Here is a 50,422-nt window from a genome sequence, read left to right on the forward strand (position 1 = left end):
CGCAGATAGGCGGGGGAGTGGAACCGCATCCCGCCCGCCCCCTGGACCACCGGCTCCACGATCACCGCGGCCAGCTCGTCGGCGTGCCGCGCGATCAGCTCCCGCAGCTGGTCCGCGTACGCCTCCTCGTACCCGGCGGGCGGCGCGTCCGCGAACACCTGTCGGGGCAGCACACCGGTCCACAACTGGTGCATCCCGCCCTCGGGATCGCACACGGACATCGGGTTCCAGGTGTCGCCGTGGTAGCCGCCGCGCCAGGTCAGGAGCCGCTGCTTGCCCGGACGGCCGAGCGAGCGCCAGTACTGGAGGCACATCTTCACCGCGACCTCGACCGACACCGACCCCGAGTCGGCCAGGAAGACGTGCTCCAGACCGTCAGGCGACATGTCGACAAGGAGCTTCGCGAGCCGGACGGCGGGCTCGTGCGTGAGCCCGCCGAACATGACATGGCTCATCCGCCCGAGCTGCTCGCGCACGGCCTCGTCGAGGACCGGGTGGCGGTAGCCGTGGATGGCCGACCACCACGACGACATGCCGTCGACCAGTTCGCCGGCCCCGTCCGCCAGCCGCAGCCGGACCCCGCTCGCCGTCTCCACGACGAGCGGTTCCGCGCGCCCGGGCATCGGGCCGTACGGATGCCACACATGCCGCCGGTCCAGTTCCAGCAGCTGCGGCACGCCGAGCTCAGGCATTGGGCGCGAGGTCCGTCCCGGCGCCCCGGCGGCGGACCGCGACCAGGTCGGTCCGCGGCTCGCCCGCCACCGCCGGCGCCGACCCGCAGACACCGCCGCCCTCGTGGCAGCCCCCGGTGTCCCCGCAGCCCCCGGCCTCCGACCGGTGCTCCGGCAGCGTCACCTGGTCGGTGCCCTCCACCTCGAACCCGGCGTCCGCGATCATCTCCAGGTCGGCCTTGCCGGCCTGGCCCTCGCTGGTCAGGTAGTCGCCGAGGAAGATGGAGTTGGCCAGGTGCAGCGCCAGCGGCTGCATCGTGCGCAGATGGACCTCACGGCCGCCCGCGATCCGGACCTCCACGTCCGGGCAGACGAACCGGACCATCGCGAGGATCCGCAGGCAGCGCTGCGGGGTGAGGTTCCACTCCTTGGCCAGCGGGGTGCCCTCGAACGGGATCAGGAAGTTCACCGGGACCGAGTCCGGGTCCAGCTCACGCAGCGAGAACACCACGTCGACCAGGTCCTCGTCGCTCTCGCCCATGCCCGCGATCAGGCCCGAGCAGGGGGACAGACCGGCCGCGTGCGCCTTCTGCACCGTGTCCACCCGATCGGCGTACGTGTGGGTGGTGGTGATGTCCCCGTACGTGGACTCCGAGGTGTTGAGGTTGTGGTTGTACGCGTCCGCGCCGGCCTCGCGCAGGCGTTCGGCCTGGCCGTCGGAGAGCATGCCGAGGCAGGCGCACACCTCGACGCCCTCGTTCTGCTCCTTGATGGCCTTGATGGTCTCCGAGACCCGGTCCACGTCCCGGTCCGTCGGGCCGCGCCCGCTGGCCACCAGGCAGACCCGCTTGGCGCCGCCCGCGAGGCCCGCCGCGGCGGCCTGCGAGGCCTCGTCCGGCTTGAGCCAGGTGTACTTCAGGATGTCGGCCTTGGAACCGAGCCGCTGGGAGCAGTACGAGCAGTCCTCCGGGCACAGGCCCGACTTGAGGTTCACCAGATAGTTGAGTTTCACCCGGCGCCCGAACCACTGCCGGCGCACCTTGCCGGCCGCGGCCACCACGTCGAGCAGGTCGTCATCGGAGGTGCCCAGCACGGCGAGCGCTTCCTCACGGGTCGGCAGCTCGCGCCGAAGCCCCTTGTCCACCAGCGTGTTCAGCAGGTCCATGGGGCCTGATCCTGTCCTACGGGACCGCCCCGGGCCAAGGAGACTTCACACAACGGAGCAGGTTCACCGTGTGGGTATTGCCACACCCTGGGCGGCTGGTCGTACCGCTAGGGTCTGTCCGCTACCTACAAAAGCACCGGAGGACCCATGGCGTTCGGCTGGATCGACGAACAGGCCGGGGCGCGCCGCCGCGCCGGACTCGTCCGCACCCTGCGTCCCCGTCCCGCCGACACGCCGCTGCTGGATCTGGCGAGCAACGACTACCTGGGTCTGACCCGCCATCCGGAGGTCGTCGAGGGAGCGGCCGAGGCCGCCCGGACCTGGGGCGGCGGCTCCACCGGCTCCCGGCTGGTCACCGGCACCACCGTCCTGCACACCGAACTGGAGCGGGCGCTGGCCGCGTTCTGCGGGTTCGAGGCGGCCCTGGTGTTCTCCTCCGGGTACGCCGCCAACCTCGCCGCGGTCACCGCGCTCGGCCCGCACGGCTCGCTGATCGTGTCCGACGCGGGCAACCACGCCTCCCTCATCGACGGCTGCCGGCTCGCCCGGGGCGGGACACAGGTCGTCGGGCACGCCGATCCGGAGGCCGTGCGCAAGGCCCTGGCCGCGCACGCGGGAGCCGCGATCGCCGTCTCCGACACGGTGTTCTCCGTCGACGGGGACCGGGCACCGCTGACCGCGCTGGCCGAGGCGTGCCGGGAGCACGGCGCGGGACTGGTCGTGGACGACGCGCACGGGCTCGGGGTGCTGGGCGACGGCGGCCGGGGCGCGCCGTACGCGGCCGGGCTCGCGGGCGCCGAGGACGTGGTCGTCACGGCCACCCTGTCCAAGTCGCTGGGCAGCCAGGGCGGGGTGGTGCTCGGCCCGGCCCGGGTGATCGACCACCTGGTCAACGCGGCCCGGACGTTCATCTTCGACACCGGCCTGGCGCCGGCGGCGGCCGGTGCCGCGCTGGCCGCGCTGCGGCTGCTGGAGCGTGAACCCGAACGGGCGGCACGGGCCCGTGAGGTGGCCGCGGAACTGTACGCACGGCTGACCGCCGCGGGTCTGGAAGCGGTGCGTCCGGACGCCGCGGTGGTCTCCGTGCGGGCTCCGTCCCCGGAGCGGGCGGTGCGCTGGGCGGCCGACTGCCGTACGGCAGGCCTGGCCGTGGGCTGTTTCCGTCCTCCCTCCGTGCCCGACGGCATCTCACGGCTGAGGCTGACCGCCCGGGCGGACCTCTCCGGGGCGGAGATCGAACGCGCTGTACGAGTCATCGGCGAAACGCGACCATGAGTCGGCGTACACGGCCGTGTGTCGCACGAGGGTGATGAACGGGTGAGGGGGTCTGGTCAGGGGAAGGCGACCTCTGATCAGAGTGTGGTGACGAACTCCGCCCAGCTGCCGGCGGAGAAGAGCAGCGCGGGTCCGGCGGGGTTCTTCGAGTCGCGCACGGCGAGCAGTCCGGCCGCGGGGCCGGAGCGCGGCCGGGCCGTCTCCACGCAGTTGTTCGCGCCCGTGCTGTAGCTGCTGCGCAGCCAGCGCACGGCGTGCAGGTCGGTACTGGCAGGGACGTTCCGAGGCAGAGCTGACATGGTGCCTCCTTACGCGCCGTCACCTATCCCGGCGATGTAGTCCAACGATTCCTCGGGGGAAAGGGCGTGGAACTGAAGGGTGTTGAAGGCCTCGGAGTAGGCCATGAGGTCTTCTTTCCGCTCCAGATAGAGGCTACTCGTCAACTGGTCGAGAACAACCACGTCCAGATCAGAAGTGCTCGGAAAGGAGAAGATAACGAAAGGCCCGGTGAGTCCGACATGCGCCCCCGCCGCGAACGGCAGCACCTGGAGCCGTACCTGGGGCAGCCGGGCCGCCTCCATCAGCCGTTCGAGTTGCCGGGCCATCACCTCCGGACCGCCGACCTCCCGGCGCAGCACCGCCTCGTCCAGTACGGCGCTCAGCACCAGCGGCGGATCGGAACGCAGCACGTCCTGCCGCGCCAGACGCACCTCCACCAGGGTGTCCAGGCGGTCCTCGTCCAGGTCCTTCACGGCGGCCCGGGTCACCGCGCGGGCGTACTCCGGTGTCTGGAGCAGCCCCGGCACCACGGTCGTCTCCAGGGTGCGCATCGCGCTCGCCTGCGACTCCAGACTGATGAAGTCGCGGTAGGTGGGCGGCAGCACCCCGCGGTAGGCGTGCCACCAGCCGTGCCGGCCGCCCGTGTCCTCCGACCCCGCCAGCATCAGCAGCAACTCGCGCAGATGCGCGTCCCGCACCTGATAGGCGTCGAGCAGTAACCGCAGGTCGGCCGGTTTCACACCGCTGGCGCCGGTCTCGATGCGGCTCACCTTCGACTGGTGCCAGCCGACCAGCCGGGCGGCCTCACCGCTCGTGAGCTCCGCACCGGTACGCAGCATGCGCAGTTCGGCGCCCAGTTTGCGGCGGCGCACTGCCGGACCGTTCTGCATGGGCTCCTCCTTACTCCTTCCGGGCCGCCCATATGCGGTTTCGCGTCGCAGAGTTCACCGCTTCGAGCGACAGATATATGCATATCCCGGTGGATCGCTCCCCGTGACCGCCCGTTGGTGGCAGTCTGGCGAACAAGCACCAGTCCGGGACCGTACTCGAACCCTCCGCCACATGTCGGACCACGGCCCCGTGGGAAAGGGACGACGTCGCCATGGCAGACCACCTGGAAGCATCCGTCACTCTGCCGAGCGATCCGGCCTCGGTCTCGGCCGCCCGCTCCTACGTCGTGGGCACCCTGGCGGAGTGGGGCCTGCCGTCCGACACCGACGTCGCCGACACCGTGCGGCTCATCGTCTCCGAACTCGCCACGAACGCCGTACAGCACACCTTCGGCCAGTCACCCACCTTCACGGTCGACATCGCGCTGCACCATGACGAACACCTGCGCATCGGCGTCACGGACAGCCATCCCCGCTTCCCGAAGAGACTGCCCGCCGCCGTCCAGCAGGACAACGGCCGCGGCATGGTCATCATCCGCTGGCTCGCCGCCGAGTGCGGCGGCAGACTCCGCATCCGCCCCACGCGAGAGGGCGGCAAGACGGTCTCCATCGAACTCCCCTGGACGCTCCCGACGGCCCCGGTACCGGCGGGCCAGCAGGAGCCGTAGCCCCCGGGCAGGGCGGAGGCGTTGTCAGACGGGCTCGGAAGGGGGCGCCCCACGACCGGCGTGGCCGGCCGCGGTCGGCGCCATCATGTCCGGTACGACGGTCACCCTGGCCCGGCACCGGCCGACGCGCACCCCGCGGTTCACCCGGGCGCCGGCGGCCGTCGCCGTGCGCGCCGAGCGGTGCACGCGGCGCGCTACGGTGGCTGGGCGTGGGGCAGCCGGCGGACACCGCCGGCACCAGCGGCGCCGGTGTGGCCCCCGCCTCGGCGAGCGGGGCCCCGATCTCCCGCCGGGGCGGAGGGTACGGCGCCACGCTGATCAGCGGCTGTCCGGAGAGCTCCGCCAGGCGGAAGCCGGGACGAGGTGTCGGCGAACGCGTGCCCCGGGGCGGTCACCAGACCGGTTCCTCCGCCTGGGCCGGTCCCGGCCCGGCCGCCACCGCGGTGCCCCGGGCCGGCCGGTCGTAGTCCACGGCCGAGACGCGTACGCCGGGATGCGCCCGGCGGACCGCGCTCAGCGCGGGCAGCAGCTGCCGACGGCGGCCGGGAAGGTGCCGAGCCGTCACGCCCGGGTGAGCCCGGTCAGCCACGCCAGTTGGTGCCGGGGCCCGCTCCAACTCGGGCTTCGCGTCCTGAGGACGCTTCGAGGGCACACTCGGACGCTGGAGGGAGGCGCGGTCGGGACCGCCCGTCCGTGTCGGCCCCGGGCCGCCCGCGAAGGGTCGCGTGCGGGCGCCGGAGCGGCGCTGGGAGCGGCCCTGCTGCTGGAGCCGCTCCTGGCCCGGAGGCGGGTCAGCTGACCCGGCCGTACCAGACGCTCCTCGTCCAGATCTTCTCCAGCTTCACCACGTCGCCGGTCTTCGGGGCGTGCCAGATCTTGCCGTGACCGGCGTAGATGCCGACGTGGTAGACGTACGAACCCGAGTGGAAGAAGACCAGGTCGCCCGCCTTGCGGCTCCTGGAGGAGATGTGGTGCGTCTTGTTGTACTGCTGGGCGGCGGTGCGCGGCAGCTTCTTGCCGACCTTCTTGTAGGAGTAGAGCGTCAGCCCCGAGCAGTCGAACCGGCGCGGTCCGGTGGCTCCCCAGGCGTAGGGGGCGCCCTTCTTCGAGGCCGCGACCTTGAGCGCTTTCGTCGCCATGGTCGCGGCGGAGGCGTTGGTGGCGAGGCCGGGCACCGCGATCGAGCCGCCCACGGCGGCGAGGGTCAGAGCCGAGGCCGTGCCGGCCCGGGCCATCAGCGACGGGACACGATTGAGCGCAGTCATGCGCAACCCTTCGTCAGCCGCCTGTGAAGGATGACCTGTCGGATTCGGGCTGGCGAAGTTGCCCGGCCGCGTTGCCACGGCTTCACCCCAAGGGTTGCCCGGAGCCGACGACCGTCCGTGTCGTACGGACGAACATCTGTTCCGGCGACCCGTCTTGCTTGGGTCCTCCACTCCTGCCGATCCACTCCGTCGACCGGTCATCCGGGCGGCGGCAGGACTCGGCGTCCGCCCGGATCGCCCCGCCGCGGTGGCGGGGGCTTGTCGTCAGACACGGATCTTGGCTCACAACTGTCGGAAAATCCCAACGGAATCGGGGATTTGTGGCGTTACTCACCACTCACCCGTTCGGATGGACACTGCTCTGTTCGAGCGTCCGTCAGATCCCGGACGTAGCCCCCGACCTGGGGCGAAGCGCCTCCCGGCGGCTCGTGCCGTGGCGCTTGGCGCAACTCGGGAGGCCCGGAAAGCGATCTGGATGTACACCGGTCGGCGGTACGTCGTTCGGGCCGTTTCAAGTCCCGTCCGAACGACGCGTGTCGACGCGCGGGCCCGCCGAGCCGGCGGAGCGTCCGCGTCAGCCGACGCCGTTCGGCGGGAGCGCGACGCGAGCGGCCCGGCGCTCACCGTCCAGCACCCGCAACGCCCGTGCCAGCGTGTCCCCGTGCAGCTCCGTCTCGCCCCGCTGGTGCATCAGCGCGAGCGCGTCCCGCAGCTCTGCCGCCTTGCGCACCAGGGCCTGGGCCGCGCGCAGCCCGCGGTAGGTGTCCCCGGGCCGGGCAGGGTTGATGCGGCCCAGCAGGTCGACGGCCTCCAGGTAACGGTCGATCAACTCACCCTCGGCGCGGGTCAGCGCGGGCAGTGGTGGGAGGTCCGGCAGCACGGGCGGCTCACCTCGCGTCCGGTGCGCCGGGCGTGTCCCGGCGGCTCGGCACGATGCCGTCCACCAGACCGTAGGCGACCGCCCCGGCGGCGTCCAGGATCAGGTCACGCTCCAGGTCCTCGTGGACCTGCCCGGCCGTGCGCCCCGTGTGCCGCGCGAGCATCTCCGCGAGCGTCGCGCGGATCCGGGTCAACTCCTCCGCCTGGATGAGCAGGTCGCTGGGCTGTCCGCGCACCGGCTCGGGCAGCGCGGGCTGCTCGATCACCATGCGGGCGCCGGGCAGGGTGAACCTCTTGCCCGGGGTGCCGGCCGCGAGCAGCACCGCGGCCGAGGCGGAGGCCTGGCCCAGGCAGTAGGTCGCCACGTCGCAGCCGACGTACTGCATCACGTCGTAGATCGCAGCCATGGCGTCGAACGAGCCGCCCGGCGAGTTGACGTACAGCGTGATGTCCCGGTCCGGCGCCGCGTGCTCCAGGTACATCAGCTGGGCCGTCACGTCGTTCGCCGCCGCGGTGTCGACCGGCGTGCCGAGGAAGACGATCCGGTCCTCGAAGAGCTTCGCGTACGGATCGAGGGTGCGTACGGCGCTCCCGGTGCGCTCGGTGAACTCGGGCAGGACATGACGGGCGGACGGTCGGGACATGGACGTACCCCTCCTCATGACGAGACCCCGATGGGCTCGGCTTCTGTAAAAAATGTACAGGATGTACGTGACGTTATGATGGGGGTATGGCCTACGAGATTCCGGTGACGCAAGCCAGGGCTGAACTCGCCGACCTGATCAACCGCGTGGTGTACGGCGGTGAGCGCGTCGTCGTCACCCGGCACGGCAAGCCGCTGGTGGCGCTGGTCTCGGCCGCCGATCTGGAACGGCTCGACGCCCTGGACGAGCCGGCCGAGGAGCAGATCATCAGCTCGGTCTCCGGGGTCCATGAGGCCGGTTCCGCGTCCCGCGAACAGCGGCGCTTCGGGATCGCGGCGGAGCACCGGAGGCCGGGCGCCTCCTGATCACCTCGTCTCCACGGGAGCCCATCGGCCGGTCATGGATCGGCCAAGGTCTGGTTAACGTCGTTGAAACTCCGGCGTTCTAGCCTGCCGATCCATGCCACCAGGGGTTTTTCTGCCCGGGATTGACGAAACTCCGGGGATTTGTCTGTGTGTTACATCTGTCCCCGTCGTGGTGGCCGCGGCAACCGGACCCCGCACGGTCCGGAGCGAGGACTGTGAGGTGGGACGTGCAACTGACCCCGCATGAGCAAGAGAGGCTGCTGATCCATGTGGCGGCCGACGTGGCCGAGAAGCGCAGGGCTCGTGGTCTCCAGCTCAACCACCCGGAAGCGGTCGCCCTCATCACGTCGCACATCCTGGAGGGCGCGCGGGACGGCCGCACCGTCGCCGAACTGATGTCCTCCGGCCGCAAGATCCTGACCAGGGACGATGTGATGGACGGGGTCGCCGAGATGATCCATGACGTCCAGGTCGAGGCCACCTTCCCGGACGGCACCAAGCTCGTCACCGTCCACGAGCCGATCGTCTGAGGGGCCGCGATGATTCCCGGAGAGATCCTGTTCGCGGACGACCCCGTCGTCTGCAACGCGGGCCGCGAGGTCACCCGGCTGACCGTCCTCAACGCCGCCGACCGGCCGGTCCAGGTCGGCTCCCACTACCACTTCGCCGAGGCCAACCCCGGTCTGGAGTTCGACCGCGCCGCCGCCCGCGGCAAGCGGCTGAACGTCGCCGCGGGCACCGCCGTCCGCTTCGAGCCCGGCATCCCCGTGGCGGTCGAACTCGTGCCCCTGACCGGCTCCCGGATCGTGCCGGGGCTGCGCGGGGAGACCGGAGGTGCCCTCGATGCCTGACATCTCCCGCGCCGCCTACGCCGACCTGTTCGGCCCCACCACCGGCGACCGGATCCGGCTCGCCGACACCGACCTGCTCATCGAGATCGAGGAGGACCGCTCCGGCGGCCCCGGAAGCTCCGGGGACGAGGCGGTCTTCGGCGGCGGCAAGGTCATCCGCGAGTCCATGGGCCAGTCCCGCGCCACCCGCGCCGAGGGCACCCCCGACACCGTGATCACCGGCGCCGTCGTCGTCGACCACTGGGGCGTCGTCAAGGCCGACGTCGGCATCCGCGACGGACGGATCACCGCCCTCGGCAAGGCCGGCAACCCGGACACCATGGACGGCGTCCACCCGGGCCTGGTCATCGGTCCCGAGACCGAGATCATCGCCGGCAACGGGCGCATCCTGACCGCCGGCGCCATCGACGCGCACGTCCACTTCATCTGCCCGCAGGTGGCCGACGAGGCGCTGGCCTCCGGCGTCACCACCCTGGTCGGCGGCGGCACCGGACCCGCCGAGGGCTCCAAGGCCACCACGGTCACCCCCGGACCCTGGCACCTGGCCCGGATGCTGGAGGCGATGGAGGCATACCCCGTCAACGTGGGCTTCCTCGGCAAGGGCAACACCGTCAGCCACGAGGCGATGCTCTCCCAGATCCGCGGCGGCGCCGTCGGTCTCAAGCTGCACGAGGACTGGGGCTCCACGCCCGCCGTCATCGACGCGGCGCTCACGGTCGCCGACCGTACCGGCATCCAGGTCGCCATCCACACCGACACCCTGAACGAGGCCGGGTTCGTCGGCGACACCCTCGCCGCCATCGCGGGCCGGGGCATCCACTCGTACCACACCGAGGGCGCCGGCGGCGGCCACGCCCCGGACATCATGACGGTCGTCTCGCAGCCGAACGTCCTGCCCAGCTCCACCAACCCGACCCGGCCCTTCACCGTCAACACGACCGAGGAACACCTCGACATGCTGATGGTGTGCCACCACCTCAACCCGGCCGTCCCCGAGGACCTGGCGTTCGCCGAGTCCCGGATCCGCCCCTCCACCATCGGGGCGGAGGACATCCTCCACGACCTCGGCGCGATCTCGATCATCTCCTCCGACTCACAGGCGATGGGGCGGGTGGGCGAGGTGATCCTGCGCACCTGGCAGACGGCCCACGTCATGAAGCGCCGGCGCGGTGCCCTGCCGGGTGACGGCCGCGCCGACAACCACCGGGTCCGGCGCTATGTCGCCAAGTACACGATCAACCCCGCGCTCGCCCAGGGCCTCGCCGCCGAGATCGGCTCCGTCGAGACCGGCAAGCTCGCCGACCTGGTGCTCTGGGAACCCGCGTTCTTCGGGGTCAAGCCGCTCCTCGTCATCAAGGGCGGGCAGATCGCGTACGCGCAGATGGGCGACGCCAACGCCTCCATCCCCACCCCGCAGCCGATCCTTCCCCGGCCGATGTACGGCGCCATCGGCCGGGCCCCCGCCGCCAACTCCGTCAACTTCGTCGCGGACCTGGCGATCGAGGACGGGCTGCCGGAACGGCTGGGACTCGGCAAGCGGTTCGCGGCGATCGAGTCGACGCGCGCGGTCACCAAGGCCGACATGCGCGAGAACGACGCCCGGCCGGACGTCCGGATCGACCCCGACAGCTTCGCCGTGCACATCGACGGCGAACTCGTCGAGGCCGCCCCGGCCGCCGAACTGCCCATGGCCCAGCGTTACTTCCTCTTCTAGTGTCCAGGGCAGCACTGCTCGTCCTGGCCGACGGCCGGTTCCCCGCCGGAGGGCACGCGCACTCCGGCGGGGCGGAGGCCGCCGTCAAGGCGGGCCGCATCACCGACGCGCCGGGCCTGGAGGAGTTCTGCCGGGGCCGGCTGCACACCTCCGGGCTGGTCGGGGCGGCACTGGCGGCGGCGGCCGTCCTCGGTGCCGACCCGGGTGAGCTGGACGCGGCGGCCGACGCGCGTACGCCGTCCCCGGCCCTGCGGGCCGCCGCGCGACGCCTCGGCCGGCAGTTGCTGCGAGCCGCGCGGGTGACCTGGCCGTCCGCCGAACTGGACGCCGTGGCACGCCGGTTCCCCAAGGGCGCGCATCAGCCCGTCGTGCTCGGTCTCGCCGCCCGGGCGGCCGGGCTCGCACCCGAGGACGCGGCCCACTGCGCGGTGTACGAGAGCGTGAGCGGGCCGGCGACGGCCACCGTGCGGTTGCTGAGCCTCGACCCGTTCGACGCGACCGGGGTCCTCGCCCGGCTGGCCCCCGAACTGGACCGCGTGGCGGACCGTGCCGTGGAGGCGGCGCGGCGGGTGGCCGACGAGGGGGTCGACGCGCTGCCCGCGGCGTCCGCGCCCCTGCTGGAGGTGGGTGCACAGTGGCACGCGGACTGGCCCGTGCGGCTGTTCGCGTCATGAGTCCGCCCACCCGCACACCCGACGCGCTCGGCTGAGAACCGACCGATCACAGGAGCCGTACATGCACCTCGACCACACCCACCCCGCCCCCGCCGCCCTCAGCGCGGACGCGCGCCGCCCCGACGGGACCCGCCGGGCCCTGCGGATCGGGCTCGGCGGCCCGGTCGGGTCGGGCAAGACCGCCACCGTCGCCGCCCTCTGCCGGATGCTGCGCGAGGAGTTGTCCCTCGCCGTCGTCACCAACGACATCTACACCCGCGAGGACGCCGAGTTCCTGCTCCGGGAGGCCGTGCTGCCGCCCGAGCGGATCACCGCCGTCGAGACGGGCGCCTGCCCGCACACCGCGATCCGCGACGACATCTCCGCCAACCTCGAAGCCGTCGAGGACCTGGAGGACGCGGTCGGCCCCCTGGACCTGATCCTCGTCGAGTCCGGCGGCGACAACCTCACCGCCACCTTCTCCAAGGGGCTCGTGGACGCCCAGATCTTCGTGATCGACGTGGCCGGCGGCGACGACATCCCGCGCAAGGGCGGGCCCGGCGTCACCACCGCCGACCTCCTCGTCGTCAACAAGACCGACCTCGCCCCGCACGTCGGCTCCGACCTCGCCCGGATGGCCGCCGACGCCAAGGCACAGCGGGCGGAACTCCCCGTCGTCTTCCAGTCGTTGCGCGGCCAGACCGGTGTCGCCGACGTGGCCGCCTGGGTCCGGGAGCGGCTCGCCGCATGGACGGCGTGACCGTCACCGGGGTCCGGGGGAGCGCCCGGATCGTCGCCCGCGCCGACGGCCGCGGCGGTACGGCCCTGCCCGTCCTGGACGGCGAGGGCCCACTGGCGCCGCGCCGCACCCGGTCGGCCGGAGCCGAGGCGAGGGTCATGGTCGTCGGCGCCATGAGCGGGCCGCTCGGCGGTGACCGCTTCACGCTGGCCGCACGGGTGGAGGAGGGCGCCCGGCTGCACGTGGGGTCGGCCGCCGCCACCCTCGCCCTGCCGGGCCAGGCCAAGGGCGAGGCCCGGTACGACGTCCGGCTCGACGTGGCCGCCGGTGCCGAACTGCACTGGCTCCCTGAGCAGTTGATCTCCGCGGGCGGCAGCGACCTGCGCGTCACCACCCGGGCCGACCTCGCCGCCGGCGCCCGGTTCGTGCTGCGCGAGGAGCAGGTGCTGGGGCGGGCCGGGGAACCGCCCGGACGCCTCACCAGCCGGCTCACCGTGCGGGTCGCGGGCCGGACCGTGCTGGACCAGGAGCTGGCCTGCGGTCCCGGCGCGCCGGGCGGCTGGGACGGGCCGGCCGTGCTGTCGGGGCTTCGCGCGGTGGGGCAACTCGTCGTCGTACGACCGGAATTCGCCGAGGCTCCGGTGGCCGCGCGGATGCTGGGGGAGTGTGCCTCGCTGGTGCCCCTGGCGGGCCCCGCCGCCCTCGTCACCGCCGTCGCGCCGGACGCCCTGCTCCTGCGCGGACTCCTGGACGAGGCACTGGCCGGGCTCGGCTGAAGCATCCGGGCCGTCCGGGGAACCGAACATGATCATCCGGTTATCGGATTGGTAAAGATAGGCGGCGCCCCCTGTTCCCAGCCTCCTCACAGCCGAGAGGATCCCCGCCTGACAACCCACAGCGAGGTACGGGGAGGGGCCCACTTGAGGGAGAACAGACCGAAGAGCCGCCTGATGGCACTCGGTTCCGCTGGAGCACTCGTCACCGCCACCCTGATCGCCGGCGCGGTCTCGGCTCCCGCGGCCGGTGCCGCCGGCCGGCCCGCGCAGGACCGGGAGGCCAAGGGCGTCGAGATCGCCGCCGCCCGAGCCGCCAAGGCGGGCGTCAACTGGCAGGACTGTCCGACCGACTGGGGGCTGGAGAAGCCCATCCAGTGCGGCTGGGTCAGCGTGCCGCTCGACTACGCCCACCCCTACGGCAAGCAGATCAAGCTCGCCGTGGACCGCATCGGCAACACCGGCACCAAGAAGGAGCGCCAGGGCGCGCTGGTCTACAACCCGGGCGGCCCCGGCGGCTCCGGTCTGCGCTTCCCGCGCCGGGTCACCACGAAGGCCCCGGTCTGGGCGAACGTGGCCAAGGCCTACGACTTCGTCGGCTTCGACCCGCGCGGCGTCGGCCACTCGGCGCCCATCTCCTGCATCGACCCGCAGGAGTTCGTCAAGGCACCCAAGATGGACCCGGTGCCCGACAGCGAGGCCGACAAGACCGCTCAGCGCAAGCTGGCCCGTGAGTACGCGGAGGGCTGCGCCGAACACAGCGGCGCGATGCTGCCGCACATGACCACGCCGAACACCGCCCGCGACCTCGACGTCATCCGCGCCGCGCTGGGCGAGAAGAAGCTCAACTACCTCGGCGTCTCCTACGGCACCTACCTCGGCGCCGTCTACGGCACGCTCTTCCCGGGCCACGTCCGCCGCATGATCGTGGACAGCGTGGTCAACCCCTCCCGCGAGAAGATCTGGTACGAGGCCAACCTCGACCAGGACGTCGCCTTCGAGGGCCGCTGGAAGGACTGGCAGGACTGGGTCGCCGCCAACGACGCCGCCTTCCACCTCGGCACCACCCGCGCCGCCGTCCAGGACAAGTGGCTCCAGCTGCGCGCCACCGCCAAGAAGAACCCGATCGGCGGGGTCGTCGGTCCGGCCGAGCTGATCTCCTTCTTCCAGGGCGCGCCGTACTACGACTCCTCGTGGGTGCCGGTCGCCACCGTGTTCAGCAAGTACTTCGCCGGTGACACCCAGGCGCTGGTCAACGCCGCCGCCCCCGACCTGTCGGACACGGCCGGCAACATCAGTGCGGAGAACGGCAACGCCGTCTACACGGCCGTCGAGTGCGCCGACGCCAAGTGGCCCACCAGCTGGCAGAAGTGGAACCGGGACAACACCCGGCTCAACAGGGACTATCCGTTTTTGACCTGGGCCAATGCCTGGATGAACCTGCCCTGTGCCACATGGCCGGGCAAGCAGCACACCCCGGTCGAGGTCACGACGCACCTGGGGCTGCCGAAGGTGCTGATCGTGCAGTCCACGCGTGACGCCGCCACTCCGTACGCGGGCGCCGTCGAACTGCACAAGCGCTTCAAGGGCTCCCGCCTGATCACCGAGAAGAACGCGGGCTCCCACGGCGTGACCGGCCTGGTCAACCCCTGCGTCAACCAGCGCGTCGACGCCTACCTGCTCGACGGCACGCTGGACGGCAAGGACGTGACCTGCGCGCCGCACGCCACGCCCAAGCCGTGACCGTACCGGCACGGTGACGAGGGGCGGCCGGACATCCCGGCCGCCCCTCGCCCATGCGGCCCCCCGGCCGCCCCTTTCCCGTACGGCCGCTAAGCCGTGCACCAGGCGTCCTCCGCCGCGTAGTCGAACAGGTCCGGGTAGGCCTGGGCGAGCAGCGGAAACGCCTCGCGCCAGTCCCGGCCGTGCAGCGCCCGGGTCAGCCACTCCACCGTCTCCGGCAGGCTCTCGGCGTACGACACCACCGGCCGGTAGCCCAGCTCCCGCTCGGCGGCCGACATGTCGCACACCACGGGCCGCGGCACCGACCACGGCGTCTGACCCACCGAACCGGCCGGCGGCCCGTCGAGGTGCGCGGTCCGGGTCTCCACCCCCATCACGGCGTCGATCGCGGCACCGATCCCGGCGACCGTCGGTGCCTGACCGTCACAGGCGTTGAGCACCCGGGAGCCCGGCCGGGCCGCCGCCAGCCGCACCAGTTCGGCGATGTTCCGGGCACTCGCCGGATGGAACCGGCTCTCGCCCCGGTACGCCAGCACCCGGTCGCGCCGCCCGTCCAGGTTCCGCCGCACGAAGTACAGCTCGCGCGGCAGCGGACTGTACGGTCCGTGCACCGCGCCCGCCCGCAGTACGGTGACCGGCACCCCGGCGCCGCGAGCGAGGAGTTCCCGCTCCAGTGCGGCCTTGCGGGTGCTGTAGGTGGCCTCGCCCGGAGCGACCGTCGGCTGGGTCTCGGGGACCGGTACCGGGTAGTCGGGGAAGCCGTCCGGCTCGCCCATCGTGTCGAAGCCCCGCCCCGCGCCGTCCTCGTACACGGACACACTGGAGATCACCACCGCCGAGCCGATCCGCCCCGCGAGCCCCGTCACCTGCCGGGCGTGCCCGGCGTCGTAGGCGACCACGTCGACCAGCAGGTCGCAGCCGTCGCCCACCACCGCGGCCAGGCCCGTGTCGTCGGCGCGGTCCAGCCGTACCGTCCGCACCCCCTCGTCCCATGCCGCGTCCCGGGCGCCGCCGCGCGAGGCGGCCGTCACCGCCCATCCGTCCCGCGCCAGCGCCTCCACCACCGGACGCCCGATCTGCCCGCCCGCCCCGATCACCACAGCTGTCTTCATACGGCGAGCCTAGGCATCCGGCCCCGGCCCGCTGCCCTCCTTCTGCCGACGGCAGAGGTCAACTGAGCGGCGCGCGCGGGAACCTGCGCTTCGCGTTCTGCTCCGCCGCCTGCCGTTCCTTGACGACGGCCGCGTACTCGTCGACGTACTCCTGCCCGGACAGCGCCAGGATGGAGTAGACGATCTCGTCGGTGACCGCCCGCAGCACGGCCTTCTCGTGCTCCATGCCGGCATAGCGCGAGAAGTCCAGGGGCTCGCCGAAGCGGATGGTCACCGGGTGGATCCTGGGGACGACCTTCCCGGGCGGCTGTGCCTCGAACGTGCCGATCATCGCGCACGGCACCACCGGGACGCCTGCCGTGAGGGCCATCACGGCCACCCCGACCTTGCCCTTGTAGAGCCTGCCGTCATGCGAACGGGTGCCCTCCGGGTAGATGCCGAGCAGTTCCCCCCTGCGCAGCACGCCGAGCCCTTCACGGATCGCGGCCTGCCCCGCCTCCTTGCCCGAGCGGTCCACCGGGATCTGCCCCGCGCTGCGGAAGAAGAACGCGGTGAGCCGGCCCTTCACCCCGGGGCCGGTGAAGTACTCCGCCTTGGCGAGGAAGGTGATGCGGCGCTTCAGTATCGCCGGCATCAGGAAGTGGTCGGAGAACGACAGGTGGTTCCCGGCGATGATCGCCGGCCCCGACGCGGGCACGTGCTCCAGGCCTTCGATCCGGGGCCGGAAGACCACTCTGAGCAGCGGGCCCAGGACCACGTACTTGAGCAGGTAGTAGAACACGGCTCGCTCCTCACTCGTCAGCCCGGGGGCACGGCCATGGGCTGATGTGCACCTGCCGTCATCTGTAGCCATGTTCGGAAGGTCTTATGCTGACCCTTTGCCGAGTTAGCTGATGGTCAGTCAGGGAGCGGGCGTGCGCGGGGCCGCTGCCCGTGCTGTCGCGCGGTTGCTTCTCGAACCGACGGTGGGCATGGGATCGCCGAGAGTTCCCGCTTCCGTTTTCACGATTGTCAGCTCGTGTTTGTTGTCTGGGTGGCGCGGTTGGCGTGCGTATGCACCGCTTCCTGCTCACATTCCGCTTCTGGTTCCGCGCTGACCGTCGTGGTCATGGCGGTGGCGGTCATCTGGCCCGGGGCTCTGCCGCCGGACGTGCAGATGATGACGACGGTGTCAGCGCTGTCGGATCGCAGTGCGTCGCCCTTCGTGAAAGTCCGCTTCGCCGGCTGACGTACCGGCCAAGCCGTTCAACTCGTGCCCTGACCACAGCAGGCCGTAGACGGGCCGGGCCAGCGCTGAGAAGGAGTCGCGGACACCCCGGGACATCTGCGTCGCACGACCGACCGGGGCCGGGACGGCCGGACGGGGGAGTACGTCGTGTTCGACGGACCCATCGTCTCGTGAAAGCCGTGACATGTGGCTGCGAATATTGCTCCGAGCCACCCACCTCGTGCAACGTTCTCCCTGTGGGCGCCATCGGCTGACCAGCGTGGAGCCGGCCCAGCGGGTCGGGCTGACCACCGGGCCGTGATCGCCCCCGCTGTCGTGGGCCGGTCCGTCGAGGTGCTGATCGACCTCAGTCCGGAAGTGGAGGACGCGGAGACCGTCGAGCGGTTCGAGGAAACCCCGGCGCGGGCCGAGGAGGTACGGGAGCTGCCTACCGCAGACGAGAAACAGCGGCAAGGAGCGCTCAGTCGTCCCGGCTCTTTGTAGGCAACAGCCGGGACAGTTCGGGGCGGATCCGCTTGGCGAGGTATGCGTGGCCGGCGTTCGTGGGGTGGACACCATCGCTTCCGATGAACCGGTGAGCGGATCCGGTGAACCACCCGCGGCGCACTGCGGACAGGTAGGGCAGGCTGAGCTTCTCCGCCGCGGCCGATACCGCCTCGTCGATCGGATGTGAGCCGATCGGTCGCCGGAACGAGTAGATCGGCCCGGATACGCGCGTGGGGCAGCCCTGCACGCAGACGGCGCAGGGTGTCCACGGCGGCGGCCCGGGTTTTCGCCGGGCTGGTGTCGTTGCGGGAGCCCTCGACCACGACCACGTCCGGCTTCGTGGCAATGGCCTGCTTCACCCGCTGTGCGTACGGCCGTCCGCCTTCTTGTCAGCCACCGGTGGTGTAGCCGGTGCCACCCTTGCCGTCGAGAACCAGTGTCAGTCCCAGCTGTTCAGCGACCAGCGAGGGCCAGCCGTACGGTCCTTTACCGCCCTGGTCGCTGCCGCCGGCGATGCTGTCGCCAAGGACGTACAACCTCAATCGTGGGGTGGCGGCTTCGGCTTGAATATTGGCGCCCGCGGCCAGGAGGGCGCACAGCAAGCTGACTAGCACCATCGCGCGGCCTGTTCGCCGGACTGCACACATGCCCATGCCTCAGAAGCTAATGGAGCTGACGGAGATGTCACCAATGGACTGGTCCGAACAGAACATCGTGGGAGTGGTCACCGCCGGCACCGATCGGATGCCGGACCTGGCGCGGGCCGGCAGCCGAATGGAGCCCCACGCCACTCTCCCGCGGGCTCGGCTGATCCAGCTGGCTGCCGATGTCCCCCGCTTGGCCACCGCAAGAGGCTCACCCCGCCCTGCTCGGCCCGTGATTCCCCGTCCCGGCGGGAGCCCGCGCCCCGCCGGGACGGCAGCTGGGTCCCGAGGCTCAGCCCGGTCCCTGGCTTGGACCGCCCGAGCAGTCCGGTGAGCAGGTCGGGCTTGGCCAGCCACCATCCAGCCAGCACGTCACCGCGTGGGAGAACACCGAGGCGGCCTTTGCCGCCTTGTGCGGAGTCAGTCCCGTCGACCACTCCTCGGGCCGTCGGAGCTCGCCTCGGCTGAACCATGGCGACGACCGGCAGGCGAAGGCTCGGCCTCGCCGTCGCCATACGCCCCGAGCACGGCTCCTCCGTCTGAAGGGGCGGCTGCGCCGCGACCGGCGTGCCCCCGCACGCCGGCCGTACCCGGCCCTCGTACGATGTTCCCGATGACCGGCACCCGAGCACGCGCCCCGCGACCGCCGCAGCGGCGGCACCGCGGGCTGCTCGTGCTCGCCCTGCTGGCCGGACTGCTCGGGATGCACGCGCTGGCGCCCGGCGGGGGCATGGCTCACGCCGGACACTCCGGGCCCGTCCGGGCCGCGCACGGCGCGGTCGCCGTCAGCGCGCCGGACGACTGCCCGGACGCCGCCGGTGACTGCGGCGGCCACCGGCTGCACCACGCCGACCCGAGCTGTGCCTCGGGCGCGCTGGACGGCGGCCCCCAGCTGCCCGTGCCGGCCCCCGGCCCGGCGGCCGTCGTCGCACCGGCCGCCTGCCCGCGCCCCGGTCCGGCCACCGCGCCGGACGGTGCCCGTGCCCCGCCCGATCTGGCGGAACTCCAACTCCTGCGGATCTAGAGCCGCCCCCGGCCGCCGCCCTGCCACGGCGCAGGTGCCGCGGTCGTGTGCACGCGTGCCCGTAATCCCTCCAGACAGCAGGAGTTCCCCGCATGACCATCCGTACCCTGACGCGCCGTGCCGCCCTCGCCGCGGTCGCCGTGACCGGAGCCCTCGTCCTGGCCGCCTGCGGCGGCGACAACGACAGCGCCGGCGGCGGCCACACCGGACACGGCTCCTCCGCCACCGCGAGCGCGCCGGCCACTCCGAGCGCGCCGGCCACCGCGCACAACGCCCAGGACGTCTCCTTCGCGCAGGGCATGATCCCGCACCACCAGCAGGCCCTGGAGATGGCGAAGCTCGCCGACGGCCGGGCCTCCTCCGCGCGGGTGAAGGACCTCGCCTCGCGCATCGAGAAGGCACAGGACCCGGAGATCCGCACCATGACCGGCTGGCTGACGTCCTGGGGCGAGCAGGTCCCCATGGCCGGCATGGACCACTCCGCCCACTCCGGGATGTCCGGGATGTCCGGGATGATGAGTGAGGCCGACATGACGGCCCTGGAGAAGGCCACCGGCAAGGACTTCGACACCAAGTTCCTGTCGATGATGGTCGGCCACCACGAGGGCGCCGTCGAGATGGCCACCACCGAGAAGGAGAAGGGCCAGTACGGCCCCGCCAAGACCATGGCGGACGCCATCGTCACCGCGCAGAACGCCGAGATCAAGGAGATGAAGCGGCTCCTCGGCACGGACTGACGGCGCGGCGGGCGGGGACCGGTGCCGTCACCGGCCCCCGCCCGTCCCTCAGGCCAGCACCTTCTCCAGGGCCCCCAGCGCCGACCGCAGCTCCTCCGCCGTGATCGTCAGCGGCGGCGCGAGCCGGATCGTGGACCCGTGGGTGTCCTTGACCAGGATCCCCTCGCGCATCAGGCGCTCGCTGATCTCGCGGCCGGTGCCGAGGGCGGGGTCGACGTCCACGCCGGCCCACAGCCCACGCGCCCGGAAACCGGTCACGCCCTTGCCGGTCAGCTCGGTCAGTCCGTCCCGCAGCACCACGCCCAGCTCGGCCGCCCGGCGCTGGAACTCGCCGGTCTCCAGCAGCTCGACCACGGCCGTGCCGACCGCCGCGGCGAGCGGATTGCCGCCGAACGTCGAACCGTGCTCACCGGGGTGCAGCACCCCCAGCACCTCGCGCCGGCCCACCACCGCCGACACCGGCACGATGCCGCCGCCGAGCGCCTTGCCGAGCAGCAGAACGTCCGGGACGACGTCCTCGTGCTCGACGGCGAGGGTACGGCCCGTCCGGCCGAGGCCCGACTGGATCTCGTCCGCGATGAACAGGCAGCCCGTGCGGCGGGTCAGCTCCCGCACCCCGGTGAGGTAGCCGTCGTCCGGGATGATCACCCCGGCCTCGCCCTGGATCGGCTCGATCAGCACCGCCGCCGTGGTGTCGTCGACCGCCGCCTCCAGCGCGGCCAGGTCGTTGTACGGCACGATCCGGAAACCGGGCGTGAACGGGCCGAAGCCGGACCGGGCCGTCTCGTCCGTGGAGAAGCTGACGATGGTCGTCGTACGGCCGTGGAAGTTCTCCGCCGCGACCACGATCGTCGCCTGTCCGGCCGGGACGCCCTTCACGTCGTACGCCCACTTGCGGGCCACCTTGATGCCGCTCTCCACCGCCTCCGCGCCGGTGTTCATCGGCAGCACCATGTCCAGGCCGGTCAGCTCCGCGAGCCGCTCGGCGAAGGAGGCCAGCCGGTCGTTGTGGAACGCGCGGGAGGTGAGGGTGAGCCGGTCGAGCTGGCGGTGTGCGGCCTCGACGAGCGCCGGGTGCCGGTGGCCGAAGTTGAGGGCCGAGTAGCCGGCCAGCATGTCGAGGTAGCGGTTGCCCTCGACGTCCTCCACCCAGGTGCCCTCGGCGCGGGCCACCACCACGGGCAGCGGGTGGTAGTTGTGCGCGAGAACCGGCTCCTCCGCGCGGATCAGGTCGTCGGACGTGCGGGTGCGCGCGGGTGCGGTCATCAGCGGATCTCCTGGGTGCAGCACTTGATGCCGCCGCCGGCCTTGTGGAACTCGGAGAGGTCGACGGGGACGGGGACATAGCCGTGGCCGGTCAGGCGTTCGGCGAGCGCTTCCGCCTGGGGCGCGATGAAGACGTTCCGGCCGTCGGAGACGGAGTTCAGGCCGAACGCCATCGCGTCCTCGCGGGTGGCGAGCACCGCGTTCGGGTACAGGCGTTTGAGGACCTCCCGGCTGCCCGCCGAGAAGGCCTCCGGGTAGTAGCAGATGTTGTCGTCGTCGAGGACGAACAGCGCCGTGTCCAGGTGGTAGAAGTACGGGTCGACCAGGGTCAGGCCGATCACCGGGTGGCCGAGGAACTCCTGCGCCTCCCGGTGCGCCTCACGCGTCGTGCGGAACCCGGTGCCGGCGAGCACGTACCGGCCCGTCCACACCAGGTCGCCCTCGCCCTCGGTCACCGACTCGGGCCGGTGGACGTCGTAGCCGGCGGCCTTGAACCAGGTGTCGTAGTGCACCGACTCGGGGCGCCGCTCCGGGGCGTGGAACAGGGAGCCGAAGACCCGGCCGCCGACGACGAACGCCGCGTTGGCGGCGAACACCATGTCCGGCAGGCCGGGGACCGGCTCGACGGAGTCCACGGCGTGGCCGTGGGTCCGGTAGGCGCGGATCAGCTGCTGCCACTGCTCCTGGGCCAGGTCCACGTCGACGGGCTTGTCGGGATGCATCCAGGGATTGATCGCGTACTGGACGGCGAAGTGTCTGGGTTCACAGACCAGAAACCGCCGGGAACGCGGCACACGACTGTCGGTCACAGAGGGTTCCCTCCGCTTTCCTGTGTGTCACTGAGGGGTGACACCACGGTAGGAAGGGAGGAAGACGGGCGACAAGCGAGAAAAGCTGCGCAGACAGGCAGGATCGCTGCGTTGTTGCCGTGTGTCACGCACGACTCCTGCGCGCTGGTCCGGTCACTCGGGGGCCGCGTGGGTGGCGCCCGCCTCCGGGCTTTCCGGGAGCAGATGGGACAGCACCATCACGCTGATCGTCTTCCGGATGAACGGCTCGGCGCGGATCCGCTCCAGCACCTCCTCGAAGTGCTCCACGTCCCGGGCGCGCACGTGCAGCAGCGCGTCGGCGCCACCGGTCACCGTCATGGCCGCCGCGATCTCCGGATGGTTGCGGACGACCTCCGCCAGCCGCCGGGGCGGGGCCGCGCCCTCGCAGTACACCTCGACGTACGCCTCCGTGCGCCAGCCCAGCGCGGACGGCTTGACCGTCGCCGTGAACCCGGTGATCACCCCGGTCTCCCGCAGCCGGTCCACCCGCCGCTTGACCGCGGTGGCGGACAGCCCGATCGCGGCTCCGATCTCGGCGAAGCTGGTCCGCGCGTTCGTCATGAGCGCGGTGGTGATCCGGCGGTCCAGCTCGTCGAACGAGGGCGTCCTGCTGTTCATGCGGGCACTGTAGCCAGCCCCGCCCGCCCCGCGCGGCTCACGACTGGGTGACCACCAGGGCGAGCGTCAGCAGCCCCAGCACCACCCATCCGAACCACAGCCAGCCGTTGCCGCCGAGCGCGACCGTGTAGGCGGTCACGACGATCAGCCCGCCGACCGTGAGCGCCCCCATCGTCTTGGTGGAACCGTTCGTGGAACCGGGCATCGCGACACCCTCCTCATGGTCCGTACACGACCATGGTGCCCCGGTTCGGGCCCGGAGGGGATAGCCGCGGCCGGCCCCGGGGCCCGGCGGGCTAACCCTCGCGCGCGCTCAGCGAGGCCAGGTAGGCGTTGTACGCCTCCAGCTCCTTGTCGCCGTCCCGGTCGGCGGCCCGGTCCTTGCGCTTGGCCTGCCGCTGTTCGGAGCGGTACCACTGGAACAGCAGCGCGATCAGGACCAGCACCGACGGGATCTCGCTGAACGCCCAGGCGATGCCGCCCGCGGCGCTCTGGTCGGACAGCGCGTCGATGCCCAGGGAGGCGGGCGGGTGCTCGAAGGTCTCCACCATCGGCGTCGACGCCATCATCAGCGCGATACCGAAGAACGCGTGGAACGGCATGCCCGCGAACAGTTCCAGCATCCGCATCAGATGGCCCGGCCGGTGCGGGCCCGGGTCGACACCGATGATCGGCCAGAAGAACACGACACCGACCGCGAGGAAGTGCACCATCATCGCGACGTGCCCGGTCTTCGAGCCCATCAGGAAGTCGAACAGCGGGGTGAAGTAGAGGGCGTACAGGCTCGCGATGAACAGCGGGATGGTGAACGCCGGGTGGGTGATGATCCGCATGTACCGGCTGTGCAGCAGCATCAGCAGCAGCTCACGCGGACCCTTGCGGCCCCTGCCGGCGGCCGGCAGCGCGCGCAGCGCCAGGGTGACCGGGGCGCCGAGCAGGATCAGGATCGGCGACAGCATGCTGATCACCATGTGCTGCACCATGTGCACGCTGAACATGACCATGCCGTAGTCGTTCAGCCTGGTGCACATCACCAGGGCGATGGTGAGCACGCCGACGACGTACGAGACGGTACGGCTGACCGGCCAGGCGTCCCCGCGCCGCCGCAGCCGTACGACACCCCAGCCGTAGAGAGCCAGACCGGCGAGGCAGGCGATGAGGAAGAAGGGGTCCGCCGACCATCCGAGCCCCCGCCCCAGCGTGAACGGCGGCAGATCCATGGTCATGCCGTGCCCGCTGTGATCCATCCTGCGGCTCCTGTTTCGGGGGGTGTGCGAATTCTGTCCCGCCCAAGGGTAGAACTCGTCCCGCCCGCCCCTTCGACCGGGGTCGGGTGCGGCGAGGCCCCTACAGAACGCACTCCGCCTCGTCGTACCGCTCCGCCGGTACGGTCTTCAGCGTCTCCACGGCCTCCGCCAGCGACACCATGACGATGTCGGTCCCGCGCAGCGCCGTCATCATGCCGAACTCACCCCGGTGCACGGCCTCGACCGCGTGCCAGCCGAAGCGGGTCGCCAGCACCCGGTCGTACGGCGTCGGCGTGCCGCCCCGCTGCACATGCCCGAGGATCACCGGCCGGGCCTCCTTGCCGAGCCGCTGCTCCAGCTCGACCGACAGCTGCCGCGCGATGCCCGCGAAGCGCTCGTGGCCGTAGACGTCCTTGCCGCCCTCGTCGAACTCCATGGAGCCGGGCCGCGGCTTGGCCCCCTCGGCGGCGACCACTATGGCGAACCGCTTGCCCGCCTCGAACCGCTCGCCGACCTTCTTCGTCAACTCGTCGATGTCGAAGGGCCGCTCGGGCACGACCACGGCGTGGGCGCCGGCCGCCATGCCGGAGTGCAGCGCGATCCAGCCGGTGTGCCGGCCCATGACCTCCACGATCAGGACGCGCTGGTGGGACTCGGCGGTGGTCTTCAGCCGGTCAAGGGCCTCGGTCGCCACGGTCACCGCCGTGTCGAAACCGAAGGTGACATCGGTGACGGCGATGTCGTTGTCGATGGTCTTGGGCACGCCCACGATCGGCAGCCCGCCGTCCGACAGCAGCCGGGCCGCCTTAAGCGTGCCCTCACCGCCGATCGGGATGATCGCGTCCAGGCCGAGTTCCGCGACATGGCCCTTGGCCCGCTCCACACCGTCCCGCAGATGCTCCGGGCGGACCCGGGAGGAACCGAGGATGGTGCCGCCGCGCGCGAGGATGCCGCCCACGGCGTCCAGGTCGAGCTTCAGGTAGTCGCATTCCAGGAGGCCCTTCCAGCCGTCCCGGAAACCGATGACCTCGTCGCCGTGGTCGGCGACGGCACGGTGCACGACGGACCGGATGACGGCGTTCAGGCCGGGGCAGTCGCCGCCGGACGTGAGGACACCAATGCGCATAGCCCGAATACCTTCTCAACGTGGGCCGGGTAACCGGACCACGATGTCCGGCGGATTCCCGGTCACCCTACCGGCGTGAGGGGGTGGCTCCGTAGCGGGCGTCCGCCTGCTGGACGCGCCCGCACATGTGAGCGGACGGACCGTCAGGCGGGCCCGCCACGAGCCTGCCGGACCACACTGGAATCCGGCTGAAGAACCGGTTACGCGGGTTGCTGCGCAGCTGTCACTACGCAGGCTGCTGCGCAGCCTCGATGCGCTCGTTGCGGAGCGCCTCGTACCAGCGGTCGTCGATCGGCGGCAGCGCGTTGACGTCGAGCGCCAGCTTCAGCAGCAGGTCGGCGATCTGCGGGTTGCGGGCGAGGACCGGCCCGTGCATGTACGTACCGAAGACGGTCCCGTTGTACGCGCCCTCCGTGCCGTCCCCGGTGCCGTTGCCCTTGCCGATCTGCACCCGGGCGAGGGGGCGGGCCGTGGGGCCCAGGTGGGTGACGCCCTGGTGGTTCTCGAAGCCGGTCAGCTGGGGGAGACCGAGCTGCGGGTCGATGTCGGCCAGCACGTCACCGACGCACCGCTCGCCCTCGCCGCGCACCGAGACCACGTCGAGCAGGCCGAGGCCCGGCTCGCGCTGACCGAGGTCGTTGATGAACTCGTGGCCGAGGATCTGGTAGCCGGCGCAGACCGAGAAGACGATCGCGCCGTTCTCCACCGCCCGGTGCAGATGCCCGTCCCGGCGCAGCCGCTCGGCCGCGAGCCGCTGCGGACGGTCCTCGCCGCCGCCGATGAGGTAGATGTCACCGGAGGTCGGGATCGGCTGGTCGCTGCGCACGTCGAGGCGGGCCACGTCCAGGCCGCGCTGCCGGGCCCGGCGCTCCACGACGAGCGCGTTGCCCTGGTCGCCGTAGGTGCTCAGCAGGTCCGGGTAGATCCACACCAGCCGCAGTTGGTTGTCGCTCATGAGGTGATCGCCCTTCGAGGATCAGAAGATCAGTTGCCGACGCGGCGGCGCAGGTCCTGGAACGCGGTGTAGTTCGCGATGACCTCGATCCGGCCCGGCGGGCACATCTGCACGGCCTGGTCGAGGTTGTCGCAGACCTGGAAGTGCTGGTTGGCGACCTCCAGACGGACGGCGAGGTCCAGCTTCCGGTCACCGATGACGAAGATCGGGTGGCCGGTCAGCCGGGTGTAGTCGACGTCCCACAGCCAGGAGGTGTCGGTGCCGTCGGCCCCGCGCGCGTTCACGGACAGGATCACCGGCGCGGGCGGCGGGTCGATCAGGGAGAACGTCTCCAGCCAGCCGGCCGGGTTCTTCGCCAGCAGCAGCCTGAGATCGCGGTTCTGGAACTGGACGACGTCGTACCGGCCGGCCACCGCCTGCACCTGGTACATCCGCTCCAGGGCGACCTGCGGCGGCACCCCGAAGACGGCGGCGACGGCCGCGGAGGAGGCCGCGTTCGCCTTGTTGGCACGGCCCGGCAGCTGGAGGTGGATCGGCCAGGCGGAGCCGTGCGGGTCCAGCACGTGGTCCCCGGACAGCGCCCAGGTCGGCGTCGGCCGCCGGAACCCGCACTCACCGCAGAACCAGTCGTCACCCGGGCGCTGCATCACGCCACCGCACGACGGGCAGGACCAGGCGTCGTCCTTCCACATCTGCCCGGCCGCGACCCAGATCACATTCGGGGACGACGACGCGGCCCACACCACCAGCGGGTCGTCGCAGTTGGCGACGATCACGGCCTTGGAGCCGGCCAGACCCTCCCGCCAGTTCTCGGCGAGCATCCGGGTCTCGGCGGCACGGTCGAGCTGGTCACGGGAGAGGTTCAGCAGGGCGATGCACTTCGGGCTGGTGTCCCGGGCCACACCGGCCAGGTACTTCTCGTCGACCTCGATGACACCGAACTTGGCGTCCGAGCCGCCCGCCAGCGCGGAGGTGATGCCGGCCGGCATGTTGGCGCCGAGCGCGTTCGACACGACCGGGCCCGCGGCCCGCAGCGCCTCGGCGATGAGCCGGGTGGTCGTGGTCTTGCCGTTGGTCGCCGACACCAGGACGACGTCCAGGTTCTGGGCGAGCCGGGCGAGCAGGTCGGGGTCGAGCTTCAGTGCGACCCGGCCGCCGATCACCGATCCACTGCCGCGCCCCGCGGCCCGCGATGCCGCAGCGACCGCCTTGCCCGCGGTCACGGCCAGCTTGGCCCGCGGCGTGAGCGGGTCCGAGTTGCCTGCCATCAGTTCTCGATCCTCCTTGCGTACGCGCCGCGCCTGGGGCCATCCGGCAACGTGGTGTGAACCTCAGCCTATCGAGATCCATTCCCACACCCGAATCCCGGCCCAGGGCTTGAGCGGCGGGCATGAGCGATACGAACCGTACCCTTGCCGCCATGCGACACGGTTCCATTCCGGGCGCCCACGGGCGCGTCCGGCCCCTCACCCTGCTCGGCGACGCGGTACTGCGCGAGCCCTGCCGGGACGTCACCGACTTCGGCCCCGACCTCGCCGCCCTCGTGGAGGACTTGTTCGCCACGATGTACGCGGCGCAGGGGGTGGGCCTGGCCGCGAATCAGATCGGGGTCGGTCTGCGGGTGTTCGTGTACGACTGTCCGGATGACGAGGACGTGCGTCACCTGGGGCATGTGGTGAACCCCCGCCTGGTGGAGGCGGACGGTGTGGTGATCCGGGGTCCCGAGGGCTGCCTGTCCCTGCCGGGCCTGGAGGCGGGAACCGAGCGCTACGACCACGCGGTGGTCGAGGGCTTCACGCTGGCCGGCGACCCGGTCACCCTGCACGGCACCGGCTTCTTTGCCAGATGCTTGCAACACGAGTGCGACCACCTTCAGGGCCGCGTGTACGCGGACCGCCTCACCGGGTGGCGGAAGCGGAGGCTGCTGAGGCAGGTCTCCAGAGCCTCCTGGCACCGGGTGGGCGCCCAGAGCTGAGGGGTGCGGAAGCCGTTCAGAACCCCGGGCCCCCCACCCGGTCCCCGGCCGCGGCCAGGCGACCCCACAGCAGATCGGCGAGTGACCGCACCAACTCGGCGCGGGAACAGGGACGTTCCCCCAGCCACCAGTCCCCGGCGGCGTGCATCATCCCGACGATCCCGTGCCCCCACACCCGCGCCAGCCGCTGGCTCTCCGGTCCGAGGTCCACCCGCTCCTCGATGACCTGGGCCAGCTCCTCGCCCATTTGCCGCAGCAGCGGAGCCGAGTGCTTGCCGACGTCGAAGCCCTGGTCGCCGCCCGTGCTGCCCTCCGCGGGATGCATGAGGAACCGATACACCTGGGGCCGGGCCTCGATCGCGGCGAGATAGGTGTCCAGCGTGGACTCGACCCGCTCGCGCCGGTCGACCGGTGCGTCCAGCGCCGCCCGCAGCGATGCCAGCAACGCGTCGGTGTGCCGCTTGGCCAAGGCCGCGTAAAGACCGCCCTTGTCGCCGAAGTGCCGGTAGAGGATCGGCTTCGTGATACCCGCTTCCGCCGCGATCGCGTTCATCGACGCCTGCGGGCCGTCGCGCAGCACCACCCGGTCGGCGGCCTCCAGCAGCTCGCGCCGTCGGCGGTCGGCGGACCGCTGCTGATCGGTCCGCTGCGTGGTGTCCATGTGCTCTCCCCACCCGTGCTGATTCGGTGACGCCTGCGCAAACTAACACTGACCGGGCCCCCGGCATCGAACGGGCAGCCGAGGCGTCATCGGCGGTTGACTTCTCCTACCGATCAGTAACAGACTCGTGTTACCGTAAGTAACATCGCACCACCGCCGCTGGAGGGGACATGGCCGAGTTCACCATGGAGCTGAACGAGGAACAGAAGGAAGTGCGCGACTGGCTCCATGGCTTCGCCGCGGACGTGATCCGCCCCGCGGCGGCGGAGTGGGACGAGCGCGAGGAGACCCCCTGGCCGGTCATCCAGGAGGCCGCGAAGGTCGGCATCTACTCCCTCGACTTCTACGCGCAGCAGTACTTCGACCCCACCGGGCTCGGCATCCCGATGGCCATGGAGGAGCTGTTCTGGGGCGACGCGGGCATCGCCCTCTCCATTGTGGGCACCGGCCTGGCCGCCGTGGGCGTACTCGCCAACGGGACCGAGGAGCAGATCGGCACCTGGATACCCCAGATGTACGGCGACCAGAACGACGTCAAGGTCGCCGCGTTCTGCTCCTCCGAGCCCGATGCCGGCTCCGACGTCGCCTCCATGCGCACGCGTGCCGTGTACGACGAGGCCAAGGACGAGTGGGTGATCAACGGCACGAAGACCTGGGCGACCAACGGCGGCATCGCCAATGTCCACGTCGTCGTCGCCGTCGTCGACCCGGAGCTGGGCTCCAGGGGCCACGCCTCCTTCATCGTCCCGCCGGGCACGCCCGGACTCTCCCAGGGACAGAAGTTCAAGAAGCACGGCATCCGCGCCTCGCACACCGCCGAGGTCGTCCTCGACAACGTCCGGGTGCCCGGGTCCTGCCTGCTCGGCGGCAAGGAGAAGCTGGACGAGCGGCTGGCCCGGGCCCGGGAGAAGGCGAAGAAGGGCGGCGTGGGGGTCCCCCCGGCCGGAGGCTGGGGGAGCGTCAAGAACGCGGCCATGGCCACGTTCGAGGCGTCCCGCCCGGCGGTCGGCGCCATGGCGGTGGGCACCGCCCGGGCCGCGTACGAGGTCGCCCTCGACTACGCGACGACCCGCGAGCAGTTCGGCCGCCCGATCATCGACAACCAGGGCGTGGCCTTCCAGCTGGCGGACATGCGCACCCAGATCGACGCCGCCCGCCTGCTGGTGTGGCGTGCCTCCTGGATGGCGGTCAACGGCAAGCCGTTCACCGCCGCCGAGGGATCCATGTCGAAGCTGTTCGCCAGCGAGACCGCCAAGAAGGTGACGGCCCAGGCGATCCAGATCCTCGGCGGCAACGGGTACACCCGTGAGTACCCGGTCGAGCGGATGCACCGGGACGCGGCCATCTACACCATCTTCGAGGGCACGAGCGAGATCCAGCGGCTGGTCATCGCGCGGACCCTGTCGGGGATGCCCATCCGCTAGCGCTCACCGGTGCCTGAGCGGTGTGAGCTGCTCGATGTCGTACTTGGCCCGCAGCGCCTCGATGGCCTCCTGGTCCGGCGGACCGCCGTTGCCGAGGATGTCCAGCAGCTCCTCGAAGTACCGCTCGTGGTCCGGCGGGGGAGCGGCCTGGAAGAACATCTTCGCCGGTGTCTCCGTCGGATTCGCGAACGCGTGCGGGCAGCCGGGCGGTACGACGATGACCGTGCCCGGTGTCGCCCGGACCACCCGGCTGCCCGAGGACGACTCCCACGTGCGCCAGTTGTCGGGGGTGCGCACGCGCGGCTCGAAGGCGAGCACGTCCAGTTCGCCTTCGAGGATGTAGAACAACTCCTCGCTGCGCGTGTGCACATGGGCGCCCACGTCGAAGCCGGGCGGGACCTCCACCTCGAAGGTGGAGGCCATGCGCGAGTGCAGGCCGGTGACCTTGAAGGTCACCCGCTGGGCCGGTGTCTCGACCACCCGGCCGTGGCCCGGTGGCACGTACAGTCCCTCGGTCTCTGTCATGGGAACCTCACCAGGTCACCGGCAGGCACTCGGGCCCCCGGATCAAGGCGCCCTTCCTGAAGGGGACCTGATCCGGCGGTACGGCCAGTCTGAGGCCCGGTACCCGGTCCAGCAGGGCGTTCATCAGCAGTTCCTCCTCCAGCCGGGCCAGCATGCCGCCCGGGCAGTAGTGCGGGCCGAAACCGAACGCCACATGCGGGTTCGGACGGCGGGAGAAGTCGACGGTGTCCGGCGCGGGGAAGACGTCCGGGTCCCGGTTGGCGGCCAGGTAGGAGACGTACACCGGATCGCCCGCGCGGATGCGGACGCCCGCGATCTCCACGTCCTCCAGGGCGATCCGGGACAGACCGACCGCGTTGCGGTGCGGGATGTAGCGCAGGAGTTCGTCGATCGCCCGGGGGCGGATCGCCGGTTCCGCGCGCAGCCGCGCCGCCAGACCGGGACGGGTCAGCAGCAGGTAGAACATCTGCCCGCTGTTGGCGGTGACCGCCTCGCCGCCGATCTGGAGGAGCACGGCGAGGCCCACGGCCTGCTCAAGGGTGATCTCGCGGCGGCCCACGGCGGCACCGAGCAGCGAGGTGACGTCCTCGCCCGCGCTGTTCTCGCGCAGTCCGATCAGGTCGGCGAAGTAGGAGCTCATCTCCCGCTTGGCCCGCTCGCTGACCTCCTTGCCGTGCGCGGCGGACAGGATCAGCTGCGTCCAGGTGTGCATCCCGTGCCGGTCGCCGGCCGGCACGCCCATCAGCTCGCAGATCACCGCGATCGGGAAGGGGCCGAGGACCGTCGCCGTGAGATCGGCGGGCGGGCCGGCCCCGAGCAGGTCGTCGACCATCTCGTCCAGCATGCCGCGCGCCCGGTCGCGGACCCGTTCCACGCCCTTGGCCGTGAAGGCGGTGGCGACCGAGCGGCGCAGCAGGGTGTGGTCGGGCGGGTCGAGGAAGCCGACCGCGCCCCGGTCGGGGATGAAGTGCGGGGCGAGCCGGGTGACCGGCCTGTCGACGACCGCCTCCCGGCCGAAGCGGGGGTCGTTGGTCACCATGCGCACGTCGTCGTACCGGGTGACCAGCCAGGCCCAGCCCTCGCCGTTGGGCAGCTGGACGCGGGTGACCGGGCCCTCGTCCATCAGCTCGGCCAGCACCGGGTCGAAGTCCGTGCCCGTGAGGTCGAGCGCCGGCCAGTGCCGGATCGGGGGCATGGCCTCGACGCCGGTGCGCGTCGCCTCCTCGATCACCGGGCGTCGCCGTCCGCCGTGACCCAGCGGCCCACCGACATCTCGGCGGTGATGCCGGGACCGAAGCCGGCGAGCAGTCCGCGCGCCCGGTCGTGGGAGCCGCCCTCGTCGAACAGCCGGCGCAGCGCGTCCAGGACGACGGCGCTGGCGATGTTGCCGTACTCGGTGAGCGTGGACCGGCTGAACCGGAAGGCGTGGGGGTCGACCTCCAGGAATTTGCTGAGGTCGTCGAGTATTCGGGGACCGCCCGCGTGGATGATGTAGAAGTCCAGGTCGGAAGCGTCCCAGCCGTGGTCGCCGGCCAGGTCCTTGAGCGCCGGGGCGAGCGGCTCCATGGTCGCGGGCACCCGCTTGTCCAGCAGGAAGTGGAAGCCGGTGGCCCGGACGTCGTAGGCGATCCAGTCCTCGGTCTTCGGGATCAGGTAGGAGCCGTTGCGCTCCAGACGGACGCCCGTGCCGCCCTGCCCGCGCACCACGGCTGCGGCGATGCCGTCGCCGAACAGACCGTTGGAGAGCAGCGAGCCGACGCCGAGGTCGGTGGGCTGGTAGCACAGCGAGCAGAACTCACAGGCCACGATGAGCGCGTTGCCGTTCGGGTAGGCCGAGCAGAAGTCGTGCGCCCGGTTGATGGCCGCTCCGCCGGCCGCGCAGCCCAGCTGGGCGATGGGGAGCTGACGGGTGGTGCTGTCGAAGTCCATCTCGTTGATCAGCCACGCCGTGAGCGAGGGCATCATGAAACCCGTGCACGACACGTAGATGATCACGTCGATGTCGCTGGTGAGCAGCTCCGCGTCGTCCAGCGCCTGCCGGATCACGGCGGGGACGCGGGCCTTGGCCTCGGCTTCGTAGAGCTTGTTGCGCTCCTCGAAGCCCGGGTGCTTCAAGGTCTCCTCGATGGGCTGCACGATGTGCCGTGTCTTGACGCCGGTGTTCTCGATCAGTCTGAGGGCCAGTGGCAGTTGGGGGTGGTCCGCGTGGCGCGAGCGCGCCAGCTCCAGCGTCTCCTCCATCGTGATCACGTGTTCCGGGACCGACACCGAGGGCTTGCACAAAGTCGCCATGAACCGTCCCTGCTTTCCGCTCTCCGGGGGCCTTCGCCCACCGGCCAGAAGGTGGGTTCACCTCTGTGGGGTGCTACACCCACCGTCACCCGGGAGGACGACGATCTCGCGCTGGGTTACTCCGAATCGGGGACCCGGGGGTCAGGCGCCCAGGGCGATTCATGCCTCCGGACGAGGGAAAACGCGGATACGGCCGTTACGACGGGAGGGCGGTGACCGGGGGCCGCCGGGGCTGCCGGTACTCCCGCGACGGAGCCGCCGCCGTGGCGGCGGGCACGGCTGCGGCGACGGGCACGGTCGCGGCCGTGCCGACAGACGCGGGTGCGGCCGTCAGGGCGCCCCGCTGCTGTGGGCGATGCACGCCACGTCGATACGGTCCGCCAGCTTCGCCAGTTCGATGGTCAGCGCGGCGACCGTGTCCTCGTCCAGCCCCTGCTCCCCGGCCTCGACAAGATGCAGCCACCGCGCGCCCACGGTCCGCAACAACTTACTCACGTCCACCGCGGCCACCTGCAAGGTCCCGCGGTCGTCGACGATCAGAGGCAGGGTCACTTCGCGGTTCACAAACGGGATGGTAGCCGCGCGGCGCTCACGCACCCTGCCAAACCGTGGTGATGTTGCAGAACTCCCGGATTCCGTGCCCGGACAGCTCACGCCCGTACCCCGACCGCTTCACTCCACCGAACGGGAACGCCGGGTGGGAGGCGGTCATCCCGTTGACGAACACGGCGCCGGCCTCCAGGTCGCGCGCGAACCGCTCCACCTCGTTCTCGTCCCGCGTCCACACGTTCGAACTCAGCCCGAACGGAGAGTCGTTGGCGATCAGCACCGCCTCGTCCAGGTCGCCCGCCCGGTACAGCGTGGCCACCGGTCCGAACGCCTCCTCGCGGTGGATGCGCATCTCCCGGGTGATGCCGGTGAGCACGGTCGGCGGGTAGTACCAGCCGGGCCCGTCCGGCCGCTGCCCGCCGCACCGCACCTCGGCCCCGCTCCGCCGGGCGTCGTCGACGAGCTCCTCCAGGTCCTTCCTGCCCTGCTCGCTGGCGAGCGGCCCGATCTCGGTGTCCTCGGCCAGCGGGTCGCCGATCCTGAGGGCCTTCATGCCCGCGACGAACTTCTCGGCGAACGCGTCGTAGACGTCGGTGTGCACGATGAACCGCTTGGCGGCGATGCAGGACTGCCCGTTGTTCTGCACGCGGGCGGTCACCGCGACCTCGGCCGCGCGGTCCAGGTCGGCGGAGGGCATCACGACGTAGGGGTCGCTGCCGCCGAGCTCCAGCACCGTCTTCTTGATCATCTCCCCGGCGCTGGAGGCGACCGCCCGGCCGGCCGGCTCGCTGCCGGTCAGGGTGGCCGCCTTCACGCGCTCGTCACGCAGGACGTCGTCCACCGCGGCCGAGCCGATCAGCAGCGTCTGGAAGCAGCCCTCGGGGAAGCCCGCCCGGTGGAACAGGTCCTCCAGGTACAGAGCCGTCTGCGGGACGTTGGAGGCGTGCTTGAGCAGGCCCACGTTGCCCGCCATGAGCGCGGGTGCCGCGAAGCGGACGACCTGCCACAGGGGGAAGTTCCAGGGCATCACCGCGAGCACCGGGCCGAGCGGCCGGTAGCGGACCCGGACCCGGGAGGCGCCGGAGTCCGTCACGTCCGACTCGGCCGGTTCCTCGTCGGCCAGCAGCCCCTCGGCGCGTTCCGCGTACCAGCGCATCGCCTTGGCGCACTTCGCGGCCTCCGCGCGGGCCTGCCTGACCGGCTTGCCCATCTCGGTGGTCATGATCCGGCCGATCTCCCGCTGGTCCTCGTCCAGCAGGTCGGCGGCCTTGTTCAGCAGTCGGGCGCGGTCGGCGAAGGAGGTCGTCCGGTACGTGCGGAAGGTGGCCTCGGCGAGTTCGAGCCGGCGCTCCAGCTCGTCCTCGTCCATGGGTTCGTACGTCTTGAGCGTCTCGCCGTTCGCCGGGTTCACCGTCGCGATGGGCATGGCTGACCTCCCTGGGAGCGGGCTTGTCTCGACCTTCGCGCGCGGCCCCGCACGTCGCAACGCGACAGGCCCTCGGGCGCGGTTTCCTCCGGTCGCCGCAGGGGCTCCTGCTAGCCCGAGTGCTCCGCCAGCCGGTCGAGAAACGCGGCCTGCGCCGTGACGATCACCTCACGGGCCCGGTCCACACCGAACCACGCCACCCGGTCCAGCTCCGGGAACTCCTGCGTCCGCCCCGACCGCGGCGGCCACTCCATCGTGAAGGTCCCCGGGGTGATCGCCCGCGGGTCGAGGTCCGCCGCCACCGCCCACGCCGTGACGATCTTGCCGTTGCGCTGCACGACCTCGCCCAGCGGTACGGCCTCCCCGTCGGGCGGCGCCACCCCCAGTTCCTCCCGGAACTCCCGCCGGGCCGCCTCCCAGGCCGGCTCCGCCGGGTCGTACTCGCCCTTCGGCACGGTCCAGGCGCCCGCGTCCTTCTTCGCCCAGAGCGGCCCGCCCATATGGCCGAGCAATACCTCCAGCCCTTGGTCGGTGTGCCGGAACAACAGCAGTCCCGCGCTGCGCTTCGTCGTCCGTACCGTCACGGCGAGACCTCCGGGTGGGCTGCCAACAGGGCCTCCACGGTATCGGCCTCCTCGGGACGCTTGTCCTCGCGGTAGCGGACCACGCGGGCGAAGCGGAGGGTGACACCCGCCGGGTAGCGGGTGGAGCGCTGGAGACCGTCGTAGGCGATCTCCACCACGAGTTCGGGGCGGACCCGGACCACCCAGCCGTCGTCCTCGACCGCCAGTTCCTTCAGCCGTTCGGTCTGCCAGGCGAGCATCGCGTCGGTCATGCCCTTGAAGGTCTTGCCGAGCATGGCGAAGCCGCCGTCCGGGGTGCGGGCGCCGAGGTGGAGGTTGGAGAGCCTGCCGGTGCGCCGGCCATGACCCCACTCGGCGGCCAGCACCACCAGGTCGAGGGTGTGCACGGGCTTGACCTTCAGCCAGGCGGCGCCGCGCCGGCCCGCGCTGTAGGGCGCGTCGAGCGCCTTGACCACCACGCCCTCGTGGCCACGGGCCAGGGTGTCGGCGAGGAACCGTTCCGCCTCCGGGACGTCCCGGGGGCCCGAGGCCACCGTGCGCCGGACCCGCATCGGCTCCGGCACCAGCCGGGCCAGCTCCGCGTGCCGCTCGGCGAAGGGCAGGTCGAGCAGGTCACGGCCGTCGACCGAGAGGGCGTCGAAGAAGACGGGGGAGACCGGGGTCTCCTCGGCTGCCCTCGCCACGTCCGTGCGCGAGCCGACCCGGCCCGCCGTCTCCTGGAAGGACCGGGGCCGGCCCGCCGCGTCGAAGGAGATCACCTCGCCGTCCAGGATGAACCGCTTGCCCCTCAACTCCAGTGCTGCGGAGGTCACTTCGGGCAGCCGGCCGGTGATGTCGTCCAGGGTGCGGGTGTGGATCCGGACCGTGTCGCCGTCCCGGTGGACCTGGACCCGGATGCCGTCCAGCTTCTCCTCCACCGCGCACGCGCCCAGCTTCTCGACCGCCTCCGCGACCGAGGACGCGCTGTGCGCCAGCATCGGCAGCACCGGCCGGCCGACCGTGAGCCGGAAGCGGTCGAGCGATCCGGGTCCCTCGCCGAGCAGGGCCCGCGCCACCGTCTGCAACGACCCCGCCAGCATCACGGCCCGCCGCACGTCCGCCGGATCCGCGCCGGTCGCCCGGGCCAGCCCCTCCACCGCGACCGCGTCCAGCGCGCCCTGCCGCACCTCGCCGGTGAGCAGGCCGAGCAGGAAGCGCTGCTCCTCCTCGGTGGCCGCGCCCATCAGCTCCCCGACGATCCGCGTCCGCTCGGCCTGGGAGCCGGGCCCGGACACCTTGCCCAGCCCGGTGAGCCGGGCATCGACCTCCCGCACGGTGAGGGAGGGCTCGGCGGCGGGCGGGACCGGGCGGCCCAGCACCTTCCAGCCGACGCCGAGCCGGCCCTGCGGCAGCCGGCCGGCGAGATACGGGATGACGATCGGCACGTCGTCCGCCTCCGCGTCCCGGAACAACTCCGCGAGCAGCGCGATCTTCCGGGACCGCGCCGCTGTCGCGGCGACCTCCCGGGACACCTGGGCCAACCGGGTCAGCAGCATGCAGTCATCGTGCCTCAGCGCATCGCCGGGTGCGCGGTTCCGTTCCGTGCGGGCGGCCCGGGGGCTGATCGCGCCCGCGCGGCGGTAGCCGTCCATCGGACGCGGCCCCGCACCCCTTACGAGGCGTCGTCGAGGTCGGCCATCAGGAGTTCTCCGTTGATCGCCGCCCCGGCGCGGTAGCCACGGCTCGCCGCGTTGATCACCTGTTCCGCGAAGCCGCTCGCGTTGCCGGCCGCCCACAGGCCGGGCACGGTGGTCAGGCCCCGTTCGTCGATCACCGGGTAGCTGCCGAACGGGGTCTCGCGCAGCTCGGCGCCCAGCCTGATCAGCAGGTCGTTGTGGGGGACGGCGCGCGGGGCGGCGTACAGGACCTCGCGCTCGTGGACCGTGCCGTCCGCGAGCCGGACGCCGGTGAGGCGGTCGCCGGCGGTCACGAGTCCGGCCACCTCGCCGGGTACGACCGTGACCCCGGCGGTGGCCAGCCGGCGCAGGTCCTGGTCCGTCAGCTCCGCCTCGCCCACCTCGTGCAGGAAGAGCCGGACGTCCTTGGACCACTGGGTGACCATGAGCGCCTGGTGCACGCTGAGCGGTGAGGTGGCGAGGACGCCGGTCGGCAGGTCGCGTACCTCCCAGCCGTGGCAGTACGGGCAGTGGACCACGTCCCGGCCGAACCGCTCGGCGAGCCCGGGGACCGGCGGCAGCTCGTCCGTCAGGCCGGTCGCGATCACCAGGTGCCGGGCCCGCACGGTCCGGCCGCTCGCGAGGACGGCGGCGAAGTCCCCCTCCCGGGCCACGTCCACCACCCGGTCCCGGACCAGTTCCACCCCGTACCGGGCGATCTCCTCGCGCCCGACGGCCAGGAACTCCGCCGGGGACATGCCGTCCCGGGACAGATATCCCTGCATGTGCGCGGACGGCGCGTTGCGCGGCTCGCCCGCGTCGACGACTAGCGTGCGGCGCCGGGACCGGCCCAGCACCAGCGCGGCGGACAGGCCGGCGGCTCCGGCGCCGACGACGACGACTTCGTACCCGTTGTTCTCGGTCATGGGGCGACGGTCGCCCGGGGGCCGCGGGATTGACAAACGGATTTGCCGTTCCTGCAATAGGGGCCATGAGCACAGACGACGTACTGGCGGACGTGGGCCCGAGGCTGCGCCGCATCCGCAAGGAGCGGGAGGTGACCCTGGCCGCGCTGTCCGAGGCCACCGGCATCTCCGTGAGCACCCTCTCCCGGCTGGAGTCGGGCCTGCGCAAGCCCAGCCTCGAACTGCTGCTGCCGATCGCCCAGGCGCACCAGGTGCCGCTGGACGAGTTGGTCGGGGCGCCGCCGGTGGGGGACCCGCGGGTGCGGTCCAAGCCGATCGTCCGGGGCGGGCGCACCCACTGGCCGCTGACCCGCCAGCCCGGCGGCCTACAGGCCTTCAAGGTGCTCGAACCCCAGCGCAGGCAGGATCCCGACCCACGGACCCACGAGGGCTACGAGTGGCTCTACGTCCTCTCCGGCCGGCTCCGCCTGGTCCTCGGGGAGCACGACGTCGTGCTGTCCGCGGGCGAGGCGGCCGAGTTCGACACGCGGGTGCCGCACTGGTTCGGGTCGACGGGGGAGGGGCCGGTGGAGTTCCTGAGCCTGTTCGGACCGCAGGGGGAGCGGATGCACGTACGGGCGCGGCCCGCCCGCACGTGACCTACGCGACTGTTCCCTGATCGGCAAGCGACCGCTTAGTATGCGGTCGGACCCGGTCAGACGAAGCAGTCCCGTGGAGGCCCCGCATGCAGGCATGGCAAGTGCACGAGAACGGCGAGCCGAGCGAGGTGATGCGCCTCCATGACGTCGAGCGGCCCACGCCCGGCGAGGGCCAGGTGCTGCTGCGGGTGCGCGCCGCCAACGTCAACTTCCCGGACGCGCTGCTGTGCCGCGGCCAGTACCAGGTGCGTCCGCCGCTGCCCTTCACGCCCGGCGTGGAGATCTGCGGCGAGACCGAGGACGGCCGCCGGGTGATCGCCAACCCCGCGCTGCCCCACGGCGGCTTCGCCGAGTACGCCCTCGCCGACGCCCGCGCCCTGCTGCCCGCGCCCGATTCGCTGGACGACGCCGAGGCGGCCGCCCTGCACATCGGCTACCAGACCGGCTGGTTCGGCCTGCACCGCCGCGCCCGCCTGGAAGCCGGGGAGACCCTGCTGGTGCACGCCGCCGCCGGGGGCGTGGGCAGCGCCGCCGTGCAGCTCGGCAAGGCGGCCGGCGCCACGGTGATCGGTGTCGTGGGCGGCGCGGACAAGGCCGCCGTCGCCCGGCGGCTGGGCTGTGACGTGGTGGTCGACCGGCGTTCCGAGGACGTCGTCGCCGCCGTGAAGGAGGCCACCGGCGGCCGGGGCGCCGACGTCGTCTACGACCCCGTCGGCGGCGAGGCCTACGCCCAGTCCGCCAAACTGGTCGCCTTCGAGGGCCGGATCGTCGTCGTCGGCTTCGCCGGCGGCACCATCCCGAGCCCGGCCCTCAACCACGCCCTGGTGAAGAACTACTCGATCGTCGGCCTGCACTGGGGCCTGTACAACACCAAGAACCCGAAGCTGGTCCAGCGCTGCCACGAGGAACTGACCGAGCTGGCCGCCCGGGGCGCGATCAAGCCGCTGGTCAGCGAGCGGGTGCCGCTCGCCGAGGCGGCCGGTGCCGTGCAGCGGGTCGCCGACGGGGTGACCACGGGCCGGATCGCCGTCGTGCTGGAGAACGGAGCCGTCGCATGACCGACGCCGCAGAACTGCGCCGCCGTACCCGGGAGCTGCTCGCGCAGCACCCGCCCGCGAGCACCGACCGCCTGGACTTCCTCCGGGCCCGCTTCGACGCCGGCCTCGCCTGGGTGCACTACCCGGAGGGCCTCGGGGGACTCGGCGCCCCGCGCACCCTCCAGGGGGTCGTGGACGCCGAGCTGGCGGTGGTCGGCGCCCCCGACAACGACCCCCGGCGCATCGGCATCGGGCTCGGCATGGCCGCGCCGACGATCCTGAAGTACGGCACGGAGGAGCAGAAGCGCCGCTATCTGCGCCCCCTGTGGACCGGCGAGGAGGTCTGGTGCCAGCTCTTCAGCGAGCCCGGCGCCGGCTCCGACCTCGCCGCGCTCGGCACCCGGGCGGTGCGTGAGGGCGACAGCTGGGTGGTCAACGGGCAGAAGGTGTGGACGTCGAGTGCGCACCTGGCCCGCTGGGCCATCCTCATCGCCCGCACCGACCCGGACGTGCCCAAGCATCAGGGCATCACCTACTTCGTCTGCGACATGACCGACCCGGGCGTCGAGGTCCGGCCGCTGCGCCAGATCACCGGCGAGGCCGAGTTCAACGAGGTCTTCCTCACCGACGTCCGCATCCCCGACGACCGCCGCCTCGGCGAGATCGGCGACGGCTGGCGGGTCGCCCAGACCACGCTGAACAACGAACGCGTCGCCATCGGCGGCATGGCCCTGCCCCGCGAGGGCGGCATGATCGGCCCCGTCGCGAAGACCTGGCGGGAACGCCCCGAACTGCGCACCCACGACCTGCACCAGCGCCTGCTGAAGCTGTGGGTCGAGGCCGAGGTCGCCCGGTTCACCGGTGAACGCCTGCGCCAGCAGCTCGTCGCCGGCCAGCCCGGCCCCGAGGGCTCCGGCATGAAGCTCGCCTTCGCCCGCCTCAACCAGGAGATCAGCGGCCTGGAGGTCGAACTCCGCGGGGAGGAGGGCCTGCTGTACGACGACTGGACCATGCGCCGCCCCGAGCTGGTCGACTTCACCGGCCGGGACGCCGGCTACCGCTACCTGCGCTCCAAGGGCAACAGCATCGAGGGCGGGACCAGCGAGGTCCTGCTGAACATCGTCGCCGAGCGCGTCCTGGGCCTGCCCGCCGAGCCGCGCACCGACAAGGACGTCGCCTGGAAGGACCTCGCCCGATGACCGACCTGCTGTACTCCGAGGAGGAAGAGGCGCTGCGGGCCGCCGTCCGCGACCTGCTCACGGACCACTGCGCACCGGCCGACGTGATCACCCGTGCCGAGTCGGACACCCCGCACGACCGCGCCCTGTGGAAGCTGCTCGCCGACGGCATGGGCCTGGCCGGGCTTCTGGTGCCCGAGGAGCGCGGCGGCCAGGGCGCCTCCGCGCGCGAAGCCGCCGTCGTACTGGAGGAGCTGGGGCGGGCGGTGGCTCCCGTGCCGTACCTCACCAGCGCGGTCGTGGCCACCGAGGCCCTGCTCGCCTGCGACGACACCGAGCTGCTGGGACAACTGGCCTCGGGGCGCACCATCGGCGCCCTCGCGGTCGGCCTGCACACGGCCCCGGGCGCCGGCCTCACGACCGTACGCGTGGAGAACGGCACCCTGCACGGCGAGCTGACGGGGATCGCGGACGCGGCCGTCGCCGACGTCCTGCTCGTCCCGGCCGACGACGGCGGCCTGTACGCCGTCGCCGCCGACGCCGTGACGGTCACCCCGCAGGTCTCCCTGGACCTGACCCGCCCCCTCGCGGGCATACGGCTGGAGGGTGCTCCCGGCCGCCGGGTCGGCGCCGCCGAACCCGCCGTACGCCGTGCCCTGCGCGCCGCCGCCGGACTGCTCGTCTCCGAGCAACTGGGCGTGGCCGACTGGGCGTTGACGGAGGCCGTCCGGTACCTGAAGGAGCGCAAGCAGTTCAACCGCCCGGTCGGCGGGTTCCAGGCGCTCAAGCACCGGCTCGCCCAGCTGTGGCTGGAGGTCGTGCACCTGCGGGCCGCCGCCCGCGCCGCCGCCGACGCGCTCGCCACCGGCGAGGACCTGGAGATCCGGGTCGCCGTCGCGCAGGCGTACGCGGCGCCCGTCGCCGTCCGTGTCACCGAGGAGGCGTTGCAGCTCCACGGCGGGATCGGGATGACCTGGGAGCACCCGGTCCACCTGTATCTCAAGCGGGCCAAGGCGGACTCGATCGCGTACGGCACGGCGGGCGCCCACCGGGAGGCGCTGGCCGCGCTGGTCGACCTCCGGGCACCCCTCCCGGCACCCTGACACCCCCACGGTGAAGCCCGCCCCACCCGGACGCTGTTGGTTTATTCCGCCCCGCTGGATCTCATTCAGCGGGGCGGAGTGCTGCGAAGGGTGAAACGCGGGTCTTGGCGAGTGGTCTGCCGGCGAGCCAGGCATCGATGCGGGCGAGGTTGACGGCGGCGCCGGTGAAGTGGTGCTGCAACCGGGTTTTGGCGAGGCCGCGGTAGCGGGATCTGCGCAGGCCGAACGCCTGGACGCCCTGTGCGATGGTGCCCTCGACGCCGGCTCGGTGTCCGTAACGGCGGCGCCACTGGTCAGTGTCCTGCTCGATACGGGCTTGCTGAAGGATGTCGTGCTCGGTCTTCGGTCTCAGAGTCAGGTTGCGGCCGGTCCTGGAGCTGGTGCACGAGGTCCGCAACTCACAGGGGTCGCAGTGCCGGGCGGCGAACCGGACCCGGGTGACCGGGGCGTCGAACTGGCTCTGGGATTCCCGCCAAACAACACTGGTCTGTCCGCCGGGGCAGACGGCCTGACGCTGGTCCCACTCGATGGTGAAGCGGGGTGTTGTCGAAGATGTCGCCGGTCGCCTGTCCCTTCACGGTGTTGGATTGGACCGGGCCGACCAGCTCGATGCCGTGATCGCGGCGGGCCTGGTGGATCTGTTCGGCGTCGATGTATCCGGCGTCCACCAGGTGCTCGTCTGGCATCAGGCCCCGTTCGGCCAGGGCGGTGTGGATGTCCTCCAGGACGAGGACGTCGTCGACGGGCGCTGGCGTGGTGCGAATGTGGGTGATCAGATGCGGGGCGTCGGGCTCGCAGGTCTCGCTGAGGTGGACTTTGTAACCGGACCAGCCCAGTTCCCGTTTCGAACCAGTGCGGGCCTCGGGCTCATAGGGGGTCCGTAAGCGGATCAGACCGGGTGGAAGGTTCTTCGTCCCGCGCCAGCGCACGGTGCCCTCGACGTGGTGGTACTGCTGCACCCAGGTCTGCCGCAGGAACTCCACTGCGGGCAGGCTTCGCAACGAGGGCGGTGACGCGGCCGACCAGACGGCCTCCAGCAGCGTCATGCCGTCGGTCCCGCACTGGTCGGCGTGTTCGACTCGGGCGGCCCACCGGGACGCGAAGCGGCTGTCCTCCGGCCTGGCCGAGTAGCGGTCGAACCACTCCGGCGGTGACACCGTCACCAGCCAGTCCCCGGCCTCCGCCGCCACCTGGTTCAGTGCCGCGCGCAGGGTCTCGACCACGAACTCCAGCCGGTTCAGGTCCCGTGTCGCGGCCAGCACGTGGGTAGCGTCCGTGCGCTGCCGCTTGCCCGCCTTGACCAGCCCTGCCTCGCCGGCCGCCCGGAGTACCGCGTCGAACACTGTCTGGCCGGCCTCGCCGCCGACCAGCCGGGCACGGAACTCGCTGAGCACCGAGAAGTCGAATCCGGTGTCGGCCAACTCCAGTGAAAGGGCGTACTTCCAGTCCAGACGCGAGCGGACCGCGTGCGCGGCCTGCCGGTCGGTCAGCCCCTCGGCGAACTGCAACACCGACACCAGCGCGAGCCGGGCCGGAGACACCACCGGCCGCCCCCTGGCCGGGAACAGTTCCTCGAAATCAGCGTCCGAGAACACCGGACCGAGAACATCCCGCACACGCATCACCGGGCATCCCTTCGGGAACACCACACGCGCCAGCCGAGCGGTCTCCTCCGGGATCTCCGCCAGATCCACGCCATGCAGCGACACCGAACCCACCCCTCAACACGACGACGGCCTGCACAACCCCAACGGGGTCATGCAGGCCGTCGTCACGCCCACACTCGATTTACCAACAGTGTCCACCCGGGGCGGGCTTTCTCGTGTCCGCGCACCGGCGAAGTGAACAGAGCGCCAACTCCCCGTGAGAGGTGGCCCCTTCGCCGGCAAGTGCACGCATACTCTCCCCGGTCCCCATCACCCCCAGGGAGGCAGTGCATGGCCCTCACCACCCGCCGCAGAGCCCTCACCACCCTCGGCGCCGCCCTCGCGGGCACGCTCGCCCTGCCCGCCGGCCCCGCACCGGCCGTCGAGCGGACGCGTCGCCCGCGCCCGCTGTGGCACGCCCACGCCCACAACGACTACGAACACCCGCGGCCCCTGTTCGACGCCCTCGACCACCGGTTCGGCAGCGTGGAAGCCGACATCTTCCTCGTCGGCGACCAGCTCCTCGTCGGCCACGAGGCATCCGACCTCGACCCGTCCCGCACCCTCGAATCCCTCTACCTGGAACCGCTCGCCGCCCGGGTCAGGGCCAACCACGGCACCGTCCACCGGGGTTCGCGCCGGCCGCTCCAGCTCCTCATCGACATCAAGACCGAGGGCTCCGCCACGTACCTCGAACTCGACCGCCACCTGCGCCGCTACCCGCGCCTGTTCACCCGCCACGCGCACGGCCGTGTCCACCCCGGCCCGGTCACCGCGGTCATCTCCGGCGACCGGGCGGCCCGTGCCCCGATGGAGGCGCAGACCGAGCGCCGCGCCTTCTACGACGGCCGCCTCGCCGACCTCGGCGGCCCCGCCCCGGCCTCCCTCATCTCGCTGATCAGCGACAACTGGACGCAGAACTTCACCTGGACGGGCACCGGGACGTTCCCGGACGCCGAGCGGCAGAGACTGCGGAGCATCACCGGCGCCGCCCACGCGCGCGGGCAGCAGGTCCGGTTCTGGGCCACCCCCGACACCGCGGGCCCCGCCCGGGACGCACTGTGGTCGGAACTGCTCGCCGCCGGGGTCGACTACCTCAACACCGACGACCTCGCCGGCCTGGAGGCCTTCCTCGACGCCCACCCCTCCGCGTAACACCACACGATCGGAGGACACGTCAGCAGCCCGGACAAACCCTCCGCTACGCCACACTTGCGGCCGAACGCCGCACACGGGGCGTGGCGGAGGAGGGTTCCCGATGGTCATTTCCATCTCTGTGGTGCTGCTGCTTCTGGTCCTGGCCGTGATCTTCATCCGAAACTGCTCGTTGAAGATCTCCCACGCCCTGGTCTGTCTGCTGCTCGGCTTCTACCTGGCCTGCACGAGGCTGGCGCCCACCATCCAGAGCGGGCTCACCGCGACCGCCGACCTGGTGAGCGGCCTGCGGCCCTGAGCCGCCGGGCTTCAGCCGGTGGGGTAGCAGCCTCAGTCGGTGGAGTGCCGGCGTCAGCCGTTCACCGGCTCAGCCGGTGGAGAAGACGCCGATGCCGTTGGGCACCGGGCGTTCGGCGCCGCCGCTGGGGTGATTGCGCACCGTCACGGCGGTGGCGTCCGTGTCGCGGGCGACCAACTCCGTCGAGCCGCCGCCGTCGAGGTTGAAGGCGGCCGTGGCTCCCAGCGAGCGCATGGTCTTCGCCTCCTCGGCGACGGTCAGCCCGCTGCGGTACTTCGCCGCGCCGTCCAGCGCCAGCAGCAGCATCTGCTGTCCGCCGCCCTTGTACCCGACGACCGTCCGTACCGCCGAGGTGCTGTCGTCCAGTCCGGACAGCGGGCTGCCGTCGCGCAGGACCGGGAAGCCGCCGATCGCGAACGTGTACGGCACCCCGGACGAGGCCGCCACCAACGTGTGCGTCACGTCCACCGGGTCACCGACCGACAGCTCGCGCAGCCGCCGCGCGCCCTCCTCGCGCCCCAGCAGGACCGTGGTGTCCGCCGGGATCGAGCCGCTGCCCGGGGCGGCGGTCGCGGAGACCACCCGGCCCCCGCGGACCTTCACCTCGTACGTGTCGTCGCTGCACGGCGCCGCGCGCCGGGTGTCCGTGCCGCACACGGCCCGAGCCCGGGAGGCGCTGCCCCAGCGCGCGGTGAAGGCGCCGACCGAATCCACCGGCAGCGCGTACTGGTTGAGGCCCTTCAGCGGCAACCGCCCCTGCGGTGTGCCGACCGAGCCGGAGAGGGAGAGGCGGTCCAGCCGGGCCCGCCGGTCGGTGCCCACGCCGAACACGTCCCGGGTGGTCGTGCCCGCGGGCAGCGCGGGTCCGAACCGCTGCCCCTTGGGCACCGCCGCCTTGAGCACCCGCCCGTCGGCCACGGCCGGTCCGACGGCCGCGCCCGTGGCCTGCACGCCCGGGTGTTGCGTCTCGGTGATGTTGAAGAAGTCGCCGTTCACCCCGGCGACCGCGCCGGCGGAGTCCGCCAGCCGGGAGACGGTCGCCCGCGCCGCCACCGCGCCCGGGTACAGCAGGTCGACGTGGACGTGCGGGTTGGCCAGGTCCACCGTGAGCAGGTGCGCGCGGGCCTTCCCCGCCGCCCCGTCGATGTCGAACTGCCGGTAGGTGACGCCAGGCGCCAGCCGCCTGCCCGCCGGCGCGGCACCGGCCGGTGCCGCCCCCGTCAGGGCCGCACCGGCCAGCACACCCAACGCCGTGACAACCGTGAGAACCGCTCTGCCCGCCGCCGAACGCCTGCGAGGTCTCGTCACCGTGCCCCCTGATGTCTCGTCAACTGTCCTCAGTGCAGGGGAAGTGCAGCAGACTCGGGCGGCCGGCGGGCCGACTAGGCGTCGACGACGCGAGAACGGGTGAGAAAACGCACCCCCTCGGGTGCCTCCAGGGAGAAGCCGCTGCCTCGTCCCGGCACGACGTCCACGATCAGCCGGGTGTGGCTCCATGCCTGGTACTGGCTCCGCGACATCCAGAACGTGACGGGCTCCGGCACGCCGTCCACCGCCAGTTCGGCCAGCAGCACGTCCGAGCCGCCGGTACGGAACTCGCCGTCCGGGTAGCACATCGGGGCGCTGCCGTCACAGCAGCCGCCGGACTGGTGGAACATCAGCGGGCCGTGCTCGGCGCGCAGACGGCGCACCAGCTCCGCGGCCTGCGGGGTCAGCGCGACGCGCGGGATCTCCTCTTCCATGTCACCGTCCTGGACAGCGGGGGCGTCGGATCGTCGGCTCCAGTCTCACGCATGGTCACGAACCCGTCCAGAACGCCTCGTGGCCCCGCCGTTCTTGTTTGCGGGGAGAGTTGGGACCATGGGACGCATGCGCCCCTCCTCCCTGAGACCGCCCGAGCCGCGCTTCGTCCCCGCCGGTGAACACCCGCTGTGGGACGAGGCACTGGCGACGGTCAACCGCGACCTCGCGGCGACCCTGCCCGGGCAGCGCCCGCTGTGCCTCATCGCGTACCCGGCGGACGCACACGAGGACGAACAGGTCTACGTCGCACTGGCCGACGGCAACGCGCACGGCAACTCCCTCGGGCCGTCCGGCTCCGCCCACCAGGCGCTGTGGACCGTCGCCGAGGCCGCCCAGGACACGATCACGGGGTGCCTGTGGCAGGCGTGGCCGGTCTGCACGCTCCACGGCCTCGGGATGCACATGCGGGAGGAGTCCGGCCGCCCGGTCTGGAGCTGCGCCGGCGGCGGCCGGCCCGGCGATCCGGCCCATGTGCGCGCGGCGGTGGGAGAGCTGGACACGGTGCACCGACCTCACCGACCGAACCGGAAGCGCCGTAAGGACGGCAGGGGGCGTGAGGGGGGTGAGGGGCGGGGGTGCTAGGGCGGCAAGGGGCGGGGGCACTGGGGCGGCTTGGAACGCCGGGGCGGCAGTCACCGCGAAGGCGCCAGGGACGGCAAAGGGGGGCCAGGGCCAGTGCCGTACCCGTCCGCGTGCTGCCCGCCGACCCCGACGAGGGCCGCCGCTGCCTTCTCCAGTTGCAGGTGACGGCGAGGTCGGTGCTCGGTGTGCTGACCCTGCACCGCGGCGGGCTGGTCCTGGACGACGGCTGGCTGCGGGTGTACGGCGCGGGCGGAGCCGACGGCGGGCTGCCGAGCCTCGGCCGGGTCAACGGATTCCCCGAGGAGCCGGACCCCCACTGGCACCCGGCGGCCGGGCTCGTCGTCGGCCCTGACGTGCTCGGCGGTGTCTTCTGCCTCAACGGCCACGACCCGGCGGGGAGCGGCCGGCCCGGCGATCCGGGGCAGACGACCTACTTCGCGCCCGACACCCTGGAGTGGGAGGCGCTGGACGTGGGCCACTCGGCGTGGATCGGCTGGCTGCTGGGCGGTGGGCCGGAGAGGTTCTACGCGGGGCTGCGCCGGCAGGGCTGGCGGGAGGAGGCGGCGTCCCTGGAGCTGACCCAGGGCATCAGTGTCGTCCCGTTCCTGTGGTCCGAGGAGGCGCACGAGGACCTGGCCGCCACCGGCAGACGGGCCGTGGCGCTCCGCGAAGTCGTCGGCGTGTCCGCCGACTTCGCCCGCCGACTGGGCCCGGCGGATCCGCGGTTCCTGGGCGAGTCGTGACGCCGCCGCACGCCCGCGGGCCCGTCGGCAGGGCCGGGCCCGTGCCGCCCAGGACGGCGGTCCCGGGGCCGGTGCGGACAGCCGACGGGTGAGCCGTGGCGCGTTCAGCGTGTGGAGTCGCGGCGGTCCCGGCGGGCGCGGTGGGCGCGGCGGGCCTCCGGCAGCAGCGGGAGCAGCGACAGGACGATGACCACGGCGACCAGCAGCAGCAGATAGTCGTCGATGTGGGGGACGGAGGCGCCCAGGGTGTACCCGGCGAGCACCAGCGTCTGCGACCACAGCACACCGCCCACCGCCTGCCAGAGGGTGAAGGTCCGCGCCGGCACATCCAGGGCACCGGCCACCGGGTGCAGGACCGTTCGCAGCAGCGGCACGAACCGGCCGATCACCAGCGCCTTGCCGTGGCCGTAGCGCGCCAGCAGCCGCTCCGCCCGCGCCGCCGCGCCCTTCACCCGCCCGCTTCGCGTGCGCGCCAGCAGGGCCCGGCCGCCGTGCCGTCCGATCAGATACCCCACCTGGCCGCCCACCACCGCCCCGATCGCGGCGCACACCAGCACCTGCCACAGCGCCAGCCGCGGCTGCTGCTGGGCACTGCCCGCGCACAGCACACCGGCCGGGAACAGCACCGTGTCACCGGGCAGGAAGAAGCCGACGACCAGCAGACCCGACTCGGCGAAGACCACGGCCAGGACGCCCAGCGCTCCGAAGGCGGCCAGCACCGAGGCGCTGTCCATCGGGTTGACGGCGATCACCGGCCGCGCCTCCTGGCCTCCTCGGGGGCCCCTGTCCGCTCCCCAGCATCGCGTGCCCGGCGCACGTGTGCGCGCCGGTCGCGGAGAGCAGCCGGACGCGCCGGCCTCGGAGCGGTGTCCGCAATCGGAGCGTTCCGACCGGGTGAGGATATGGATCACCACCAGGCCATCGGTCCGCTCGAAGCCGAGGCCGGCGTCGAGGGGGACGAGGTGGTCGGCGTCGAGGACGACGAGGTGGTCGGCGTCGAGGACGACGAGGTGGTCGGTGTCGTGCTCCGTGATGATCTGGAACCTGTCCCGCTCGGGTATGTCCAGCGCGTCCACGAGCGCCCGGTGCGCCACGTCGGTGATCGCTGTCCGAACGAGGGGGTCAGCGGGTCAGCGGCACCCACGTGCCGTGGGGCGCGACCCGCAGCAGGGAGGACAGGCCGGCCTCGTGGAAGGCCAGTTCGATCTCGGGCAGCCCTTCGGAGAAGTGGGCCCAGCCGTCGTAGTGGGTCGGTACGACGACCTCCGCGCCCAGGACGGCGGCAGCGGCGGCGGCCCGGCGGCTGTCCAGGGACAGGGGCCGCCCGTCGAACTTCGCCGGCACGCGTGCCGCTCCCGCGTGCAGGACGGCCGCGTCGATGCCGGGCACCCGGCGGGAGATCTCCGCGACCGTGCGGATCGAGGCGTTGTCGCCGCTGACGTACACGGTGGGGAGCCCCTGCCCGGACAGCACGAACCCGATGACCTCGCAGTTGACGTTGCCGTCCGCGTCGCGTTCGCCGTCCTCGGGACCGTGGACGGCGGGAACGGCCAGCACGGTCAGATCGCCGCCGCCGTCCGGTCGGGGCAGGCGGTGGCCGGTCCACGGGGAGAGGCCGACGGCGGGTGAGCCGAGCCGCTCCGCCGCGCGCGGCCCCGTGAGCACCAGCGGGGCTGTCTTCGCGAACGCGCGGCCCCGCCCGTCGAGGTTGTCGGGGTGGGCTTCATGGCTGACCAGGACGAGGTCGACCGGCCCCACCGCGTCCTCGTCGGCGGCGGGCCCGGCGGTCTTGGTGAGGTACCCCTGGGGGCCCGCCTCGTCGAAGGTCGGATCGCTGACGATCCGCAGGCCACCGATGTCGATGACGGCCGTGGGGCCGCCCAGCACGGTGACCGCGCATTCCTGCCGGGACAGCCCTGTGCTCATCGCGGCCCTCGCAGAGTGGTCTTGGTGGTTCGGTTCACACCATCCACGCTAGCGAGGTCCCGGTGGCTGGGGAAATGCCTGTGGAGACGCGTCCATGCGCCGCGGGCATGGACGCCTGCGCCCCCCCGTCTCAGGAGGCCGCGGAGACGCCGATGCCGATGGCGATGAACAGCCGGCCGGTCGTCCGCTCCCAGCGGTGGCGGATCTTCGGCCGGGCAAGGAAGGTCCGCAGCCCGCGCGGCGACGGCGTGAGGAAGCCCTCGGTGAAGCCGGACCGCCACCGGGCGCGGGCCGGTTCGTCCGGGGCCGGGATCCGCGGGGCGGTGAGCCCCTCCGGGCCGTCCGCCGCCGCTGTCTCGGAGCGGCGCTCACGGGCGGTCCGCCGGGGGGGTGCCCCTATGGGTTTCGTCAACCCGTGGGGGCAGGTTGCGGTTCGTAGAAGGTGCCGT

At 72.0% G+C, this 50,422-nt stretch carries 56 protein-coding genes, 2 pseudogenes and 1 riboswitch (1 of these 59 cut by a window edge); of the genes and pseudogenes, 24 read left to right on the forward strand and 34 right to left on the reverse strand.

All coding sequences use genetic code 11. The features are described from left to right. Window positions 1-692, reverse strand: partial view of an adenosylmethionine--8-amino-7-oxononanoate transaminase gene (locus tag IE294_RS25660; RefSeq protein WP_189889909.1) — the 5' portion only. Its footprint begins 589 nt before the window's first position; only the first 692 of its 1,281 coding nucleotides appear in the window; it begins with the start codon at window positions 690-692; the stop codon falls past the left edge of the window. Then, window positions 685-1,836: a biotin synthase BioB gene (gene bioB, locus IE294_RS25665; protein ID WP_189889910.1), complete on the reverse strand. Its 1,152-nt coding sequence runs from the start codon at window positions 1,834-1,836 to the stop codon at window positions 685-687. Before bioB ends, IE294_RS25660 begins: the two co-directional genes overlap by 8 nt. Before the next feature lie 147 nt (window positions 1,837-1,983). On the opposite strand from bioB, the gene IE294_RS25670 reads away from it, so the two are divergent. Continuing rightward, window positions 1,984-3,111 carry an 8-amino-7-oxononanoate synthase gene (locus tag IE294_RS25670; protein ID WP_189889912.1) on the forward strand — a complete coding sequence of 376 codons (1,128 nt, stop codon included), beginning with the start codon at window positions 1,984-1,986 and terminating at the stop codon, window positions 3,109-3,111. 77 nt (window positions 3,112-3,188) lie between these two features. Here the strand turns inward: IE294_RS25670 and IE294_RS25675 are convergent, their stop codons facing one another. Together IE294_RS25675 and IE294_RS25680 are read right to left on the reverse strand one after the other, a co-directional pair. After that, a complete protein-coding gene (locus IE294_RS25675; RefSeq protein WP_189817272.1) occupies window positions 3,189-3,410 on the reverse strand; it encodes a DUF397 domain-containing protein in 222 nt (73 codons plus the stop codon). A 9-nt stretch (window positions 3,411-3,419) separates the two neighbouring features. Beyond that, a complete protein-coding gene (locus IE294_RS25680; protein ID WP_189889914.1) occupies window positions 3,420-4,280 on the reverse strand; it encodes a helix-turn-helix domain-containing protein in 861 nt (286 codons plus the stop codon). 212 nt (window positions 4,281-4,492) lie between these two features. Between IE294_RS25680 and IE294_RS25685 the strand changes: the two genes are divergently transcribed. Beyond that, window positions 4,493-4,948, forward strand: coding sequence for an ATP-binding protein (locus tag IE294_RS25685; RefSeq protein ID WP_189889916.1), 456 nt, complete (start codon window positions 4,493-4,495; stop codon window positions 4,946-4,948). 391 nt (window positions 4,949-5,339) lie between these two features. Here the strand turns inward: IE294_RS25685 and IE294_RS25690 are convergent, their stop codons facing one another. The 4 genes from IE294_RS25690 to IE294_RS25705 form a co-directional block, all read right to left on the reverse strand. Next, window positions 5,340-5,513 carry a hypothetical protein gene (locus IE294_RS25690; RefSeq protein ID WP_189889918.1) on the reverse strand — a complete coding sequence of 58 codons (174 nt, stop codon included), beginning with the start codon at window positions 5,511-5,513 and terminating at the stop codon, window positions 5,340-5,342. A gap of 226 nt (window positions 5,514-5,739) precedes the next feature. Further along, window positions 5,740-6,213 (reverse strand): C40 family peptidase, encoded by a 474-nt coding sequence (locus tag IE294_RS25695; protein ID WP_189889920.1) that lies wholly within the window; start codon window positions 6,211-6,213, stop codon window positions 5,740-5,742. A gap of 3 nt (window positions 6,214-6,216) precedes the next feature. Further along, window positions 6,217-6,415: riboswitch (cyclic di-AMP (ydaO/yuaA leader) on the reverse strand. A 372-nt stretch (window positions 6,416-6,787) separates the two neighbouring features. Continuing rightward, on the reverse strand, window positions 6,788-7,093 hold the full coding sequence (locus IE294_RS25700; RefSeq protein WP_189889922.1) for a hypothetical protein: 306 nt from the start codon (window positions 7,091-7,093) through the stop codon (window positions 6,788-6,790). Window positions 7,094-7,100: 7 nt separating this feature from the next. Further along, a complete protein-coding gene (locus tag IE294_RS25705; RefSeq protein WP_189817268.1) occupies window positions 7,101-7,736 on the reverse strand; it encodes an ATP-dependent Clp protease proteolytic subunit in 636 nt (211 codons plus the stop codon). 86 nt (window positions 7,737-7,822) lie between these two features. On the opposite strand from IE294_RS25705, the gene IE294_RS25710 reads away from it, so the two are divergent. The 8 genes from IE294_RS25710 (at window position 7,823) to IE294_RS25745 (ending at window position 14,574) form a co-directional block, all read left to right on the forward strand. Continuing rightward, on the forward strand, window positions 7,823-8,101 hold the full coding sequence (locus IE294_RS25710) for a type II toxin-antitoxin system Phd/YefM family antitoxin (RefSeq protein ID WP_189889924.1): 279 nt from the start codon (window positions 7,823-7,825) through the stop codon (window positions 8,099-8,101). A 227-nt stretch (window positions 8,102-8,328) separates the two neighbouring features. Continuing rightward, window positions 8,329-8,631 (forward strand): urease subunit gamma, encoded by a 303-nt coding sequence (locus IE294_RS25715; protein WP_189889926.1) that lies wholly within the window; start codon window positions 8,329-8,331, stop codon window positions 8,629-8,631. A gap of 9 nt (window positions 8,632-8,640) precedes the next feature. After that, on the forward strand, window positions 8,641-8,952 hold the full coding sequence (locus IE294_RS25720; protein ID WP_189889928.1) for an urease subunit beta: 312 nt from the start codon (window positions 8,641-8,643) through the stop codon (window positions 8,950-8,952). Next, window positions 8,945-10,666, forward strand: a complete 1,722-nt coding sequence (locus IE294_RS25725; protein ID WP_189889930.1) for an urease subunit alpha — start codon at window positions 8,945-8,947, stop codon at window positions 10,664-10,666. The genes IE294_RS25720 and IE294_RS25725 overlap by 8 nt, the downstream gene beginning before the upstream one ends. Continuing rightward, window positions 10,666-11,340: an urease accessory protein UreF gene (locus IE294_RS25730; RefSeq protein ID WP_189889932.1), complete on the forward strand. Its 675-nt coding sequence runs from the start codon at window positions 10,666-10,668 to the stop codon at window positions 11,338-11,340. The genes IE294_RS25725 and IE294_RS25730 overlap by 1 nt, the downstream gene beginning before the upstream one ends. 61 nt (window positions 11,341-11,401) lie before the next feature. Further along, window positions 11,402-12,079: an urease accessory protein UreG gene (gene ureG, locus IE294_RS25735; protein WP_189889934.1), complete on the forward strand. Its 678-nt coding sequence runs from the start codon at window positions 11,402-11,404 to the stop codon at window positions 12,077-12,079. Then, window positions 12,067-12,834 carry an urease accessory protein UreD gene (locus tag IE294_RS25740; RefSeq protein ID WP_189889936.1) on the forward strand — a complete coding sequence of 256 codons (768 nt, stop codon included), beginning with the start codon at window positions 12,067-12,069 and terminating at the stop codon, window positions 12,832-12,834. The genes ureG and IE294_RS25740 overlap by 13 nt, the downstream gene beginning before the upstream one ends. Window positions 12,835-13,008: 174 nt before the next feature. Further along, window positions 13,009-14,574 (forward strand): alpha/beta hydrolase, encoded by a 1,566-nt coding sequence (locus IE294_RS25745; RefSeq protein WP_189889938.1) that lies wholly within the window; start codon window positions 13,009-13,011, stop codon window positions 14,572-14,574. Between the two features lie 89 nt (window positions 14,575-14,663). Here the strand turns inward: IE294_RS25745 and IE294_RS25750 are convergent, their stop codons facing one another. Both IE294_RS25750 and IE294_RS25755 read right to left on the reverse strand, forming a co-directional pair. Continuing rightward, window positions 14,664-15,686, reverse strand: a complete 1,023-nt coding sequence (locus IE294_RS25750; RefSeq protein ID WP_229917343.1) for an NAD-dependent epimerase/dehydratase family protein — start codon at window positions 15,684-15,686, stop codon at window positions 14,664-14,666. A gap of 58 nt (window positions 15,687-15,744) precedes the next feature. After that, window positions 15,745-16,467 (reverse strand): lysophospholipid acyltransferase family protein, encoded by a 723-nt coding sequence (locus IE294_RS25755; RefSeq protein WP_189889940.1) that lies wholly within the window; start codon window positions 16,465-16,467, stop codon window positions 15,745-15,747. A 744-nt stretch (window positions 16,468-17,211) separates the two neighbouring features. On the opposite strand from IE294_RS25755, the gene IE294_RS25760 reads away from it, so the two are divergent. After that, entirely contained in the window at window positions 17,212-17,397 is a 186-nt protein-coding gene (locus tag IE294_RS25760) for a hypothetical protein (RefSeq protein ID WP_189889942.1), read from the forward strand. Between the two features lie 392 nt (window positions 17,398-17,789). Here IE294_RS25760 and IE294_RS25765 read toward each other — a convergent pair whose 3' ends face one another. Beyond that, window positions 17,790-18,017: a hypothetical protein gene (locus tag IE294_RS25765; RefSeq protein WP_189889944.1), complete on the reverse strand. Its 228-nt coding sequence runs from the start codon at window positions 18,015-18,017 to the stop codon at window positions 17,790-17,792. Window positions 18,018-18,322: 305 nt separating this feature from the next. Here IE294_RS25765 and IE294_RS49355 point away from each other — a divergent pair, with 305 nt between their 5' ends. From IE294_RS49355 to IE294_RS25780, 3 genes are all read left to right on the forward strand, one after another. Beyond that, window positions 18,323-18,661, forward strand: coding sequence for a transposase (locus IE294_RS49355; protein WP_306433467.1), 339 nt, complete (start codon window positions 18,323-18,325; stop codon window positions 18,659-18,661). Next, window positions 18,658-19,068, forward strand: a complete 411-nt coding sequence (locus IE294_RS25775; protein ID WP_189889946.1) for a DUF6153 family protein — start codon at window positions 18,658-18,660, stop codon at window positions 19,066-19,068. Before IE294_RS49355 ends, IE294_RS25775 begins: the two co-directional genes overlap by 4 nt. Window positions 19,069-19,160: 92 nt before the next feature. Then, complete coding sequence (locus IE294_RS25780) at window positions 19,161-19,805, forward strand: DUF305 domain-containing protein (RefSeq protein WP_189889948.1); 645 nt, start codon at window positions 19,161-19,163, stop codon at window positions 19,803-19,805. Window positions 19,806-19,853: 48 nt separating this feature from the next. Here IE294_RS25780 and rocD read toward each other — a convergent pair whose 3' ends face one another. From rocD to IE294_RS25820, 8 genes are all read right to left on the reverse strand, one after another. After that, the gene (rocD, locus tag IE294_RS25785; protein WP_189889950.1) at window positions 19,854-21,071 is read right to left on the reverse strand and encodes an ornithine--oxo-acid transaminase; all 1,218 of its coding nucleotides are present in this window, start codon (window positions 21,069-21,071) and stop codon (window positions 19,854-19,856) included. Next, the gene (gene ddaH, locus IE294_RS25790; protein ID WP_189889951.1) at window positions 21,071-21,880 is read right to left on the reverse strand and encodes a dimethylargininase; all 810 of its coding nucleotides are present in this window, start codon (window positions 21,878-21,880) and stop codon (window positions 21,071-21,073) included. The genes rocD and ddaH overlap by 1 nt, the downstream gene beginning before the upstream one ends. A gap of 153 nt (window positions 21,881-22,033) precedes the next feature. After that, window positions 22,034-22,519, reverse strand: coding sequence for an Lrp/AsnC family transcriptional regulator (locus tag IE294_RS25795; protein ID WP_189889953.1), 486 nt, complete (start codon window positions 22,517-22,519; stop codon window positions 22,034-22,036). A gap of 37 nt (window positions 22,520-22,556) precedes the next feature. Further along, the gene (locus tag IE294_RS25800) at window positions 22,557-22,724 is read right to left on the reverse strand and encodes a hypothetical protein (RefSeq protein WP_189889955.1); all 168 of its coding nucleotides are present in this window, start codon (window positions 22,722-22,724) and stop codon (window positions 22,557-22,559) included. 91 nt (window positions 22,725-22,815) lie between these two features. After that, window positions 22,816-23,766 carry a cytochrome c oxidase assembly protein gene (locus IE294_RS25805; protein ID WP_189889956.1) on the reverse strand — a complete coding sequence of 317 codons (951 nt, stop codon included), beginning with the start codon at window positions 23,764-23,766 and terminating at the stop codon, window positions 22,816-22,818. 100 nt (window positions 23,767-23,866) lie between these two features. Further along, window positions 23,867-24,892 carry a 6-phosphofructokinase gene (locus IE294_RS25810; protein WP_189889958.1) on the reverse strand — a complete coding sequence of 342 codons (1,026 nt, stop codon included), beginning with the start codon at window positions 24,890-24,892 and terminating at the stop codon, window positions 23,867-23,869. 226 nt (window positions 24,893-25,118) lie between these two features. Then, the gene (locus tag IE294_RS25815) at window positions 25,119-25,847 is read right to left on the reverse strand and encodes a type 1 glutamine amidotransferase (protein WP_014671266.1); all 729 of its coding nucleotides are present in this window, start codon (window positions 25,845-25,847) and stop codon (window positions 25,119-25,121) included. 29 nt (window positions 25,848-25,876) lie between these two features. Continuing rightward, complete coding sequence (locus IE294_RS25820) at window positions 25,877-27,115, reverse strand: MurT ligase domain-containing protein (RefSeq protein ID WP_030655212.1); 1,239 nt, start codon at window positions 27,113-27,115, stop codon at window positions 25,877-25,879. Window positions 27,116-27,267: 152 nt separating this feature from the next. Here IE294_RS25820 and def point away from each other — a divergent pair, with 152 nt between their 5' ends. Next, the gene (gene def / locus IE294_RS25825; RefSeq protein WP_189889960.1) at window positions 27,268-27,822 is read left to right on the forward strand and encodes a peptide deformylase; all 555 of its coding nucleotides are present in this window, start codon (window positions 27,268-27,270) and stop codon (window positions 27,820-27,822) included. Window positions 27,823-27,838: 16 nt separating this feature from the next. On the opposite strand, the gene IE294_RS25830 is transcribed toward def, so the two are convergent. Further along, window positions 27,839-28,483, reverse strand: a complete 645-nt coding sequence (locus IE294_RS25830) for a TetR/AcrR family transcriptional regulator (RefSeq protein WP_189889962.1) — start codon at window positions 28,481-28,483, stop codon at window positions 27,839-27,841. A gap of 170 nt (window positions 28,484-28,653) precedes the next feature. Here IE294_RS25830 and IE294_RS25835 point away from each other — a divergent pair, with 170 nt between their 5' ends. Next, window positions 28,654-29,907 carry an acyl-CoA dehydrogenase family protein gene (locus IE294_RS25835; protein ID WP_189889964.1) on the forward strand — a complete coding sequence of 418 codons (1,254 nt, stop codon included), beginning with the start codon at window positions 28,654-28,656 and terminating at the stop codon, window positions 29,905-29,907. Between the two features lie 3 nt (window positions 29,908-29,910). Here the strand turns inward: IE294_RS25835 and IE294_RS25840 are convergent, their stop codons facing one another. From IE294_RS25840 to IE294_RS25875, 8 genes are all read right to left on the reverse strand, one after another. After that, window positions 29,911-30,432, reverse strand: coding sequence for a cupin domain-containing protein (locus IE294_RS25840; RefSeq protein WP_189889966.1), 522 nt, complete (start codon window positions 30,430-30,432; stop codon window positions 29,911-29,913). Between the two features lie 7 nt (window positions 30,433-30,439). Beyond that, on the reverse strand, window positions 30,440-31,627 hold the full coding sequence (locus IE294_RS25845; RefSeq protein ID WP_189890014.1) for a cytochrome P450: 1,188 nt from the start codon (window positions 31,625-31,627) through the stop codon (window positions 30,440-30,442). A 32-nt stretch (window positions 31,628-31,659) separates the two neighbouring features. Beyond that, a complete protein-coding gene (locus IE294_RS25850; RefSeq protein ID WP_189889968.1) occupies window positions 31,660-32,724 on the reverse strand; it encodes a type III polyketide synthase in 1,065 nt (354 codons plus the stop codon). Window positions 32,725-33,054: 330 nt separating this feature from the next. Next, window positions 33,055-33,288, reverse strand: coding sequence for a DUF6213 family protein (locus IE294_RS25855; protein ID WP_030655224.1), 234 nt, complete (start codon window positions 33,286-33,288; stop codon window positions 33,055-33,057). 25 nt (window positions 33,289-33,313) lie between these two features. Beyond that, window positions 33,314-34,699, reverse strand: coding sequence for an NADP-dependent succinic semialdehyde dehydrogenase (locus IE294_RS25860; protein ID WP_189889970.1), 1,386 nt, complete (start codon window positions 34,697-34,699; stop codon window positions 33,314-33,316). Window positions 34,700-34,809: 110 nt separating this feature from the next. Further along, window positions 34,810-35,283, reverse strand: coding sequence for an NUDIX hydrolase (locus IE294_RS25865; RefSeq protein WP_189889972.1), 474 nt, complete (start codon window positions 35,281-35,283; stop codon window positions 34,810-34,812). After that, on the reverse strand, window positions 35,280-36,818 hold the full coding sequence (locus IE294_RS25870; RefSeq protein ID WP_189889974.1) for an ATP-dependent DNA ligase: 1,539 nt from the start codon (window positions 36,816-36,818) through the stop codon (window positions 35,280-35,282). Before IE294_RS25870 ends, IE294_RS25865 begins: the two co-directional genes overlap by 4 nt. Window positions 36,819-36,934: 116 nt before the next feature. Next, entirely contained in the window at window positions 36,935-37,864 is a 930-nt protein-coding gene (locus IE294_RS25875; RefSeq protein ID WP_189889976.1) for an NAD(P)/FAD-dependent oxidoreductase, read from the reverse strand. Window positions 37,865-37,929: 65 nt separating this feature from the next. On the opposite strand from IE294_RS25875, the gene IE294_RS25880 reads away from it, so the two are divergent. From IE294_RS25880 to IE294_RS25895, 4 genes are all read left to right on the forward strand, one after another. Then, entirely contained in the window at window positions 37,930-38,502 is a 573-nt protein-coding gene (locus IE294_RS25880; protein WP_189889978.1) for a helix-turn-helix domain-containing protein, read from the forward strand. A gap of 86 nt (window positions 38,503-38,588) precedes the next feature. Next, complete coding sequence (locus IE294_RS25885) at window positions 38,589-39,560, forward strand: NADPH:quinone oxidoreductase family protein (RefSeq protein ID WP_189889979.1); 972 nt, start codon at window positions 38,589-38,591, stop codon at window positions 39,558-39,560. Beyond that, window positions 39,557-40,738, forward strand: a complete 1,182-nt coding sequence (locus IE294_RS25890; protein WP_189889981.1) for an acyl-CoA dehydrogenase family protein — start codon at window positions 39,557-39,559, stop codon at window positions 40,736-40,738. The genes IE294_RS25885 and IE294_RS25890 overlap by 4 nt, the downstream gene beginning before the upstream one ends. Further along, window positions 40,735-41,820 carry an acyl-CoA dehydrogenase family protein gene (locus IE294_RS25895; RefSeq protein ID WP_189889983.1) on the forward strand — a complete coding sequence of 362 codons (1,086 nt, stop codon included), beginning with the start codon at window positions 40,735-40,737 and terminating at the stop codon, window positions 41,818-41,820. Before IE294_RS25890 ends, IE294_RS25895 begins: the two co-directional genes overlap by 4 nt. Window positions 41,821-41,881: 61 nt before the next feature. Here IE294_RS25895 and IE294_RS25900 read toward each other — a convergent pair. Continuing rightward, window positions 41,882-43,529, reverse strand: a pseudogene (locus IE294_RS25900) (IS1182 family transposase). A gap of 228 nt (window positions 43,530-43,757) precedes the next feature. On the opposite strand from IE294_RS25900, the gene IE294_RS25905 reads away from it, so the two are divergent. Next, window positions 43,758-44,621, forward strand: a complete 864-nt coding sequence (locus tag IE294_RS25905) for a phosphatidylinositol-specific phospholipase C/glycerophosphodiester phosphodiesterase family protein (RefSeq protein ID WP_189889985.1) — start codon at window positions 43,758-43,760, stop codon at window positions 44,619-44,621. A 103-nt stretch (window positions 44,622-44,724) separates the two neighbouring features. Continuing rightward, window positions 44,725-44,919, forward strand: a complete 195-nt coding sequence (locus IE294_RS25910; RefSeq protein ID WP_189817225.1) for a hypothetical protein — start codon at window positions 44,725-44,727, stop codon at window positions 44,917-44,919. Between the two features lie 69 nt (window positions 44,920-44,988). Here the strand turns inward: IE294_RS25910 and IE294_RS25915 are convergent, their stop codons facing one another. Both IE294_RS25915 and IE294_RS25920 read right to left on the reverse strand, forming a co-directional pair. After that, entirely contained in the window at window positions 44,989-46,161 is a 1,173-nt protein-coding gene (locus IE294_RS25915; RefSeq protein WP_189890016.1) for a phosphodiester glycosidase family protein, read from the reverse strand. Between the two features lie 140 nt (window positions 46,162-46,301). Then, window positions 46,302-46,661, reverse strand: coding sequence for a DUF779 domain-containing protein (locus tag IE294_RS25920; protein ID WP_189889987.1), 360 nt, complete (start codon window positions 46,659-46,661; stop codon window positions 46,302-46,304). 127 nt (window positions 46,662-46,788) lie between these two features. Between IE294_RS25920 and IE294_RS25925 the strand changes: the two genes are divergently transcribed. Then, window positions 46,789-47,304, forward strand: a complete 516-nt coding sequence (locus tag IE294_RS25925) for a hypothetical protein (protein WP_229917344.1) — start codon at window positions 46,789-46,791, stop codon at window positions 47,302-47,304. After that, the gene (locus IE294_RS25930) at window positions 47,298-48,047 is read left to right on the forward strand and encodes a DUF2625 family protein (protein ID WP_268252811.1); all 750 of its coding nucleotides are present in this window, start codon (window positions 47,298-47,300) and stop codon (window positions 48,045-48,047) included. The genes IE294_RS25925 and IE294_RS25930 overlap by 7 nt, the downstream gene beginning before the upstream one ends. A gap of 104 nt (window positions 48,048-48,151) precedes the next feature. Here IE294_RS25930 and IE294_RS25935 read toward each other — a convergent pair whose 3' ends face one another. The 3 genes and pseudogenes from IE294_RS25935 to IE294_RS25945 all read right to left on the reverse strand — a co-directional run. Further along, a complete protein-coding gene (locus IE294_RS25935; RefSeq protein ID WP_189890017.1) occupies window positions 48,152-48,799 on the reverse strand; it encodes a DedA family protein in 648 nt (215 codons plus the stop codon). A 370-nt stretch (window positions 48,800-49,169) separates the two neighbouring features. Next, the gene (locus tag IE294_RS25940; RefSeq protein WP_189889991.1) at window positions 49,170-49,973 is read right to left on the reverse strand and encodes an MBL fold metallo-hydrolase; all 804 of its coding nucleotides are present in this window, start codon (window positions 49,971-49,973) and stop codon (window positions 49,170-49,172) included. Between the two features lie 130 nt (window positions 49,974-50,103). Further along, window positions 50,104-50,422, reverse strand: a pseudogene (locus tag IE294_RS25945) (hypothetical protein); the annotation flags it as partial.

It is taken from the genome of Streptomyces canarius, from assembly GCF_014650735.1.
In the GTDB taxonomy this organism is placed as follows: Bacteria; Actinomycetota; Actinomycetes; order Streptomycetales; family Streptomycetaceae; genus Streptomyces; species Streptomyces olivaceoviridis.

Coding starts and splice junctions, on each gene's coding strand:
- bioB (WP_189889910.1), bottom strand. CDS start 1,836: ATGGACCTGCTGAACACGCTGGTGGACAAGGGGCTTCGGCGCGAGCTG.
- IE294_RS25670 (WP_189889912.1), top strand. CDS start 1,984: ATGGCGTTCGGCTGGATCGACGAACAGGCCGGGGCGCGCCGCCGCGCC.
- IE294_RS25675 (WP_189817272.1), bottom strand. CDS start 3,410: ATGTCAGCTCTGCCTCGGAACGTCCCTGCCAGTACCGACCTGCACGCC.
- IE294_RS25680 (WP_189889914.1), bottom strand. CDS start 4,280: ATGCAGAACGGTCCGGCAGTGCGCCGCCGCAAACTGGGCGCCGAACTG.
- IE294_RS25685 (WP_189889916.1), top strand. CDS start 4,493: ATGGCAGACCACCTGGAAGCATCCGTCACTCTGCCGAGCGATCCGGCC.
- IE294_RS25695 (WP_189889920.1), bottom strand. CDS start 6,213: ATGACTGCGCTCAATCGTGTCCCGTCGCTGATGGCCCGGGCCGGCACG.
- IE294_RS25705 (WP_189817268.1), bottom strand. CDS start 7,736: ATGTCCCGACCGTCCGCCCGTCATGTCCTGCCCGAGTTCACCGAGCGC.
- IE294_RS25710 (WP_189889924.1), top strand. CDS start 7,823: ATGGCCTACGAGATTCCGGTGACGCAAGCCAGGGCTGAACTCGCCGAC.
- IE294_RS25720 (WP_189889928.1), top strand. CDS start 8,641: ATGATTCCCGGAGAGATCCTGTTCGCGGACGACCCCGTCGTCTGCAAC.
- IE294_RS25725 (WP_189889930.1), top strand. CDS start 8,945: ATGCCTGACATCTCCCGCGCCGCCTACGCCGACCTGTTCGGCCCCACC.
- ureG (WP_189889934.1), top strand. CDS start 11,402: ATGCACCTCGACCACACCCACCCCGCCCCCGCCGCCCTCAGCGCGGAC.
- IE294_RS25740 (WP_189889936.1), top strand. CDS start 12,067: ATGGACGGCGTGACCGTCACCGGGGTCCGGGGGAGCGCCCGGATCGTC.
- IE294_RS25745 (WP_189889938.1), top strand. CDS start 13,009: ATGGCACTCGGTTCCGCTGGAGCACTCGTCACCGCCACCCTGATCGCC.
- IE294_RS25750 (WP_229917343.1), bottom strand. CDS start 15,686: ATGAAGACAGCTGTGGTGATCGGGGCGGGCGGGCAGATCGGGCGTCCG.
- IE294_RS25765 (WP_189889944.1), bottom strand. CDS start 18,017: ATGGTGCTAGTCAGCTTGCTGTGCGCCCTCCTGGCCGCGGGCGCCAAT.
- IE294_RS25775 (WP_189889946.1), top strand. CDS start 18,658: ATGACCGGCACCCGAGCACGCGCCCCGCGACCGCCGCAGCGGCGGCAC.
- IE294_RS25780 (WP_189889948.1), top strand. CDS start 19,161: ATGACCATCCGTACCCTGACGCGCCGTGCCGCCCTCGCCGCGGTCGCC.
- rocD (WP_189889950.1), bottom strand. CDS start 21,071: ATGACCGCACCCGCGCGCACCCGCACGTCCGACGACCTGATCCGCGCG.
- IE294_RS25795 (WP_189889953.1), bottom strand. CDS start 22,519: ATGAACAGCAGGACGCCCTCGTTCGACGAGCTGGACCGCCGGATCACC.
- IE294_RS25800 (WP_189889955.1), bottom strand. CDS start 22,724: ATGCCCGGTTCCACGAACGGTTCCACCAAGACGATGGGGGCGCTCACG.
- IE294_RS25805 (WP_189889956.1), bottom strand. CDS start 23,766: ATGGATCACAGCGGGCACGGCATGACCATGGATCTGCCGCCGTTCACG.
- IE294_RS25810 (WP_189889958.1), bottom strand. CDS start 24,892: ATGCGCATTGGTGTCCTCACGTCCGGCGGCGACTGCCCCGGCCTGAAC.
- IE294_RS25815 (WP_014671266.1), bottom strand. CDS start 25,847: ATGAGCGACAACCAACTGCGGCTGGTGTGGATCTACCCGGACCTGCTG.
- IE294_RS25820 (WP_030655212.1), bottom strand. CDS start 27,115: ATGGCAGGCAACTCGGACCCGCTCACGCCGCGGGCCAAGCTGGCCGTG.
- def (WP_189889960.1), top strand. CDS start 27,268: ATGCGACACGGTTCCATTCCGGGCGCCCACGGGCGCGTCCGGCCCCTC.
- IE294_RS25830 (WP_189889962.1), bottom strand. CDS start 28,483: ATGGACACCACGCAGCGGACCGATCAGCAGCGGTCCGCCGACCGCCGA.
- IE294_RS25835 (WP_189889964.1), top strand. CDS start 28,654: ATGGCCGAGTTCACCATGGAGCTGAACGAGGAACAGAAGGAAGTGCGC.
- IE294_RS25840 (WP_189889966.1), bottom strand. CDS start 30,432: ATGACAGAGACCGAGGGACTGTACGTGCCACCGGGCCACGGCCGGGTG.
- IE294_RS25845 (WP_189890014.1), bottom strand. CDS start 31,627: ATGCCCCCGATCCGGCACTGGCCGGCGCTCGACCTCACGGGCACGGAC.
- IE294_RS25850 (WP_189889968.1), bottom strand. CDS start 32,724: ATGGCGACTTTGTGCAAGCCCTCGGTGTCGGTCCCGGAACACGTGATC.
- IE294_RS25860 (WP_189889970.1), bottom strand. CDS start 34,699: ATGCCCATCGCGACGGTGAACCCGGCGAACGGCGAGACGCTCAAGACG.
- IE294_RS25870 (WP_189889974.1), bottom strand. CDS start 36,818: ATGCTGCTGACCCGGTTGGCCCAGGTGTCCCGGGAGGTCGCCGCGACA.
- IE294_RS25875 (WP_189889976.1), bottom strand. CDS start 37,864: ATGACCGAGAACAACGGGTACGAAGTCGTCGTCGTCGGCGCCGGAGCC.
- IE294_RS25880 (WP_189889978.1), top strand. CDS start 37,930: ATGAGCACAGACGACGTACTGGCGGACGTGGGCCCGAGGCTGCGCCGC.
- IE294_RS25885 (WP_189889979.1), top strand. CDS start 38,589: ATGCAGGCATGGCAAGTGCACGAGAACGGCGAGCCGAGCGAGGTGATG.
- IE294_RS25890 (WP_189889981.1), top strand. CDS start 39,557: ATGACCGACGCCGCAGAACTGCGCCGCCGTACCCGGGAGCTGCTCGCG.
- IE294_RS25895 (WP_189889983.1), top strand. CDS start 40,735: ATGACCGACCTGCTGTACTCCGAGGAGGAAGAGGCGCTGCGGGCCGCC.
- IE294_RS25905 (WP_189889985.1), top strand. CDS start 43,758: ATGGCCCTCACCACCCGCCGCAGAGCCCTCACCACCCTCGGCGCCGCC.
- IE294_RS25910 (WP_189817225.1), top strand. CDS start 44,725: ATGGTCATTTCCATCTCTGTGGTGCTGCTGCTTCTGGTCCTGGCCGTG.
- IE294_RS25920 (WP_189889987.1), bottom strand. CDS start 46,661: ATGGAAGAGGAGATCCCGCGCGTCGCGCTGACCCCGCAGGCCGCGGAG.
- IE294_RS25925 (WP_229917344.1), top strand. CDS start 46,789: ATGCGCCCCTCCTCCCTGAGACCGCCCGAGCCGCGCTTCGTCCCCGCC.
- IE294_RS25940 (WP_189889991.1), bottom strand. CDS start 49,973: ATGAGCACAGGGCTGTCCCGGCAGGAATGCGCGGTCACCGTGCTGGGC.